This is a genomic window from Leisingera sp. ANG-DT (assembly GCF_000813785.1).
In the GTDB taxonomy this organism is placed as follows: Bacteria; Pseudomonadota; Alphaproteobacteria; order Rhodobacterales; family Rhodobacteraceae; genus Leisingera.
Genome location: NZ_JWLE01000009.1, coordinates 55,596 through 113,121 on the forward strand (window position 1 = coordinate 55,596; position 57,526 = coordinate 113,121).

Below are 57,526 nucleotides of genomic sequence, written 5' to 3' on the forward strand. Positions count from 1 at the left end.
TGTCGGTGGCGGTGATCTTGACCTTCTCCAGCGGGATGCCAAAGCGGCTGGCGGCAACCTGCGCCACCTTCTGGAACAGGCCTTGGCCCATCTCGGTGCCGCCGTGGTTCAGATGCACGGAGCCGTCCTGGTAGACATGCACCAAAGCGCCGGCCTGGTTGAGGTGTGTGAGAGTGAAGGAGATGCCGAATTTCACGGGGGAGAAGGCGATGCCGCGCTTCAGGTGGGTCTGAGTCTTGTTCCATTCGGCAATCGCCGCCTTGCGGGCAGCGTAGTCCGAGGAACGCAGCAGATCCGCCGTCATCCCGTGCAGCTCGAAATCCGTGACTTCCATGCCGTAGGGCGTGGTGTTGTCCGGCTTCGCCTCCGCCGGTGCCGCATAATAGTTCCGCTGCCGCAGCTCCGCCGGGTCGATCCCGAGGTCATGGGCAATGTGGTCCATCACCCGTTCGATCCCCACCATGCCCTGCGGGCCGCCAAAGCCGCGGTAAGCGGTGGCGCTTTGGCGGTTGGTGCGCAGGCGATGGCTTTCGATGCGGATGCTGGGGATCAGATAGGCGTTGTCGGCGTGCAGCATCGCCCGGTCGGCAACCGGCAGCGACAGGTCCTGGGCCCAGCCGCAATCGGCCAGATGCAGGAACTCGATGCCCTGCAGCTGTCCATCGTCACCGAACCCGGCACGATAGGAGATGCGGAAGGCGTGGCGTTTGCCGGTGATCACCATGTCGTCGTCGCGGTCATAGCGCATCTTGCAGGGCTTGCCGGTCAGCCGCGCCGCAACCGCACAGGCGACAGCCAGAGCGTTGCCCTGGCTTTCCTTACCGCCAAAGCCGCCGCCCATGCGGCGGGTCTCGACGCGCACGGCGTGCATCGGCAGGCCGATAGCGTCGGCGACCTTGTGCTGGATCTCGGTCGGGTGCTGGGTGGAGGAGAAGACATGCATGCCGCCATCCTCCTGCGGCCAGGCCATGGCTGCCTGGCCTTCAAGATAGAAATGCTCCTGCCCACCGAGTTCGAAGCTGCCTTCGACGATCCGCGGGGCCGCGTCGATTGCGGCAGCAGCGTCGCCTTTCTGATAAATGCGCGGGCCTTCCTCGAACCGGCTGTCGGCGGCCAGCGCCGCGTCCAGGGTCAGCAGGGCGGGTTCTTCCTGATAGTCGACCTTACCCTTGCGGGCGGCGATGCGGGCATTGCGGTGGCTGTCGGCGACCACCAGAAACACCGGCTGGCCGACGTAGTTGACGGTGCCCGCCGCGAGCAGCGGCTCGTCATGGATCGAAGGGGAGACGTCGTTGGAAAACGGCAGCCCCTTGGCGGTCATCACCGCAGCGACGCCGGGGCTGTGCTGCACATCGTGCAGGTGCATGCCGGTGATATGGCCGCGGGCGATGGGGGCGAGGCCGAAGGCCAGATGCAACGTGCCTGCGGGCGTGGGAATGTCGTCCACATAGCGGGCGGCGCCGGTCACATGCAGGTCTGCGGCGTCATGGGGAAGGGGCTTGGAGACGCTCATGGGCGGACCTCCAGCACCGAAACCACCTGGCCGCCCCTCTCGGCGAAGTAGCGGGTGAGCATGCTGCGCGCGGTTTCCAGCCGGTAGCCGGCGGAGGCGCGCATGTCGGTCATCGGGGTGAAATCCTGATCAAACGAGGCGGCGGCGGATTGGATCGAGGCCTCATCCCAGGGCTGGCCGGTCAGCGCCGCCTCGACATTTGCGGCGCGTTTCGGGATGCCTGCCATGCCGCCGAATGCAATGCGGGCGGCGGTGATCCGGCCGTTCTCCACGGTGATATTGAAAGCGCCGAGCACGGCGGAGATGTCCTGGTCGAAGCGTTTGGACAGCTTGTAGACCTTGAGGGTATCAGGCTGGCGGGGGAAGCTGACGGCCTCGACAAACTCGCCGGGCTGGCGGTCCTGCTTGCCATAGTCGAGGAAGAAATCCTCCAGCGGCAGTTCGCGGCGGCTGTTCCCCTTGCGCAGGTGCAGGGTGGCATCCAGCGCGATCAAGGCGGGCGGCGTGTCGCCGATGGGGGAGCCGTTGGCGATATTGCCGCCGACGGTGGCCGCGGCGCGCACCTGCTGGGAGGCGAAGCGGCGCAGCATTTCAGCAAAGGAGGGATGCAGCGGTTCCATCGCGGCGCGCAGGGCGTTCATATCGGCCATGGCACCGATGCGGACGGTGGTGCCGGTGACCTCGATGCCCTTCAGGTCCGCGCAGCCATCAAGGAAGATCATCTGCGGCAGGTGGCGCAGCTGCTTGGTGACCCAGAGGCCGACGTCAGTGGCGCCGGCGATCAGCGTTGCATCCGGGGTTTGTTCGCAGAGTTCCGCCAGTTCGTCTGCCGACTGCGGCATTAGCGGCTGCGGACCGGGGTCAACCGGGCGGTCGCGGGTGATCCAGTCCGGCACCGGGGCATCCTTGGCGGCCTCAGCCGCGCGGATGATCGGGGCGTAGCCGGTGCAGCGGCACAGGTTACCTGCCAGCTGGTCGTCGAAGTCCGTGGCGCCATTTGCGTGGGCGGTCACCATCGACATGATGAAGCCGGGGGTGCAGAAGCCGCATTGGCTGCCGTGGTGATCCACCATTGCCTGCTGCATTGGGTGCAGGCTGCCGTCCGGGCCTGCGGCACCCTCGACGGTTCGGACGGATTTACCGTTCAGCTGCGGCAGGAACAGGATGCAGGCGTTGAGAGCCTTGGAACCGCGCGCGTCGGTGACCATGACGGTGCAGGCGCCGCAATCGCCCTCGTTGCAGCCTTCTTTGGTGCCGGTAAGCCCCCTTTCGTCGCGCAGCCAGTCCAGCAAAGTTGCCGACGGATCTGCGTCCGGAATGCGGACCTCTTCACCATTCAGACGAAAGGTGAGTGCCATCTTCCCGATACCGCCGCTTTACCCTGTTGACCCTATGTGCCGCCCCCTCGATGCGGCGCAGAGGGGGAAGCGGGCTGTTTTATTGCTTGCTGACAACAGCCTAGGGAGCGGCCCGTTGCCAAAGCAAGGAAAACCGGTGCTGCGCTGCAGTATTTTGCGGAGCAAGAAAATTGCGGGCTATGCGGGTAGAGCATTCATATTTATGCGTTTTATCCGCATGTTTGCGGGGGCTTTACGCGCTGGATGCGAAAGAGTTTCAACAAAATGGATAAAATGCAGCGCCCACCACACCGGTTTTGGCGGGTGTTCAGTGCGCAGATCGCCCTTTCACCCCCGCGTGTCAATAAGATAGCGTGGCGGCATGACAAGCTCTCCCCGATTCATTCACCTGCGCACCCATACCGAATATTCGCTGCTGGAAGGCGCCGTGCGGCTGAAGAAGCTGCCGGACCTGTGCAAGAAGCATGAAATGCCCGCGATTGCGGTGACGGACACTAACAACCTGTTCTCGGCGCTGGAGTTTTCTGTGTCTGCCAGCGGTGCCGGGGTGCAGCCGATCATCGGCTGCCAGGTGGATCTGCGCTTCACCGAACCGGCCCCGGGCGAGCGGCCCAAGCCGCCCGCGCCGCTGGTGCTGCTGGCGCAGAGCGAGGCAGGCTACGAGCATCTGATGAAGCTGAACTCCTGCCTGTATCTGCGGCAGGGGGGAGAGCTGCCGCATGTGACGCTGGAGGAGCTTGAGGCGAATGCCGGTGATGTGATCTGCCTCAGCGGCGGGCCGGACGGGCCAGTGGGGCGGCTGCTGCAGATGGGGCAGCGGCCGGCAGCGGAAGCATTGATGCAGCGGCTGAAAGAAATTTTCCCGGACCGCCTGTATGTCGAGTTGCAGCGCCACCCGGGCGAGCACGGCCAGCCCGAGGCAGAGAAGCAGACAGAGCGCGGCCATGTGGAGATGGCCTATGCCATGGAGCTGCCGCTGGTCGCCACCAATGACGTCTATTTCCCCAGCACGGAGATGTTCGAGGCGCATGACGCGATGATCTGTATCGCCGAGGGCGCCTATGTCGATCAGGTGGAGCCGCGCCGGCGGCTTACCGCGCAGCATTACTTCAAGAGCCAGGAGGAGATGGTTGCGCTGTTTGCCGACCTGCCGGAGGCGATTGAAAACACGGTTGAAATCGCCAAGCGCTGCGCCTTCATGGCCTACCGGCGCGATCCGATCCTGCCGAAGTTCGCCGATGACGAGGTGGCGGAGCTGCGCCGCATCGCTAACGAAGGCCTGCAGCAGCGTCTTGCAGTGATCCCGCATGCTGTCAGCGTTGAGGAATACCAAGAACGGCTAGATTTCGAGCTGGGCATCATCGAAGGGATGGGGTTCCCGGGCTACTTCCTGATCGTTGCCGACTTTATCCAATGGGCCAAGGACCACGACATTCCGGTGGGTCCGGGGCGGGGCTCCGGTGCGGGCTCCCTGGTGGCCTATGCGCTGACCATCACGGACCTTGATCCGCTTCGCTACTCCCTTCTGTTCGAACGCTTCCTGAACCCGGAACGGGTCTCGATGCCGGACTTCGACATCGACTTCTGCATGGACCGCCGGGAAGAGGTGATCAAATACGTGCAGGAAAAGTACGGGCGCGACAAGGTGGGGCAGATCATCACCTTTGGCGCGCTTTTGTCCAAGGCGGCGGTGCGCGACATGGGGCGGGTCTTGCAGATGCCCTACGGCCAGGTGGACCGGCTGTCCAAGCTGATCCCGGTCGAAGGCGTGAAGCCGATGTCGATCGCCGACGCGCTGAAGGAAGAGCCGCGCCTCAGTGAGGAGGCCCGCAACGAGCCGGTGGTGGACCGGCTCTTGACCTACGGCCAGCAGGTGGAAGGCCTGCTGCGCTCTGCCGGCACCCACGCCGCAGGCGTGGTGATCGGGGATAGGCCGCTGGACGCGCTGGTGCCGCTTTACCGCGATCCGCGTTCCGACATGCCCGCAACCCAGTTCAACATGAAATGGGTGGAACAGGCCGGGCTGGTGAAGTTCGACTTCCTCGGCCTGAAGACCCTGACCGTCATTCAGAACGCGATGGACCTGATTTTCCAGTCGGGCCGCGACTTGCATATCGCCGAGGACGGTACCCGGCTTTATGAGCCGCCGGAGGGGGCGGAGAACCAGATCAACGCCATTCCGCTGGACGACACGGTCACTTATGACCTCTACTCGCGCGCCAAGACGGTGGCGGTGTTCCAGGTGGAATCCACCGGCATGATGGATGCGCTGAAGCGCATGAAACCCACCTGTATCGAGGACATCGTGGCGCTGGTGGCGCTCTACCGCCCGGGCCCGATGGAGAACATCCCGGTCTACTGCGAGGTGAAGAACGGTCAGCGCGAGATCACTTCGGTGCACCCGCTGATCGACCATATCCTGGAAGAGACCCAGGGCATCATCGTCTATCAGGAGCAGGTGATGCAGATCGCCCAGGTAATGGCGAACTATACCCTTGGCGGTGCGGACCTGCTGCGCCGGGCGATGGGTAAGAAGATCAAGGAGGCGATGGACGCCGAGCGCCCGAAATTCGAGAAGGGCGCGGCGGAAAACGGGGTCGACAAGAAGAAGGCGAGTGAGGTCTTCGACCTGCTGGAGAAATTCGCCAACTACGGCTTCAACAAATCACACGCCGCGGCCTATGCGGTGGTGTCCTATCAGACCGGCTGGCTGAAGGCGAACCACCCGGTGGAGTTCATGGCCGGCGTCATGAACTGCGATATCCATCTGACCGATAAGCTGGCGATTTATTTCGAGGAAGTGAAGAAGGGGCTGGGGCTGAAATACGTGCCACCCTGCATCAACCGCTCGCTGGCGACCTTCAACGTTGTGAAGGGTGAGCTGGTCTATGCGCTGGGCGCGCTTAAGAACGTCGGCCTCGACGTGATGCGGCTGGTGGCCGAGGCGCGCAAGGAGGGCGAGTACGAGAAGCCCTTTGTCAATGTCTACGATTTTGCCCGCCGGGTGAACCTGAAGAAGGTCGGCAAGCGGCCGCTGGAAATGCTGGCCCGCGCCGGTGCCTTTGACCAGCTGGACAGCAACCGCCGCCGGGTGTTTGAGAGCCTGGGCGCGTTGGTGGATTACTCTGCCGCGGTGCATGACCAGAGGAATTCCAGCCAGGTGTCGCTGTTCGGCGAGGCGGGTGAGGACCTGCCGGAGCCGCGGCTGCCCAATGTGCCGGACTGGCTGCCGGCCGAGCGTCTGTCTGAGGAATTCAAGGCGATCGGCTTCTACCTGTCAGGCCACCCGCTGGACGACTACATGCCCGCGCTGAAGCGTAAGAAGGTGATGACGCTGGATGAGGTGACGGCCAAGGCCGAGCGCGGCCCGTTCATGGCCAAGATGGGCGGCGTGGTGGCCGGGCGGCAGGAGCGTAAATCCGCCCGCGGCAACCGCTTTGCCTTTGCCCAGCTGTCGGACCCATCTGGCGCCTATGAGGTCACGCTATTTTCCGAGGTGCTGGAGAAGTCCCGCGAGTTTCTGGAAACCGGCGCCAAGGTGGTGATTACGGCTGAGGCGACGATGGAGAGCGACCAGCTGAAACTGCTGGTGCGCTCTGTCGGGCCGGTGGACAGCGCCATTGCCGACGCAGGGCGCAGTTCACTGCGGGTCTACCTGAGTGATGCTGCTGCTGTCGGCACCGTGGCGCAGGTGCTGGAGGACGCCAAGGCCGCGGCCCGCAATGCGTCCCGCGGCGAGGTCTATATGTACCTGCAGGACCCCGGATTGCCCGGCGACGTGGAGATGGATCTGGGCCAGCCCTTCCCGATCAACCCGCAGATCAAGGGCGCGCTGAAGTCGCTCGACGGGGTGATGGATGTCGAGGAGATTTGAGGGGGCAGGAAAGTACAAGCTAAAATTTGGAGTATTAATGCAGGACAATTTTGAACACGCAAGTAAGCTTTATGATCTGAATACTGAACACGCTAAGCGAGCTCACGATGTAAACAGGCAGACCAGCGCAGATTTTGGAAGGGCAGCTATTGAATCGGCCAACGTTGCAATTCGGGCCTTTATCTTGGTCAACGGTGGTGCCGTCGTCGCGCTGCTAGCATTTATTGGAGCTATAGAATCTAGTGACGCTGGCAGTTCTGCTAGTGTGGGAGAGTTAGTTAGACCGCTTCTGGCCTTCGCTCTTGGTGTAGGGTTTTCAGTCGTGACCGCAACGCTTGCCTACTTGGTGAATATGTTGGACCACGACATAACAAATTCAGTCAAGCTCACTTGGGAGCATCCCTATGTGGTGGATGATGGTAGTGCCAGCCGGCTTAGATGGTGGCGCAATCGACTGCATGTAGTTGCTATTCTTGTTGCTGTGGCATCACTAGCAGCGTTTTTTTGTGGTATCTTCTCTGTCGCTTCAGCGATCTCGAGCTTGGGGATCTAACACTTACTGGCCCGGAATAGTGGCGCGGAGCGCCCCGGGCCTGTGGCAGCCCGTTCGGGCGGGCTGGCGCAGTGGTGAGGTAAAGTGTTTCGTCGGAGAAGTTCTACGGATTTGGCCGGGATAAACTGCCCCGAAAACCCGTTGATGCGCCATCCCACGGGCTGCCGCAGGCCCGTTTGAGGCAGGCGTGGCTCAGGCCTCCTTGGGCACCGACAGCTTGGCGACGTCTTTCAACAGGCGGATGGCATCCTTCATTTCCAGCCGCAGGGTTTTGACCACTTTTTTCAGCATCCCCTTCACCTTCTTCACGCCGCCCAGGATCGTGGTCAGCTCCTTGATCCAGCCAAAGACGATCTGCAGCACTGAGGCAAAGCGGTTCAGGATCGACAGCGCGGTGTCGAGCACGCCGACCTGCTCCCATATCTCCTGCACCCAGCCCCAGACCTGGCGGAACATCTCGACGTATTTGCGGACCACGGTTTTCAGCACCCGGACCAGACGGGAACGGTCGGTGTTCTTGCGGATGGTATCAAGGATGCGCTGGCCCAGCTTGATCATGGTCTTCAGCATCTGCTCCACCCGGTCCAGCAGATTGAGCACCGTTTGCCCGGCAGAGGTGACCTGCGCGACTGCCTTCTTGCCGGCGGTCTTGGCGATGGACTTGGCCGCCGAGAGCATTTTCTTCATGAACTTGCGCAGGGGCATCAACAGCGAGCGGACGCGTTTCCAGACCTTCTTGAGGTAAAACAGCACGCGGGTGTGGAGCCTATCGATGCCTTTTTCGACGAATTCCACCGGGTCGTTGGATGGTGCCATGGCCGTGTCCCCCAATCACTTGTCACAGAATACACATGTGACAGCCTGCGCGGCGCGGGCGCTTGGATCAAGGGAAACCGTGGTTTTCGGGGCAGGCGTCAGTAATGCGGCGGGCGTTCGTCGGCGAAGACCACGCCACCGGTGCCTTCCTGCTCGCGGGTGGCTTCGCGCTGCATCAGCATGGCAACGCGGCGGGTCAGCACGTCGATCTCCTGCTGCTGGCGGGCGATCACGTCGCTCATCTCGTCCACGCTGCGGGTCAGATGGGCGATTTGCTCTTCCAGATGCTGCATGGCTCACACCTTTGATTGCGGATGCGCCTAGATAGGCGCTTTGGCGGGCTGCGTCCATCACCAAGCCGCGCGCATGTTCAAGATGAGAATTTCGGGTGAAAGGACGCAGGTGCTGGACCCTTCGCAGCCTTGCCGCGCGGGGCTGCTTCCGTTAGACCGCCACGCGAGTGAAACCGCTACCCGTGAGGAGGCCAAACATGGCCAAAGTGAAGAAACAGCCCCGCCCCAAGGCGCAGACGCCAAAGGGGTTCCGTGACTATTTCGGTGCGGAGGTGACCCAGCGCAGCGAGATGCTGCGGGCCATCGCGGGTGTGTATCATCATTACGGGTTCGAGGCGCTGGAAAGCTCGGCGGTGGAAACCGTTGAAGCTTTGGGAAAATTCCTGCCCGACGTGGACCGCCCGAACGAAGGCGTGTTTGCCTGGCAGGAGACCGAAGAGGACGGCAACGGCGACTGGATGGCGCTGCGTTATGACCTGACGGCGCCGCTGGCGCGGGTCTATGCCCAGCACCGCAACGACCTGCCGACACCTTACCGCCGCTATGCGATGGGGCCGGTCTGGCGCAACGAGAAGCCGGGGCCGGGCCGCTTCCGCCAGTTCTATCAGTGCGATGCGGATACTGTCGGCACGGCCTCGATGGCGGCGGATGCAGAGATTTGCGCGATGCTGTCCGACACGCTGGAAACCGTTGGCATTCCGCGCGGCGATTACCTGGTGCGGGTCAACAACCGCAAGGTTCTGAACGGCGTGCTGGAGGCGATGGGCCTGGGTGATGGCGATGCCAAGCGCGACGACGTGCTGCGCACCATCGACAAGTTCGACAAAGTGGGCGAGGCCGGCGTGCGCGAACTGCTGACTAAAGGCCGACTGGATGCTTCCGGCGCCTTCATCGACGGTGTGGGCCTGTCGGACGATCAGGCTGCGCCGGTGCTGGCGTTCCTGACATCCAAGGCGGCAGATGCGGCGGGCACCATCGCCAACTTGCGCGCTGCCGTGGGCGACAGCAAGGTCGGTCAGGACGGCATTGCCGAGCTCGAGCAGATCGGTGAGCTGCTGGCCGCGGGCGGCTACGGCAAGGACCGGATCGAGATTGACCCCTCGGTCGTGCGCGGGCTGGGCTATTACACCGGGCCGGTGTTCGAGGCGGAGCTGACCTTTGAGATCCTCGACGAGAAAGGCCGCAAGCGGCAGTTCGGCTCGGTCTCTGGTGGTGGCCGTTATGACGGGCTGGTCAAGCGCTTTACAGGGCAGGAAGTGCCTGCGGTGGGTGTCTCGGTCGGCGTTGACCGGCTGCTGGCGGCGCTGCATGCCAAGGGGCGTTTGAGCGCCGAGGCAACCGGCCCGGTTGTGGTCACAGTGATGGACCGCGACCGGATGGCGGATTATCAGGCGATGGTGGCAGAGCTGCGCAATGCGGGTATCCGGGCTGAGGTCTATCTGGGCAACCCCAAGAACTTCGGCAACCAGCTGAAGTACGCGGACAAGCGGAATTCTCCGGTCGCGGTGATTGAAGGCGGTGACGAGAAGGCCAATGGCGTGGTGCAGATCAAGGACCTGATCCTGGGCGCCAAGATCGCCGAAAGCGCGACGCTGGAAGAGTGGAAGGAACGCCCCAGCCAGTTCGAAGTGCCCCGCACCGAACTGGTCGCCAAGGTGCGCGAAATCCTGGACGGGCAGGGCTGATCATGACGCTTCGTTCCGACATACAGGCCCGCGCCGCCCAGCTGAGGGTCCGCTTTGAGGCCGCAGGGGCGCAGGTGGTGGACACACCGCTGCTGCAGCGGGCCGGCACGTTGCTGGATCTTTACGGTGAGGACATCCGGGCGCGTGCCTATGTGACCACTGACGCCTTGCGCGGCGAACAGATGCTGCGTCCCGACTTCACCGTGCCGGTGGTGGAGGCGCATATGCGCCATGGTGCCGAGCCTGCGCGCTATACCTATTCCGGCGAGGTGTTCCGGCGCCAGGAGATCGACCCGGACCGGCCCAACGAATACTTGCAGGTTGGCTATGAGGTGTTCGAGCGTGATGATGCCGCGGCGGCGGACGCGGAAGTATTTTCGCTGTTTGCGCTGCAGGTGCGCGGGCTGCCGCTGCGCGCAGCGACCGGTGACATCGGCATTCTGATGGCGGCGGTCGAAGGGCTGAACACCACCGAGAAGCGCAAGGCGGCGCTGATGCGCCATATCTGGCGGCCGCGCCGCTTCCGCTCCTTGCTGGACCGTTTTGCAGGCCGTAGCCCGGTGCCGGAAAGCCGCAGGAAGCTGTTGGAAACCGAGGGCGACCTGACCGGCTCTGCCGTGGAGATCGGCAAGCGCCGTGCGGCAGAGGTGCAGGCGCGGGTGGAGGCGTTGCGCGAGGATGCCAAGCATCCGCCAATAGCCGAAAACGAATTGCTGGCGCTGGAAGCGCTGATGGCGGTGCGGGAAACTGTGCCCTTTGCCACTGAGCAGATGCGCGACATCGCGGTGGATCTGCCGCAGATCAACCCGGCGCTGGACCGGCTGGATGCGCGCACGGCAGCGATGAAGGCGCGCGGTGTCGATGTGGACAACCTCGATTTCGAAGCTTCCTACGGGCGCACCTCGATGGAGTATTACGACGGGTTTGTCTTTGGCTTTTATGCAGAAGCACGCCCCGATCTGCCGCCGGTTGCCAGCGGCGGGCGTTATGATGCGCTGACCCGTCAGCTGGGGGAGGGCGAGGAGATCCCCGCAGTGGGTGGTGTGCTGCGCCCGGACCTGATGCTGCAGCTTGAGGAGGCGCGCAAATGACCCTGAAGCTGGGAGTGCCGTCCAAGGGGCGGCTGATGGAAAAGACCTTTGACTGGTTTGCCAAACGCGGCGTGACGCTGTCTCGCACCGGGTCGGACCGCGAATACGCGGGCGCGGTTGAAGGTGTGTCGAATATGGAGCTGGTGCTGCTGTCGGCGGGAGAAGTCCCGCGCGAACTGGCAGCGGGGCGGATCCATCTGGGCGTCACCGGCACCGATCTGGTGCAGGAGAAGCTGCCGCGGTTCGAGCAGCAGGTGGAGGATCTGGCGGAAATGGGCTTCGGCCATGCCGATCTGATCCTGGCGGTGCCGCAGTTCTGGATCGACGTGGACACCCTGGATGATCTGGACGCTGCCGCATCGGCGTTCCGCGCGGCGCATGGCCACCGGCTGCGGATCGCCACCAAATACCACCGGCTGGTGCGGGAGTTCCTGACCGACGCCGGAGTGGCGGATTACCAGCTGGTCGACAGCCAGGGCGCGACCGAAGGCACGGTGAAGAACGAGACCGCCGAGATGGTGGCCGACATCACCTCCACCGGCGAGACGCTGCGGGCCAATCACCTGAAGCTGCTGAACGACGGTCTGGTGCTGAAGTCGCAGGCCACCCTGTGGCGCAGCCGGGTGGCGAAGTACGGCAACGATGAGAAAGCGGCGCTGAACACGCTGCTGGACCTGCTGGAACACCGCAGATAAGCGCTGCTGCCCGCGCGTCCGCGCGGGCCATGCCCAACGCCTTCAAGGCATCTATGGATGCCTGAAAAGGGGGCGGGAGGGTTTCTACTTGGTTCTGGAAGCTCCCGCCCGTTGCTGGAAACTTCACAGATGTTTCCGCCTCGGTTGGGCCGTGCGCCGGGCTGACGCCCGGCGCTGGCGAGGCTGCCGCGGGGGGAGCGGATTGCCTCAGATAACCCCGATTTCCGCCAGTGCCTGGGAAAGTTCCAGCGGCAACGGCTCCTCCTGTTTTTTACCTGCGGGCAGGTCGGCAGGGGAGTCTTCAGCCTTCAGGTAGCGCCAGCCCTGGAACGGGCGTTTCGGCGCCGTGTGGGTGCGCTGCAGCTCCGGGTCCAGGATGATGGCGCAGCGGCGGATGCCGTCTTCGCCGATGACCTCATCCAGCCGCAGGATGCGCTGGCGGCACTGGATCAGCCCCTTGATCACCCAGTAGATCGAGCCGCCGTTCAGGATCTCGGCCTCGCGCTTGGGCCACATGCGGGTGACGTGGCGGGGCAGGCCCTCCGGCAGTTCCGCACGGCGCATTTCCTGCCAGGCCATCAGGCTGTCAACGCTTTCGGTGCCGACCGAAAGCTTCACAAGATTCACGCGCTTATCCACAGGTTCCCCACAGAGTCGTCCAGAGCTTTGACAGTATATAGTAGTTTACGGATCACCGACTTCAAGGTATTGTGTTTCTCCACGCTATTGCTGCAAGTAAGCCTTAACAAAAAATGGATTCGCCACGGTGCCCGGAAAGAGCTGCCGCAGCGGAGCCGTTTTCATGAAGCCCGAACGAGCCGAAGGACCGACACATGAGCCGCTTTGCCGCCCCCATCGCCGAGCAGATCTGGGATATGAAATACCGTTTCAAGCAGGCCGATGGCGCGCCGATCGACGTGACTGTCGAGGATACATGGCGGCGCATCGCGCGCGACCTGGCGCGGGCGGAGAAGAAGCCGGACGTGTGGGAAGAGAAGTTCTATGGCGCGCTGGAGGACTTCAAATACCTGCCCGCAGGCCGCATCACCGCAGGCGCCGGCACCGCGCGCCAGGTGACCCTGTTCAACTGCTTTGTGATGGGCACGGTGCCGGACAGCATGTCGGGCATCTTCGACATGCTGAAAGAGGCGGCGCTGACCATGCAGCAGGGTGGCGGCATCGGCTATGACTTCTCCACCATCCGGCCGCGCGGTGCCGATGTAAAAGGCGTAGCGGCGGATGCCTCCGGCCCGCTGTCGTTCATGGATGTGTGGGACGCGATGTGCCGCACCATCATGTCCGCAGGTTCCCGCCGTGGCGCGATGATGGCAACGATGCGCTGCGACCACCCGGATATCGAGGCCTTCATCACTGCCAAATCCGACTCGGCCCGCCTGCGCATGTTCAACATGTCGGTGCTGGTCACAGATGACTTCATGGATGCGGTGAAATCCGACGGCTCCTGGGAGCTGCAGTTCGACGGCAAGGTCTATCACACCGTCGAGGCGCGCGACCTGTGGAACAAGATCATGCAGGCGACCTATGACTATGCCGAACCGGGCGTGATCTTCATCGACCGCATCAACAAGGCCAACAACCTCAACTACATCGAGAATATCTGCGCCACCAACCCCTGCGGCGAGCAGCCGCTGCCGCCCTATGGCGCCTGCCTGCTGGGTTCGATCAACATGGCGCGGCTGGTGGCCAGCCCGTTTGAGAAAGACGCCCATCTGGACCAGGCCGCAATGCAGGAACTGGTCGCCACCGCAGTGCGGATGATGGACAACGTGGTCGACGTCTCCAAGTTTCCGCTGGAGGCGCAGGCGCAGGAAGCGAAGAACAAGCGCCGGATCGGCCTGGGCGTGACCGGCCTCGCCGATGCGCTGCTGATGCTTGGGCTGGAATACGGCTCCGACGAGGCGGCGCGCCAGACCGACGAATGGCTGCACGCGATCGCACGCGCCGCCTATCTGGCGTCGGTGGACCTTGCCAAGGAAAAAGGCGCCTTCCCGCTGTTCGACGCCGACAAGTACCTGAACTCCGGCAACATGCTGAACATGGACGAAGACGTGCGCGACGCCATCCGCGAACACGGCATCCGCAACGCGCTGCTGACTTCCATCGCGCCGACCGGGACCATTTCGCTTTATGCGGGCAACGTGTCCTCGGGCATTGAGCCGGTCTTCGCCTATGCCTATACCCGAAAGGTGCTGCAGAAGGACGGCAGCCGCACCGAGGAGGAAGTGGTCGACTACGCAGTGCAGATGTACCGTGAGAAGTTTGGCGCGGACGCCAAGCTGCCGGACTATTTCGTGAACGCCCAGACGTTGAGCCCGGCGGCCCATGTCAAGATGCAGGCGGCGGCGCAGAAGTGGATCGACTCGTCGATCTCCAAGACCATCAACTGTCCGGAAGACATCTCCTTTGACGACTTCAAGGACGTCTACATGCAGGCCTGGGATCAGGGCTGCAAAGGCTGCACCACCTACCGCCCGAACGACGTGACCGGCTCGGTCCTGTCGGTGAGCGAGAGCGCCGACACCGCTCCGGGCGAGACCGCGCAGGCGCCGCATGAAAGCGGTTTGGGTGAAGACGGGGCCGAAGTGGTTTACATGTCCGAACCGCTGGACCGCCCGCAGAGCCTTGAGGGCCATACCTACAAGCTGAAGTGGCCGGACAGCGAGCACGCGATCTACCTCACCATCAACGACATCATCATCAACGGCCACCGCCGCCCGTTCGAAGTGTTCATCAACTCCAAGAACATGGAGCATTACGCCTGGACGCTGGCGCTGACCCGGATGATCTCAGCCGTGTTCCGCCGCGGCGGGGACGTGTCCTTTGTCGTCGAAGAGCTGAAGGCGGTGTTCGACCCGCGCGGCGGCGCCTGGGTGCAGGGCAAGTACATTCCCTCGATCCTGGCGGCGATCGGCGGTGTGATCGAGACCCATATGGTAAAAACCGGTTTCCTGGAAGGTGAGGGCATGGGCCTGAAGTCCGACCCGCAGGCGCAGGTGGTGAACCTGAACCAGCCCCGCGGCAAAGCCTGCCCGAGCTGCGGCCAGTTCGATATGCAGATGGTCGAAGGTTGCATGACCTGCCGCAGCTGCGGTCATTCGAAATGCGGGTGAGCGGGCTTTGTCCTGTTTTCGGACACACCGTGCCTTTTCCGGATTCCACAATTTCGGTTTTCCAGCCTGAAAAATGAACCATAAAAATAAGGGCGGAGCACAATGCTCCGCCCTCATTCGTTCTTACACTGGCCTTGTTGTTAGCTATTGGTGCGCGCGGTATTCCCGCGGCTCTTCTTGATGGTGCCTTCGGATCTCGTCTGCAAAGCAAGTCGATGGCGCCGGGCAATACAAGGCTTTCTAACGTCTGGTTCTGTCGCTTGGCGAGTGCGGCGCCGCTTCAGACTCCGGCTTGGCTGAAGGGCGAAGCCACCGCCAGCCTAGCCGGATGGAGCTCCACGCCGCCTCGGAGCGTTTGCGTGGCGCGGGCGGGATCAGAACCGCAGCGACAGGCAGGACATGCCGCCGTCCAGCTTGGCGCAGTCGGTGTTGTCGATCTCGACGATCTCATATCCGGCCTTGTCCAGAACTTCTGCCGTGCGCGGGAAGCCTGCGGCCATCAGCACCAGGTTGTTGAAACGGATGGCGTTGGCGGCGGCTTCCTCACCTTCGGCCACATGCAGCACCCGGTAGCCTTCGAAACAGCCGGAGGCGTCGAGGCGCTTGGTCGACAGAATGGTCTCGGCGTCCATCAGCGAGCAATCGGTCTTGAAGTGCAGAACGCCTTCTGGAGTGAACACCTCGCGCAAGGCATGGCCCCATTCGGCGGTGATTTCAGCAAGCTCGGCAACGCCTTCCGCGTCGGTCCGGTCGGACCGGCCGACCAGGATCTCCTTGCCGGTCACCAGAATGTCGCCGCCTTCGATGTGGCCGGGTCCAGTGATTTCGCGGACATCATCGTAGCAAGCGCGCAGGGTGGGGGCCATTTCCGCCACCTCACCCAGCCGCGACGGCGCGCCGGGACGCATCAGGATCGCGCCCTGCGGCAAGCAGAGGGCAGTGTCCTCGACAAACTGGGCGTCGGGGAAGGCCTCCAGCGGGTCCAGTTCGATCACCTCGGCGCCGGTGCTCCGCAGAGCGGTGACATAGGCAGTGTGGGCGGCCAGCATGCTGTCGAGGCTTGGATTGCCGGTATCTTCGGCACGCAGGCCTGCAGCGATGGTAGAGGCGGGGCGGCGGGTGATGGCGCGGGTGAACTCAAAGGTTGGGTTTCGCATGAGGTTACTCCTGTCCCGGAACGGGTCCGGGGATGTCGATTTCGAGGATGGAGGGGGTGCCGCGTGCGGCGCATTCCTGAAGAGCAACGGCAACGGTCTGCGGGGTCATGGGAACACGGCTGAACGGAATCCCGAAAGACTGCGCTGTGGCTGCGAAATCCGGCGGGGTGGGGTCGCAGCCGACAACCGCAACGTCCACGGCTTTCATTGAGGAGGCGATCTCTCCATAGCCGCGATTGTTCCAGATCACGAAGGTAATGGGCAGGCCTTCATCCACCGCGGCCATGATCTCAGGCAGCGAGAACTGGGCGCCGCCGTCGCCGGCGATGCAGATCACATGCGCAGATGGATCGGCAATCGAGGCGCCGATGGCGGCGGGAATGCCATAGCCAAGCGCGCCATAGCCGGTGGCAGCATTGAACCAGCCGCCTGGGCGGTCGTGGTCGTAGGAGAGGTTGCCGGCATAGATCGGTTGGGTGGAATCGCCCACCATCAGGGCATTGGGCACCGTGTCACGCATGGCGTTCAGCACTTCCACTTGCCGGCGGTAGTCCGGGCCGATCTCTTCCAGCGCGGCGGCGCGTGTGTGTTCGGCACGGGCCGCGCCTTCGCTGTGCTTTGCTGTGCCGGGCAGCGCATCAAGCAGCGCGGCGATGGCCGCATCAGCTTTGCTCTGGATGGCAAGTTCAGCCTCGTGACGGGCCAGTTGCGCGGCGCAGATATCGACCCGGATCAGCCCGTCCATGGCGGCCATGCTGCCGGTGGCATACATGTCATAGTCGGTCGGCCCAAGTTCGGTTCCCAGCGCCAGCACGCAATCGGCGTCTTCGATCAGCTCCCGGACCACTTGCAGGCTGGGGCTGGCCGGAACGGTCAGCGGGTGGCCGTGCATCAGTCCGCGGGCGTTGACGGTTTGCACCACAGGCGCGTCGAGGCGTTCGGCCAGGGCCTGCAAGTATTGGTCTGCGGTTTTGGCGCCGCCGCCGGTCAGGATCACAACTTTGCCTGCTGCGCTCAGCCGCTTCGCGGCATCGGCGATCTTGGCCGGATTCGGCGCCGTCTGCGCTTCGGCGGGCTTGGAAATGCCGTTTAGCGACGTGGCACCTGCCACGTCCAGCGGCACCTGGATGTGCGTGGGCCCGGGGCGGCCAATTGCAAAGGGCGCGAAGGCGTGATCCAGGGCGGGCTCCAGCTCTTCGGGCCGGGCGACATGTTCTGAGGTCAGCGCCACGGTCTTGGCTAGTGCGTGCTGGTCGGGCAATTCGTGCAGGTGGCCGAGCCCCTTGCCCAGGGTTGCGCTGTCGTTGACGCCGGACACCACCAGCAGGGGGACTGAATCTGCGCGGGCCTGGGCCATCGGAGTCAGCGTGTTAGTGAGGCCAGGGCCGGTGATGACAAAGGCCACCCCCGGCTGTCCGGACACCCGGGCATAGCCATCGGCCATGAAGCCCGCGCCCTGTTCGTGGCGGGGGGTGATATGGCGGATGCCAGAGGCGGCCAGGCCGCGGTACAGCTCCACCGTGTGGACGCCTGGGATGCCGAACACGCAATTCACGCCGCGTGCTTTCAGCCCGTCAACCAGGGCTTCACCAACTGTTTTCACGGTCATGCGGCACCTCTTGCACAGCGGTTTGCGTGGGCGGTGATCCGGTCGAGCGCGGTGGCAAAGCTTTCGTCATCAATCGTCAGGGCAACGCGGACCCAATCACGCAAGCTCTCGCCAAAGGCGGAGCCGGGCATGACAGCGACGCCGCCATCCAGAAGGCTCCAGGCATAGGCGTCGCCGTCCATACCGGTAGCGGAGACGTCGATCAGCGCGAACATGCCGGCCTCGGGGTGGTGGACGCGCAGCCGGGTTTCGGCGTGCAGGCGTTGTTCCAGCAGTGCGGCGCGGGCAGCGAATCGGGCGGTCATGCCTGCGGCGACAGAGGAGCCTTCGCGCACTGCCTTTTCTGTCATGTCGGCGATGAAGGGCTGGTTGCCGAACAGCATGGTTTCCGAAACCGGCAGCAGGGCGGAGCAGAAGGCCTCTGGCCCGGCGCACCAGCCGCTGCGGAAACCCGGTGCAGCGTGGGACTTAGAGATCGAGGAGACTGCAATCACCCGCTCCGCCAGTGCCGGGTCGGAGAGGGGTGAGGCAAATTCAGCACCCTCAAACACCAAGTGCTCATAAACCTCGTCGGAGATGATCCAGAGGTCGTGTTTCATTGCCAGCTCGCCGATTTCGCGCAGGTCCTGCGGTGTCAGAATGGCCCCGGTCGGGTTGTGCGGCGTCGTCAGCAGGATGGCGCGGCTGCGGGGAGTGATGCGGGCAGCGATGTCGCTGGCCTGCATCCGGAACCCGGCCTCGGGCCGCAGCGGCACCGGCACCATGTCCGCACCGGATGCGCGGATCACACCCTCATAGGTGGCATACATAGGGTCGCCCACCAGCACTTCGGTGCCGGTCTCGGCCACGCCTTGCAGCACGGCATAAAGCGCGGTTTGGGTGCCGGGGAAGCAGAGGATGTTTTCCGGCCCGAATTCCCGCCCGCGGCTGTCGGAATAAGCCTCGGCCAAGGTGGCGCGCAGATGCGCCTCGCCGCGGCCGTCGGAATAGCCGGTGCGGCCTGCGTGCATCGACTGCGCGGCGGCCTCAACCAGTTCGGGCGGGGTTGGCACGTCCGGTTCGCCGATGGTCATTTCCACCAGGTTGGCACCTGTTGCAGCCAATTGCCGTGCCCGTGCGTGCACTTCCCATTTGCCGCCGCCAAGCCCGGCCAGCCGTTCGGTGATTGCTGTCAGCTTCATCAGGTTTCAGCCTCCTGCTCCAAATCCAATCCAGTGATGGCGGCAACCGATTGCCGTCCTATTTCAACAAGTTCGCCTTGCGCAAAGGCATCCGGCAGGGCGCCGCCCTCCAGCCACAGGCCGTCGATCACCGCGTTGCAGGCAATCGCGAGCTGGCGCAGCCGGGCCGCCGGGGCGGGGCGCCCGGCCTCTTCCAGCGCGGCGGCGATCAGGACCTCGAGCCGGTCGCGGAAGTAGGCGTAGGTGCGCTGGTGGGTTTCCTTCATCTGCGGATCGTTCTGCACCTTGTTGAGGAAGCTGGCCCAGAGCGCCAGCGCACGCGGATCAACCACCGGCGGCGTCAGCGAGCCATCGACAAAGGCCCTGAGCCGCGCCCGGGCGCTGCCTGCCGCCGCACCGGGGGCGAAGGTCAGGTCCGTCATCTGGTTCATATGGTGTTCATAGGCCGAGATGATCAGCTCTTCCTTGGAGCTGAAGTAATGCCGGATCAGACCCTGGGTGACGTCGGCGCGCTGGGCGATGCCCCGCACCGTGGCGCCGCGCACACCGTTCTCCGCCACCAGCTCCAGCGTGGCGAGAATCAGCGCTTCCTTCCGGGCTTCGGCGGATTCGCGTTTGAATTTGCGGCGCTCGTCGGTCACCTCAGCTCCTGTTTTTGTGCTGGCGGAGAAATTATACACTTGCATAATTACGCGAGTCGCGGCTTACTGCAATCGGAAAATTCGGGAAGACGCAAAGATGGACACAGCCGCAGCAGCCGCATCCTCACCGGAGACAGACACGCGCCGGGAGGCAATCCGGGTCGAGGACCTGCACAAGTCGTTCGGAAATCTGGAAGTGCTGAAGGGCGTTGATCTGACCGCGCAACAGGGCGATGTGGTGGCCATCATCGGCGGCTCCGGCTCCGGCAAATCCACCATGCTGCGCTGCATCAATTTCCTGGAGACGCCAAGCTCCGGCAAGATCGTGATCGGCGGCGAGGAAGTGGCGATGCGCGGCGACGGCAGCCCGGCCAATCAGAAACAGATTGAACGCATCCGGACCAAGCTGGCGATGGTGTTCCAGCAGTTCAACCTGTGGACCCATCGGACACTGCTGGAAAACGTGATCGAGGTGCCGGTGCATGTGCTGAAGGTGCCCAAGGCCGAGGCTATCGCGCGGGCGCACGAGCTGCTGAACCGGGTGGGGCTGGGCGGCAAGGAGGACACCTATCCTGCCTATCTGTCCGGCGGTCAGCAGCAGAGGGCGGCGATTGCCCGGGCGCTGGCGGTGGACCCGTCGGCGATGCTGTTTGACGAACCGACCTCGGCGCTGGACCCGGAACTGGTGGGCGAGGTGCTGACGGTGATCCGCGACCTGGCCGCCGAGGGGCGTACCATGCTGCTGGTCACCCATGAAATGAAATTCGCGCGCGAAGTCGCAAACCACGTTGTCTATCTGTACCAGGGCCGCATCGAAGAGCAGGGGCCGCCTGCCGAGGTCTTTGGCAATCCGCAATCAGACCGGCTGAAGCAATTTCTAAGCTCGGTCGCCTGATCCACTACCACCAAAATAAAAACCAACTGGGAGAATAATATGAAACTGAAAGCATTGCTTGCCACTGCCACTGCGGCTGCCGCTCTGTCCGCCGGTGCCGCGGCTGCGGAACAGGTGAAAATTGGTATCGCTGCGGAACCTTATCCGCCGTTTGCCTCGCTTGACAGCTCCGGCAACTGGGTCGGCTGGGAGGTCGAGGTGATCGGTGCGGTCTGTGCCGCGGCGGAACTGGACTGCGTGATCACGCCGGTGGCCTGGGACGGCATCATTCCGTCGCTGACCGGCCAGCAGATCGACGCCATCATGGCCTCCATGTCGATTACCGAGGAGCGGATGAAAACCATTGATTTCTCCGACCCTTATTACAACACCCCTGCGGTGATCGTGGCAGACAAGTCGATGGAGATCGATGCAACCCCGGAATCGCTGGCGGGCAAGATTGTTGGCATTCAGGCCTCGACCATCCACCAGGCCTATGCGCAGGAATACTTCAAGGATGCCGAGCTGAAGGTTTACCAGACACAGGATGAAGCCAACCAGGATCTGTTTGCGGGCCGCATCGACGCGACCCAGGCGGACAGCATCGCGATGGCGGATTTCGTTGGCTCGGACACCGGCAGTTGCTGCGAGATCAAGGGCGCGGTTGCGGATGACCCGGCGATCCTGGGCCGCGGTGTCGGTGCGGGCGTGCGCAAGGGTGACGACGAACTGCGCGAGGCGCTGAACAAGGGCATCGCGGCGATCCTGGCCGACGGCACCCACGAGAAGATCACCGCCAAATACTTCACCACCAGCATCTACTAAGGTGCTGCCGTGACCGGACTGTTCGAACTACTGGGCCTCGGCGCCAGCGCAGAGCTGCTGTCGCTGTCGGGCTGGGGAGGCAACCTGTTGCGCGGGCTTGCCAACTCCCTGCAGATCGCCTTTGGCGCTTTTGGGCTGGGGCTGGTGATCGGGCTGTTCGGGGCCTATGGCAAACTCTACGGCGGGAAGGTCACGCGTGATCTTCTCGCCATCTACACCACGGTGATCCGGGCGGTGCCGGAACTGGTGCTGATCCTGATCCTCTATTACGTGGGCAGCGATATCATCAACAAGATCTCTGAAGGTCTGGGCGGCGGCCGGGTTGAGATCAACGGCGTTGCGGCCGGGATCTGGGTCTTGGGCGTGGTGCAGGGGGCCTATGCCACTGAGGTTCTGCGCGGCGCCATCAAGGCGGTGCCGGTGGGCCAGATCGAGGCGGCGAAATCCTATGGCATGCCCGCCTTCATGATCATGTGGCGGGTGACGATCCCGGCGATGATGAGTTTTGCGGTTCCGGGGCTGGCAAACCTTTGGCTGATTGCCACCAAGGACACCGCGCTGCTGGCAGTTGTTGGCTTCAATGAGCTGACGCTGGAAACCCGGCAGGCGGCGAGCAGCACGCGGGCCTATTTCACCTTCTTCCTGGCCGCCGGGTTCCTGTACCTGATGGTGACGCTGTGCTCCGGCGCGGTCTTTGCCCGGATTGAGAAATGGGCGCGGCGCGGCCAGCCCTCGCTGAAGGGGGGCGCGCGATGACCGGTTTGAAGGATCTGATGCAGCCGCACCGTATCGTGATGATGCTGGTCTTTGCGGCGCTGGTGATCTGGTGCGCCTTTGCGCTGCGCTGGGACTGGATCCCGAAATACGCGCCGCTGGCGCTGGAGGGGCTTTGGGCCACGATCTGGATCCTCGCGGTCTCTACTTTCCTGGGCTTCATGCTGGCGGTGCCGCTGGGGTTGGCGCAGGCGGTGGGACCCTGGTACCTGTCGATCCCTGCGCGCACCTTTTGCACCATCATCCGCGGCACGCCGCTGCTCTTGCAGATCTGGCTCTTGTATTACGGGTTGGGGTCGCTGTTCCCGCAGTTTCCCTGGATCCGCTCCTCTGAGCTGTGGCCCTACCTGCGGCAGGCCTGGCCTTATGCGGTGCTGGCACTGACCCTGTCCTATGCAGGCTATGAAGGCGAGGTGATGCGCGGCGCGTTTTCCGGCGTCGCCAAGGGGCAGCTGGAGGCTGCGAAGTCCTTTGGCATGCCGCGCTTCACCATGTTCCGCCGGATCTGGCTGCCGCAGGCAATCCGAAATGTGCTGCCGACTTTGGGCGGGGAAACCATCTTGCAGCTGAAGGCGACGCCGCTGGTGGCGACAATCACGGTGATGGAAATCTATGCGGTATCCTCGCGCGTGCGGGCCGATACTTTTATCGTCTATGAGCCGTTGTTGCTGCTGGCGCTGGTTTACATGGCCATCGCCGGGGTGATCGCGTTCGCTTTCCGCCGGTTTGAGAAAGGCTGAAAAGACGGGTGTTTAGCGCGTTTTCCGGACCGGATGATTTTGGTCCGGAAATTCTGATTTATCTGACATACATCAAATAACGGCACTAAAGTTCCCTCTAGTGTCAGCGGCGAATGCAGCAAGAGATTCTTGTAACAGATGCCGCGTACCGTCTTCATACCCTCCGTTTGCTGCGCCGGACTGTTCCGGCGGCTGGCGGGTATGTGCGCCATCTTCATGCTGGTTCTTCAAACCGCCTTTCCCGGCGCAGCTCAGGCTGCTGTCGGCGGTGAGTGGATCGAGATCTGCGGCGAGTTCGGTGTGGTTGAGATTCAGGTCGCTGCCGGAGACCGCGAAGACAACAAGTATTGCCCTAAGTGCAGCACTTGTGCCCTCTGCGCTGCTGAAACCGGGGCCGGGCCGGTATTCCTTCATGCATTCGGTGCCAGCCGGGTGGCAGGCCGCATAGTTTTGCTGCCTACGGGCGCTGCAGTGCCGCCGAACCCGGCGCAGTACTGGCATGATGGCCGCGGGCCTCCGCTGGTGAAAAAGATAGAATCCGAACGCGCCTTCCGCGCGTCCGTGGCTGCCACTCAAAACAAAGGAGAGGCGCCATGGTCCTGACACGCGCCTTCCGGGGCTGGCTGACAGCCCTTGTGATGACACTCACCGCTGTATGTGCGGTGACCGCTGAGGCAGACAGCCTCGACTCCTTCCTGACAGAACTGACACCCGCTGATCTGGTGCCCGGCGCCGAGGCATTTGGCCCGGTGCGCGCCGATGTGCCGGTGGCGCCAGTGCTGAAAGCGGGCGAAACGGTCGCCTATGCTTTCCTGACCTCAGATTTCGTCGGCACCACCGGCTATAGCGGCAAGCCGATCCACGTGGTGGCCGCGATTGATACCGATGCGGTGCTGACCGGCGTGAAACTGGTCAAGCACTCCGAGCCAATTGTGCTGATTGGCATTCCTAATTCCAAGATGGTCAAGCTGACCGAAAGCTATGCCGGGCTGGATCTAAAGGCCGAGGCGGCGGCGGGCGGCGATGCCCATGACCTCGACATCATTTCGGGCGCGACGGTCACGATCATGGTGATCGACGACAGCCTGGTGCGGGCTGGAATTAAAGTGGCCCGCGCGCTGGGGCTGGGCGGCCTGTCACCGGTGCAGGCCGACGGGCCGAAGCGCGAGGTTGATATGGCCCGCGAAGAAGTTTCGGACTGGACCACACTGGCAGGCGACGGCTCTGTTCGGCGGATGACGCTGGACGTGGGTCAGATCAACGCGGCCTTTGAGGCCACTGGCGATCAGCGCGCGATCAAGCGGCCGGAGCCGGGTGCCCCGGACGACACTTTCATCGACATGCACATGGCGCTGGTTTCCGTTCCCTCCGTCGGCAAGTCGCTGCTGGGAGAGGCGGAGTACCGGAACCTGAAATCCTGGCTGAAGGAAGGCGAGCACGCCATTCTGGTGCTGGGACGGGGCAGCTACAGCTTCAAAGGCTCGGGCTATGTGCGCGGGGGCATCTTCGACCGTATCCAGCTGATCCAGGGCGATGCCTCGGTGCGGTTCTTTGACAAGCAGCACAAGCGGCTGGGGGAACTGGCAACTGGTGACAGCCCCAGCTTTGCAGAGCTGGACCTGTTCAAGATCCCGGCAGATGCGGAGTTCGACCCGGCTGAACCCTTCCGCCTGCAATTGCTGGTGCAGCGGTCCGTGGGCGCGCTGGAGCGGACGTTTCTGACGTTTGATCTGGGCTACAAGCTGCCGGAACAATATCTGCTGCCTGCCGCGCCTGCGCCCAAAGTGGTGGAAGACGACACCGGTGAGGCGGCTGCGAAGGCCGCGCTTTGGCAGCGGATCTGGAAGGACCGGACGCTGGAAATCAGTGTGCTGGGTGTGATGCTGCTGGTGCTGACGGGGGTGTTTTTCTTCCAGTTCCAGGCCACTGTGAATGCGCGCACCTTCTACTGGTTCCGGATCGTATACCTGACTGTCACCCTGGTGTTCCTGGGCTGGTATGCCAATGCGCAGCTGAGCGTGGTGAACCTGATGGCGCTGGCTGGCTCCTTGCGCAGCGGCTTTTCCTGGGATGCCTTCCTTCTGGACCCGCTGGTCTTCATCCAGTGGTTTGCGGTGGCCGCTGCACTGCTGTTCTGGGGCCGCGGTGCATATTGCGGCTGGCTGTGCCCGTTCGGCGCGCTGCAGGAGCTGACCAACAAGATCGCCCGCGCCTTCAAGGTGCCGCAGATCACTCTGCCGTGGGGCCTGCATGAGCGCCTGTGGCCTGCGAAATACATGATCTTCCTCGGTCTGTTCGGCCTTTCGATGGTATCGATCCCGCTGGCCGAAACCTATGCCGAGGTGGAGCCGTTCAAGACCGCGATCATCCTGAAGTTCGTGCGCGACTGGCCGTTTGTTGTCTTTGCCTTGCTGCTGCTGCTGGCCGGGCTGTTCATCGAGCGTTTCTACTGCCGCTACCTGTGCCCGCTGGGCGCGGCGCTGGCGATCCCGGCGCGGGTGCGGATGTTCGACTGGCTGCGCCGCTACAAGGAATGCGGCAGCCCTTGCCAGACCTGTGCCAACGAGTGCCCCGTTCAGGCCATCCACCCGACCGGTGAGATCAATCCGAACGAATGTGTGAACTGCCTGCATTGCCAGGTTCTGTACCAATCCGAAGCCAAATGCCCGGTTGTGATCAAACAGCTGAAACGCCGGGCCAAGACCGGCAGCCCGGCCCCGGACGTCACTCTGGGCCGGCCGCCTGCCAATCACCCCAACGCGAACAGGACAAAAGTTTCCTGAAGGAGGACGTTATGTCTGAAGAACTGAAAAACAAACTGCCCGTCACCCGCCGCGGCCTTCTAGGGGCCACCGCCTCCGGTGCCGTTCTGGCGGCCACCGGTGCCGGCTCTGCGCTGCTGGGCGCAAAGCCTGCACAGGCTGCCGGTTTCGGCCTGGAGCCGGGCGAGCTGGACGAATACTACGGCTTCTGGTCTTCCGGCCAGACAGGCGAGCTGCGCATCATGGGTGTGCCGTCCATGCGCGAGCTGATGAGGGTGCCGGTGTTCAACCGCTGCTCTGCCACCGGTTGGGGCCAGACCAATGAATCGCTGAAGATCCTGACCGAAGGCCTGCTGCCGGAGACCAAGGAATTCCTGGCCGCCAACGGCAAAGTCACCTATGACAACGGCGACCTGCACCACCCGCATATGTCGTTCACCGACGGCACCTATGACGGCCGCTACCTGTTTATGAACGATAAGGCCAACACCCGCGTCGCCCGCGTACGCTGCGACGTGATGAAGTGCGACAAGATCATCGAGATCCCCAACGCCAAGGACATCCACGGCCTGCGTCCGCAGAAATTCCCGCGTACCGGCTATGTCTTTGCCAACGGCGAGCACGAGGCGCCGCTGATCAACGACGGCCAGATCCTGGATGATCCCTCGCAATACGTGAACATCTTCTCGGCCATCGACGGCGACAGCATGGAAGTCGCGTGGCAGGTGATTGTCTCGGGCAACCTGGACAACACCGACTGCGATTATCAGGGCAAATACGCCTTCTCGACCTCTTACAACTCGGAAATGGGCATGAACCTGGCCGAGATGACCGAGAGCGAGCTGGACCACGTTGTTGTCTTCAACATCAAGGCGATTGAAGAGGCAATTGCGGCAGGCGACTATCAGGAGCTGAACGGGGCCAAGGTTGTGGACGGGCGCAAGGAGTCCGGCAAGAACTTCACCCGCTACATTCCGATCCCGAACTCGCCGCACGGTGTGAACGCTGCACCCGACAAAAAGCACATCATGATCAACGGCAAGCTGTCGCCGACGGTTTCGGTCATTGATGTTGAGAAGGTCGATGCGCTGTTCAGCGACAACGCCGATCCGCGCTCTGCCATTGTGGCGGAACCGCAGCTGGGCCTTGGCCCGCTTCACACCGCCTTCGACAACCGCGGCTATGCCTACACCACCCTGTTCCTGGACAGCCAGGTGGTGAAATGGGACATCGCCAAGGCGATCGAGGCCTATGCCGGCGCCGATGTGGACCCGATTATGGACAAGGTTGATGTGCAGTACCAGCCGGGCCACAACTCGACTTCCATGGGTGAAACCGCCGAGGCAGACGGCAAGTGGCTGATCTCGATGAACAAGTTCTCCAAGGACCGGTTCCTGAACGTCGGCCCCCTGAAGCCCGAGAACGAGCAGCTGATCGACATCTCCGGCGACAAGATGAAGGTAGTGCACGATGGCCCGACCTTTGCCGAGCCGCATGACTCGATCCTTGTTCACCGTTCCAAGGTGAACCCGGCGAGCACCTGGCAGCGCAACGACCCAATGTGGGAAGACGCGCGCAAGCAGGCAGAGGCGGATGGCGTCGATCTGGACGACTATCAGGACACCATCATCCGCGACGGCGACAAGGTGCGGGTCTACATGTCGAGCCAGGCGCCGAACTTCAGCCTTGAGAAGTTCACCGTGAAGCAAGGCGATGAGGTCACTGTCTATGTCACCAACCTGGACGACATCGACGACCTGACCCACGGCTTCTGCCTCTCGAACTTCGGCATCGCTATGGAAGTCGGGCCGCTGGCAACTGCCTCTGTCACCTTCAAGGCGGAGCGTCCGGGCGTGCACTGGTACTACTGCCAGTGGTTCTGCCACGCGCTGCACATGGAAATGCGCGGCCGGATGCTGGTCGAGCCGCGGAGCGCGTAACCATGAAACGGCTCCTGCCCATATCCCTGGTTGCGGCCCTTGCCGGCCTGGCGCCCGCGTGGGCGGCGGAATGGGATGTGCCCAATCGGGCAGGGGCCATCGCTGAAACACTGGCGCAGGCGGCGGATGGCGACACCCTCCGCCTCGCCCCCGGCGAATACGCCGAAACCCTGGTGCTGGACCGGCCTGTCATTCTGGACGGGCAGGGCCAGGCCACATTGGACGGGCAGGGCACAGGATCGGTGATCACCGTGACCGGGCCAGGCGTGACCGTTCAGAACCTGACCGTTGTTGGCTCCGGCTCCTCGCATCAGGAGATCGACAGCGGCATTAAACTGACCAAGACCGCAAAGGCGCCGCAGATCCTGAACAATGTGCTGCTGGGCAACCTATACGGCGTGGATATTCATGGCGCCACAGACAGTCTGGTGCAGGGCAACTGGATCGAGGGACGCCTGGACCGGCACATGAACGCCCGCGGCAACGGGGTCTATGTGTGGAACGCGCCGGGCGCGGTGGTCGACGGCAACGATATCCGTTTTGGCCGCGACGGGATCTTTGTGAACAGCTCCAAGAAGAACGCCTTCACAAACAACACCTTCCGCGACCTGCGTTTCGCGGTGCATTACATGTACGCCGATAATTCCGAGGTTTCGGGCAATGTCTCGATCGGCAATCACCTGGGTTATGCGGTGATGTTCTCGAAACGGGTCAAGGTGACCGGGAATGTCTCGCTGAATGACCGCGATCACGGGGTGATGCTGAACTATGCCAACCAGGGCGAGGTGCGCGGCAACTATGTGAAAGGCGCCAAGGACAAATGCACCTTCCTCTACAACGCGCACAAGAATGATTTTTCCGGCAACTGGTTCGAGGGCTGCGGCATCGGCATCCACTTCACCGCGGGCAGCGACGGCAACCGGATGGTTGGCAACGCCTTTGTCGGCAATCGGCATCAGGTGAAATTTGTCTCCACCAAATGGGTGGAGTGGAGCGAGGCCGGCCAGGGCAACTACTGGTCCGACTTCGCGGGTTTCGACGTGGACGGGGATGGCATCGCCGATGCGCCCTACCGTCCGAATGACAGCATGGACCATGTGCTGTGGACACAGCCGGCGGCGAAACTGCTGATGGGATCGCCCGCGGTGCAGCTGGTGCGCTGGTCGCAGTCGGCGTTCCCGGCGCTGCTGCCCGGCGGGGTGATCGACAGCCACCCGCTGATGCGGCCCGAGCGGCCAGAAGCCGCCAGAAAGGTTGAACAGGATGGATAACTCTCCGCTGCAGATCCGCGCGCTGGACAAGTTCCGAGGCAAGACACAAGTGCTGCATGGCATCGACCTGGACATCGCGCCGGGCGAACGGCTGGCGCTGTTAGGCCACAACGGCGCGGGCAAGTCGACGATGATCAAGGCGGTGCTGGGCCTGATCCGGCATGAGGGCGGAAGCATCCGCATTTGCGGTGCGGCGCCCGGCAGCGCCGCGGCGCGGGCGGCCACTGCCTTTCTGCCAGAGGCGGTTAGTTTCCACCCGGCTCTGACCGGGCATGAACAGCTGGCGCTGTTTGCCCGCCTTGCCGGTGAACGCGCTGACATCGAGGGCCTCTTGGAACGGGTCGGGCTGGGCGAGGCAATGCACCGCCGCATCGGCGCCTATTCCAAGGGGATGCGGCAGCGGCTGGGGCTGGCGCAGGTGCTGCTGGGCCGCCCGAAATTGGCGCTGCTGGACGAACCCACCAGCGGGCTGGACCCGATCTCGCGCCAGGACCTTTATGCCATCATCAATGAGCTGGCAGAGCAGGGCGCGGCGGTGCTGATCGCCTCCCACGCGCTGACTGAGGTGGAGGCGCGCACCGACCGTATCGCCATTCTGCGCAAGGGTGTGAAAGTGGCGGATGACACGCTGGCGGGCCTGTCGGCCCAGGCCGGGCTGCCGGTCAAGCTGCGGGTGCAGGCCAGCGGCGCGCACGCCGACCGGATCGCAACAGAGACCGGCGGGCGGCGGATCAACGGCGCCTCGGTCGAGGTCCTGTGTTCACCGCAGGACAAAATGGCCGAGCTGCGCAAGATCGCAGCCATGGGCGATGCGGTGGCCGATATCGACATGGTGCCGCCGCGGCTCGAAGACCTCTATCGCCATTACTCCGGGGAGGACCGCAAATGAGACGTGCCTTTGCCATTGCCCGCGCCGAGATGCTGATTCTGCGCCGCAACCGCTGGCTTTTCATGGCGACGCTGATCATGCTGGCCTTTGCGCTGGCGTTGTCCTTTGCCGGATCGGCGCCGACGGGAACGCTGGGGGTGGATATGCTGACCGTTTCGGTCGCCTCGATGACCACGCTGTCGGTCTACCTGGCGCCGCTCCTGGCTCTGATGATGGGATTTGACACGGTGGCGGGCGACCGGGACCGGGGCAGTCTTGCCCTGCTCCTGGCCTATCCTGCGGGCCGTGCGGAGATCCTGCTGGGCAAGCTGATGGCGCATCTGGCCGCCTTGTCTGTTGCCATGTGCATCGGCTTTGGCGCGGCAGGGGCCGTGGCCGCCTGGTTCGGCGGTGCAGGTACAGAGAGCTTTATGGCGCTGGGGCGGCTGGTGCTGACATCAATCCTGCTGGGTGCGGTGTTCTTGGTGCTGGGCTATGCGCTGTCGGCGCTCAGCAGCAGTGCAACAGCTGCCGCGGGTCTGTCTGCGGGCGTGTGGCTGGTGTTTGTGGTGCTTTATGACCTGGGACTGCTAGGGGCCGTGGTGATGGACAGCGGCGGGGTCTTTACCCAGAAGATTTTCCCCTGGGTGATGGTTGCCAACCCGGCGGATGCGTTCCGGCTGTGGAATGTCGCAGCCTCCGAAAGCGTGGCCCTTTCCAGTGGTATGGCTGGGGCTGCCAGAGCGCTGCCCGGCTGGGCCGCACCACTGTCGCTGGTGCTGTGGCCCGCGCTGGGCTTCCTGCTGGCCTGTGCCGCGTTCCGGAGGGTAGAGCCATGAAACGCCTGATCCTTGCGGCTGCGCTGGTCCTGCCTGCCTGCCAGGAAGAAGAGGCCAAGGCACCGCCTGCGCCGGTGGAGCTGACCGAAGCGGCGCTCAGCTACTTCTGCCAGATGAATGTGGCTGAACATGGCGGACCCAAGGGGCAGATCCATCTGGACGGTTTCCCTACACCGCTGTTCTTTGCCCAGGTGCGCGATCTGGCGGCCTATGTGAAAAGCCCGGAACGTGATGCGGAGATCACCGCGATATATGTGAGCGACATGGGCGCAGCACGAAGCTGGGAACATCCCGGCACTGAAAACTGGATTGATGCCAAGGGTGCGCATTTCGTGGTCGGATCCAACGCCGCTGGCGGCATGGGCGCGCCGGAGGTTGTGCCCTTTTCCTCGCCGGAAGAAGCTGCGCGGTTTGCCAAGCGGTATGGGGGCACTGTTGCCGGGTTTGACAGCATCCCGGACGAGGCGGTGCTTGGACCGGTTGATCTGGACCAGCAGCTGGAGACGCCGTCCTGAGAACGGCGCCTCCCTAGGGTTTTAAACCGTCTCGGGCATCAGCCGCATTTCGGCGGCGATGGCGTGGCCTTCCATTCCTTCCATCCGGCTGATCCGCGCGGTGCGCTGGGCCAGTTCATGCGAGGCGGCGGCGTTGCAGCGCTGCCAGGTCACGGTCTTGGTGAACTTGTGCACTGACAGCCCGCCGGTATAGCGCGCCGCGCCGCTGGTCGGCAGCACGTGGTTGGGGCCTGAGCTCTTGTCGCCGAAGGATACCGTGGTTTCCTTGCCCAGGAACAGCGAGCCATAGGCGGAGAGGCGGTCGAGCCACCAATCTAGGTCTTCGGCCTGCACCTGCAGATGTTCGGGTGCATAGCGGTCGGCCACTTGGGCGGCCTCCTCGCGGGTTTCGCACAGAACGACCTCTGCGCGTTCGTGCCAGGCGCGGTGGGCGGCGGAAAGGTTGGGTTCAGGCAGTCTGTCGATCAGGCCCTGTACTCGGGCCATGACCCCAGTTGCCAGAAGTTCGCTGGTGGTGATCAGCCAAACCGGGCTGTCGGCGCCGTGTTCGCACTGGCTGACAAGATCCCAGGCGACGGTCTCTGCATCGGCGGTGTGGTCGGCAATCACCAGCGAGTCGGTTGGACCTGCAAACATGTCGATGCCAACCTCTCCGAACAGCATCCGTTTGGCCTCTGCCACATAGGAGTTGCCGGGGCCGACCAGAATGTCGGCAGGCTGGGCGCCAAACAGGCCCTGGGCCATGGAGGCAATGCCCTGCACCCCGCCGAGGTTCAGGATCAGGTCTGCGCCGCATAGGTCCATGGCATAGACGATAGCATCGGGGATGCCGCTGCCGGGGCGCGGCGGCGACACCGCTGTGATGTGGGACACGCCTGCCACCTTGGCGGTGGTGATGGTCATCAGCGCGCTGGCGATATGGCTGTAGCGGCCGCCCGGCACGTAACAGCCGGCACTGGATACCGGGATCTGCTTCTGGCCTGCGATCAGGCCGGGGATCACCTCCACCTCGCATTCACCCATCGTGGATTTCTGCGCCTCGGCGAAGCGGCGGATGTTGGCATGGGCAAACTGGATGTCGTCCTTGGTTTGCTGCGATACCCGGTTGCAAGCGGCACGGCGCTGGGCGTCTGTGACCACGATCGGACCGGTCCAGCCATCCAGCTTTTCCGCATAGCGGCGCACGGCCTCCTCGCCCTCGCGCTGGATATTGGCCAGCATCACTGCAACGGTATCGCGGATGTCGCTGCTTTCGGTGGCAGGACGTGCCTGGGCCTTTTTCAAATAAGTGATTGCCATGTCATGTTCCTCGAAGGGCCGCAGAATGCGCGGGGAGCGCACGGCGCGGATTGCGCCTAAGACAGCTGCTGACAGGCTTCATGGTCAACCCGTGGCCGGCGGGTTTCGAAAAACACGGATGTTTGTTTCGAATAGCAATAGCGGTCAGCCGGCGCCCGACGGCAGGGTCCGGAACTCTTCGCCCAGCCAGGGAAAGCGCTGGGTGATCGGATCGGTGAAATGCAGGCGCAGTGACTTTTGCAGGGCTTCATGAATGAGCTGGGAAGTGGCCGCGGGGTAGACGCTGGTTGTAAACAGCGACACCGTGCGGGCAAAGCTTTTACCAGGAAAGCGCACGACCTTGACCTTGTCGTGGAAGCGCTGGGCGCGATGGTAGCTGGCGGCGGTGGTGACGGTCCAGCCGCTGTCTTCGGAAACCAGACCTATGATGGATTGGTTGCATTCCAGTTCAAAGCGGTTGGGCAGAGCGATCTTGAGCCGGGTCAGCTGGGTTTCGATCTGCTTGCCAATTGTGTGGTCGCGGGAATAGCGCAAGAAGGGCAGCGGCGCGTCAGCCTTGGTCAGATCCTCGACGCTGCCGGAATAGCCTGCCGGGACAACCAGAATGAACGGGTCGCGCATCAGCGGGTATTCGATCAGATCAGGGAGCAGCCCGGACGGGCGGGTGGCAACGCCTGCATCCAGTTTCTGCGCCTGCAGTTTTTCGATGATCTCATGGCTGGGGCGGGTGTAGTGCCGGAAGCTGCACCGGGGCAGCGCGGTGGAGAGGAACTGGAACAGCTCCGGGCCGACTTCATTGTCGAAGTCATCCAATAGGGCCATGCGCAGATCGGTTGCGTGCTGCCAGCTGCCGGAGCGTATTTCTGCTTCGCCCCGCCTTAGCGTCATCAGCCCGTCGTAGACATAGCGGGCAAAGACCACGCCTGCGGGCGTCAGACCCATCGGACGGCGTGTGTGATCCACCAGATCAACGCCAAGCGCGCTTTCCAGGCTGCGCAGATGATTGGACACGGTGCTGATCGAGAGCCCGGTTTCTGCTGCCACTTTTTGTATAGACCCGGACTTCGAAATCAGCTGAAAAACTTCCAGCCAGCGCAGGCTCAGCGTTTTTTGCATATGCGGCCCTCCTTAGGGTTTGCATATGCTATCCTCAGAAATGCGCCAACACATCCGAAAAAATCGAAACTGAGTTTTACTTTCCATGCATGAGTAATTTTATTCTACAGCGAATTCCCTTCCCGGATAAGGTTTGCCGTGCAAAAATCAGAGCCTTAAGGCCCGCATAGAACGGGTCAGGCGTGACAACTGGGAGAACCAAAAACATGATCAAAAAGTATCTGCTTTCAACAGCCTGCGCAGCCGCAGCCGCGATTTCAGCAACACAGGCCTCAGCTCTGGATGAGATTACTGTGGCCTATTTCCTGGAATGGCCGATGCCCTTCCAGTTTGCCAAGGCCAACGGCACCTATGAAGAAGAGATGGGTGTAAAGATCAACTGGGTCTCATTTGACACCGGCACCGCAATGTCTGCGGCGATGGCCTCAGGCGATGTGCAGATTGCCGTCAGCCAGGGCGTTCCGCCGTTTGTAGTTGCGACTTCGGCCGGTCAGGACATCCAGACGGTGGATGTGGCGGTCAGCTACTCTGACAACGACAACTGCGTAGTGGCCGAAGCGCTGGAGATCGACAAGACCAACGCGGGCGAACTGAACGGCAAGAAGGTTGGCGTACCGATCGGCACCGCCGCGCACTACGGATTCCTGTCGCAGATGGCGCACTTCGGTGTTGATATTGGCTCGATGGAGATCGTCGACATGGCGCCTGCCGATGGCGCAGCGGCATTTGCCCAGGGTAACCTGGACATGGTTTGCGGCTGGGGCGGCGCGCTGCGGCGGATGGTGGAGCATGGTAATGTTCTGCTGACCGGCGCCGAGAAAGAAGAACTGGGCATTCTGGTATTTGACGTGACCAGCGCGCCGGCAGGTTTCATTGCGGATGAGGGTGCGCTTCTGAGCAAGTTCCTGAAAGTGACCGCAGATGCCAATGCAATGTGGAATGCGGGCGACAGCAAGGATGAGATGCTGCCGGTGATTGCCAAGGACGCAGGTATGGACCTGGCCGATGCCGAGGCCACCATCGCAACCTTCAGCTTCCCCTCGGCTGAGGATCAGCTATCCGAGAAGTGGCTGGGCGGCGGCGCGCAGAACTTCATGAAGGGTGTGGCGGATGTGTTCGTGAATGCGGGCAGCATCGAAGCGGCGCTGGATTCCTATGACGGTGCCGTGGACAGCGGACCTCTGGAAGCCGCTCTGAACTGAGCCGTCATGTTTTGACTAAGGCGGACGGCCCGGATCCCGGGCCGCCCGCATCCGCATTTGCAGACCGGCTGCAAACTGGCGCTAACAGGAAGGGGAAGCGATGTCGGGACTGGACATCAAGAGTGTCTCCATGCGTTTCGATCTGCCCAATGGCAGCTCGGTTCAGGCGCTGAAAGACGTTTCATTGAATTTGCAGGCGGGAGAACTGCTGTCGGTGCTGGGACCGTCGGGCTGCGGCAAGACCACGCTGCTGAACATTCTGGCCGGGTTCCTGGCCCCCACCGAAGGCGAGGTGGAGCTGAACGGCCATGTGGTGACTGGTCCTGACGCTGAACGCGGCATGGTGTTTCAGAAAGGCGCACTGTTCGAATGGATGAACGTGCGCGACAACGTGGAATTTGGCCCCCGGATGAAGGGGATGGGCAAGGCGGAGCGGGAGAAGATCTCCGACCATCTTCTGGAAATCGTCGGCCTGCAGGATTTCAAGGAAAAGGCGGTTTACGAGCTGTCGGGCGGCATGCAGCAGCGTGTGGCGCTGGCACGCTGCCTAGCCAATGAGCCGGATGTGATCCTGATGGACGAACCTCTGGGTGCGCTCGACGCGCTGACGCGTGAGAAGATGCAGGGTCTGGTGCTGAAGCTGTGGAAGGAGACCGGAAAGACCATCATCCTGATCACCCACTCGGTAGAGGAGGCGCTGCTGCTGGGCGAGCGGCTGATCGTGATGGCGCCGCGGCCCGGCCGGATTCACCGCGAGTACCAACTACCCTTTGCTGAGCGCGGAGTGAATGCGGACCTGCGCGACGTCAAGAAATCCGAAGGCTTTGCCGAGACCCGGGATGAGATCCTCTCGATGATCTGGGAGATGGAAGAGGAGATCATGGGCCGGACGGAGCAAGTGGCATGAGCGTACTTCTGTTTTACATCGCGCTGTTTGCCGGTGCCTTTTTCCTGGTGCAGGTTATCCGCAAAGGAATGCAGTCGAGGCAGGACTTCACCAGCCTCAAGACCGTGACCTTCGGCGACGAAAGCGCGGTCACGCCGGACCGTGCGGCGTCGATCATATCGGTTCTGGTGATTTTCGTAATCTGGGCGGCGTTTACCGGCTCCAAGCTGTTCCCGATTCACGTTCCTGGGCCATTCACCGGCGAAACTGTATTCACGTATACCTTGGAAAACGCGGATGGTGCCACGGATGACGCAGATGTCACCGTGCGGGTCTTCGGATTTGGCGAGGACGTCGAGAAGTTCGAAGTCGAGGGCGGCAGCGGCTTTGCCGCGAATGATGCGCTGGCGGCCCAGGCAGGGCGTTCAACCACGCTGCTGTTTGACAAGAATGACGAGGCCAAACGCCGGGACGGCGCAAAGATTGTGGCGATCAATGGAGAGCCGATTGCGATTGGCGGCGCGGTCGACACAGGAGACGGCACCGTGACGCTGACCGGAAAGGGCGCAATCAGCTTTACTCCGGACAGCGGCATGCAGATGAACCCGATCTGGCTGCCGGCCCCGGAAACCGTGGTGTCGAGATTCTTTGAGATTGCCAGTGAGGGCTATCAGAATTTTTCGCTGTGGCAGCACCTGGGCTGGTCGCTCTTGCGGGTTGTGGCGGGCTTTGTGACCGGCGCCATAGTCGGTATCCCGCTGGGCTATGCCATGGGGCTATCCGGCTGGTTCCGCGGCTGGTTCGATCCGATTGTCGAGTTCATGCGGCCGGTGCCGCCTTTGGCGCTGATCCCGCTGGTCATCATCTGGTTTGGCATCTGGGAGACCGGCAAGATCGTTCTGCTGTTCCTGGCGGCGCTCTGGATCATGACCATTGCGGCGCGTGCCGGGGTTTCGGGCGTGAACATCTCCAAAATCCATGCGGCCTATTCGCTGGGCGCTTCAAAGTGGCAGATCATGCGCCATGTCATCGTGCCGAACTCTCTGCCCGAAATCTTCACCGGCGCGCGGGTTGCAATGGGGGTTTGCTGGGGCACGGTTGTGGCGGCTGAGCTGGTTGCAGCGCAGAAAGGCGCCGGCATGATGATCATTGCGGCGTCCAAGTTCCAGCTCACGGATATCGTGATTATGGGCATCGTACTGATCGGCATCATCGGCTACGGCATTGATATCCTGATGCGCAAGGCAGAGAACTGGCTGGTGCCGTGGAAAGGCCGAAGCTGACCAGAAAACTGCAGCGCAAAATAAACAACGCCCGGGGGAAGCTCCCGGGCGTTTTGCTGTTCAGCACAGGATCAGCTGCGAATGCGTTCAAATCCTGGATCATATGGGGAGGGAGCGATAACCGTAGCGGCAACCAGATCCCCGCACAGATCAAGCTGCATGGCGCTGCCGGTCGCGGCAAGTTCCGGATCCACAAAGGCATAGGCCAGATTCATCCCCACCCTGTGGCCCCAGTCGCCGGAGGTCACAGTGCCCACAACTTTATTCCCTTGAACCAGCGAAGCGCCGCCATGCGGCGGAGCATGGCTGGCCTCCACCTTCAGAGTGACCAGCCTCTTGCGTGCACCCTTTGCCTGGCGTTTCCGCAGGGCTTTCCTGCCAATAAAATCACCTTTCTCCAGCTTCACGAAACGCTCCAGCCCCGTCTCAAAGGGATCGAACTCGGTGATCAGGTCGGCCTTCCAGTGCAGAAAGCCCTTCTCTATCCGCATCGACTCGACCGCACGGGCGCCGAAAAGTTTGAGCCCGTGCGCCTCTCCAGCTTTGCGTAAGGCCAGATAGGCAGCATAGAGCGAGGCATTGGAAACGTGGATTTCATAGGCAAGCTCACCGGAGAAACTGACGCCCATCACCGTGGCCGGGGCAATTCCGATGAAGCATTCCCGTACCGACAGCCAGGGGAAGGCTTCAGCCGACCAGCTGCCCCGGGCGCAGTCCGAAAGCACATCCCGCGCCCGGGGGCCGGCCAGAACCAGGATCGTCTGGTCATTGGTCAAGGACCGGATGCGCACGTCTTCCCCCGGCTGGACATTCTGGCTGAGCCAATCCATGTCGTGGAACTCGCTGGCGGCTGCAGAGCCGTACCAGACTCGCTCCGGCTCCCGGTCAGAAGCGGGCAAGTTGGCGATCGTGGCTTCGCTTTTGATCATGCCGTGGTGGTTCAGCAGATAGCCGAGGCCAACCCGTCCTGAATGTTTGTTGACGGTGCCGCAGAACATGCGATCAAGGAAGCTGTGGCGGTCTGCGCCGGTAATCTCGAACCGGTTGAAGCCGCTAACCTCACAGAGGCCCACGTTTTCCTGCACGTTTTTTACTTCGGCGGCAACTACGTTGAAGGCCTCATCGAAGCTGAAGGTGAGTGAAGGGTGAAAGTCTGGCGCGGGCTTGATGTAGTCCACCCGCTCCCAGCCGTTCACCACGGTGAATTCAGCGCCCTCCGCGGCCATCACAGGCGTGAGCGGCGTGGTCTTGGCCGGACGGCCTGCCGGGCGGTGCTCATGCGGGAAGTGGAAACGGAATTCGTTCTGATAGTCCTCAATAGCCTTCAGAGCGGTCAGTTCCACGTTGGCATGGCCCGTGAAGCGACGCGGGTCGATGCACCAGGTATCGTAGCAGGCCTCGCCATGCACGATCATCTGCGCCAGAAGCCAGCCGTGGCCGCCCCCTTCACCCAGTCCTGCGCGCAAACCGATGGCGCAGAAAGCGTTGCGCTTGCCCGGGATTGGGCCGATCAGCGGCGCGCCGTCGATGGTATAGGTGATCGGGCCGTTCACGATGGATCGGATGCCGGTTTCGCGCAACGCAGGCATCCGCGCGAACGCGCCCTCCAGCACATCCATCACCCGCTCCAGATCATCTGGGCAGAGCGCGTTGACAAAGTTCGGGTCGATCCCGTCCATGCCCCAGGTCTTGCAATCCTGCTCGTAGAAGCCGATCAGCAGGCCGTTCTTTTCCTGGCGGCAGTAATAGTCGGAGATCGGGCAGCGGATCAGCGGCATCCGGTGGCCTGCCTCCACGATTCCGAGGATGTCTTCGGTCAGGAAATACTGGTGTTCCATCGACGCGACGGGGTGGTGCACCCCCATCATCGCGCCGACCTCATTCACCCGGTAGCCGCAGGCGTTTACGACGATGTCGCAGTCGATGCCCCCGTGTTCCGTGTGCACGGTCCAGGTGTCGTCCTTGTGCTGGGTAAGTGCGGTCACAGGCGTGTTGCGGTAGACCTCAGCGCCTGCCTTGCGGGCGTGATAGGCCAGCGCCTGGCATAGCTGCGCCGGGTCAATGTCGCCGTCCATCGGATCCCACAACCCGCCGGCCAGGTTAACGGTTGAAATCAGCGGGTGGCGACGGGCGCATTCCTCGGCATCAATCACCTCGAAGTGCACATCCATGCCGCGGGCCATCGAGGTAAAGTGGCGATAGCCACACATTTGTTCGGCAGTGTTGGCAAGGCGGATGCCGCCGTCGCCATGGTGGTAATTGATCGGGTACTCCGGGTCATCCGCCAGTTTCTTGTAGAGCGCGATGGAGTGGCTTTTCAGGCCAACCATCGTTTGGTTCATGCCGAAATTCGTTACCTGGGCTGCCGAGTGCCAGGTTGTGCCGCTGGTCAATTCGTTGCGTTCGACCAAAACGACATCGCTCCAGCCCTCCTGGGTAAGGTGGTAGAGGGTGGAGCAGCCAGCGATGCCGCCGCCGATCACCACAACTTTGGTGCGCGATTTCATGAAGTGGGCCTCCCAACAGTATCGTATCGACTAGGCCGCAGGACGGCAGCGGCGGCAAGGAAACGTTCCGGAATTCGCAGAAAAACGAATGCGGAATTGAGCGAAATTGAAAGGTGCCGCAGGGCCACTGCCTGCGAGGCATTCCGTTAACGCCCAGCTGTGTCACGATGTTTTTACCTGCCGGAGTGATACAGCTTTCTGCTGGCCTAAGACGCAGGAGCGTTGACGGCCCGCCCCGCGGCGCGCAGAGTGCTACTACAGAGATAGTTTCTCATCGCGGTTTTGTCGCGGGTGTTCTCAAATCGTGCCAAAACTGGCACCATGTTGCGCAAATTGATGGGTGATCTGGTCTTATCGTTTTTGAAAACTGTCACTGTTGGAGGCGGGCAAGCCTTCGCAAGGTTTCACTGTTGAAACAACAAGAACAACAATTAACAGTCCAAAGGGAGAATTGGATCAATGACAAACACTGGTAAGCTGACGCGGCGGAGCATTCTGAAAAGTGCCGGCGCCGCCGCCCTGGCAGCCCCGCTTTATTCGAAAAGCGCGCTGGCGTCTTCGGGCGAAATCAACATCCTGATGTGGTCGGACTACCTGCCGCCGGAATTCATTTCCGGTTTTGAAGCCAAGACGGGCATCAAGGTGAACTACACCGGCATCGGGTCTAACGAAGAAATCATCAACAAGATGAAGGCCACCAAGGGTCAGGGGTTCGACATCGTTTCGCCGACCAACAACCGCTCGCTGCAGTGGGGGCCGCTGGAGCTGCTGAAACCCTTCGACATGAGCAAGGTCAACATTGACGCGGTGAACCCGGCTATGGCCAAGATCGGCACGGATGCCTGGAACTTCGGCGGTGGCGGTGTGCACTGGCTGCCGCATATCTGGGGCACCGAAGGCATCGCCTACCGCACCGACCTGTGGCTGCCGGAAGGCGATGCGCCGTCTTATGGCGACGTCTGGTCCGAAGAGAATGCAGGCAAGACCATGGGCCGGGCGCACTCGATGATGCTGGGCGCAGGTCTCTATATGGAAGCCTCGGGCGAGATGGAGCCTGGCTCGATCTGGGCGGCCTATGACGACGAGGAAACCATGCGCAAAGTCTGGGGCCAGGTTACTGACTGGTGCGTGGCGCGCAAGGACCGGATCAAGCTGATCTGGAACGATGCCGACACCCAGAAAAACGGCCTGCTGAACGAAGGCGTGGTGGTCGGCCAGACCTGGGACGGCCCGCCGCTGGCGCTGAAATCCGCAGGCGAGCCGGTGCACTATCAGGCGCCTGTTGAGGGCGCGATGGCCTGGGTTGACGGCATCTCGATGCCGGTGGGCGCGCAGAACGAAGAGCAGGTCTATGCCTTCATCTCCTATGCATACGAGCAGGAGCCTGCAGGCAAGGCAATCGACAGCCACGGATATAACTCGCCGGTGCTGGGCGCAGACGGCTTCTCCGGCGACGTCTACAAGAAGAACTTTGCCGAGGCCTATCCGGGCAATTCGCTGGCCAACCTGAACCCCTGGCCGGCAGAGGCGCCCTGGTACGCCGACGTGCGCACCGAGTTCGTCAACAAGTTCAAAAGCGCGTAACAACTGCGCCTGAAACACTTGGCCCCCGGATCTTTTCCGGGGGTCAGCCATGTGCCGCGCGGCGCAATCACAAAAGAATAGAAACAGGAAGCAGGCCTAGCGGGGCCGGTGGCTTGCCACCGGATTGGGGACCTGCACCCTGGGGAGAAGCCAAATGAGTGCTGGGGTCGGCGTTGATCTCGAGAATCTCTGGATCCGTTTCGGTGACTTTGTCGCCGTGCGAGATGCCAATGTGAACATCAATGGGGGGGATTTCTTTTCCTTCCTTGGGCCTTCGGGCTGCGGCAAGACCACGATCCTGCGCGCGGTTTCCGGCTTTCTGGATCCGAGCGACGGCCGTGTGTTGATCGGCGGCAATGACATGAAGGGGATCGGGCCGAACAAACGCCCGACCGCGCTGATTTTCCAGAATCTGGCGCTGTTCCCGCTGATGAAGATCTGGGAAAACATCACCTTTTCCATGGAAATCAAGGGCGCCTCTGCCAAGGAACGCCGCAAGCGCGCGGATGAGCTCTTGGACATGATCGCACTGCCGGGACAGGGCGACAAGCTGCCCTCCGAACTGTCAGGCGGCCAGCGCCAGCGGGTGGCGATTGCGCGCGCCCTCTGCGCAGAGCCGGATGTGCTGCTGCTTGATGAGCCGCTGTCGGCCTTGGATCTCAAGCTGCGCCAGCACATGCGCACCGAGCTGCGCGAGATTCAGCAGCGGGTTGGCATCACCTTCATCTACATCACCCACGATCAGGGCGAGGCGCTGACCATGTCCGACAATATCGCGGTGATGAAGGCGGGCGTCATTGACCAGATCGCCGATGGCAAGACCATCTACAACGACCCCTCAACCGCATTTGCGGCGTCATTCGTCGGCGAAAACAACGTCTTCCGCGGCAAGGTCAAGCGCGTTATGGGCAATGAAGCTCTGATCGCGACCAACCGCTCCGGCGAACTGGTGGCGCGGATCTCCACTGCCAACCAGGGCAGGATGAAGGAAGGCGACGATGCAATGATGTTCATCCGCCCCGAGGCCTTTGCCTTGGCGCCGCAAGGCGCGTCCGGTGACCATTTCGTGACGGCCAAGGTCAACCACGAGGAGTTTGAGGGCAACGTCTTCAACATTTTCATGGAAGGCGACGGCGGTAAGGAGCTGAAGGTCTCCATCCCCAACCTCGGCCAGTCGTTTGACGATCATACCGGCCAGAACATCACCCTGGAATACGAGACGAAAAACGCCGTCTGTGTTCCGGCTGGTGAGCTGGCCGCGGAATAAGGAGGCTTTAGCCATGCCAAGCTTCCTGAGGGAGTTTTTCAAACGCAATGGCGTCGGCATGGGCAGTCTGATGCTGGGTCTGGTCCTGTTCTGGACCATCGGCCTCATCATCCTGCCGCAGCTGTCGATGCTCGACTTCTCGTTCCGGCCGAACCTGCCGCCCCCGGAAATCGGCGGGCCCAAGGACGTCTATACGCTGGAGAACTACAAATACCTGATCTACGGCCCGGAGGGCGGCAGCCAGGATTACAACGCGGTCGACCTCAAGGTGTTCTTCCGCACCCTGGTGGCGGCGGTCTGCGTCACCGTCTTCAACCTGATCCTGTGCTACCCGATTGCCTATTACCTGGCCCAGACCAAGGGCAACCACATCCGCATCTTCGCGCTGATGCTGATCATCCCGTACTGGATCAACGAGATCCTGCGCGCCTTTGCACTGCGCATCATCTTCGGCGAGACCGGGGTGCTGAACAACATGCTGGTGGGCTTGGGTGTGTTCGACACGCCCTTCGACTTCATCCGCAATGACATCGCGCTTTACGCAGGCTTGGGCTACGCCTACATCCTGCTGATGATCTTCCCGATCTACAACGTGATCGAGAGCCTTGACCGCAACCAAATTGAGGCCGCGCGCGATATGGGCGCCAGCTGGCCGATGATCCACCGCCGGGTGGTCATTCCCTATGCCAAACCGGGGATTTCTTCGGGCTGCACCATGGTGTTCATGCTGTCGGCGGGCGCACTGGCGGCGCCGCAGATCCTCGGCGGCCCGTCGTCCCTGTGGTTCACGCAGCTGATCTATCAGCAGTTCAATGACAATTCCGACTGGCCGCAGGGTGCTGCTTATGCGGTGGTTCTGTTGGTCACCTGTATCCTGCTGGTGCTGGCGGTCATGCGCTTGTTCAAGGTGAACATGGGGGATATCGGCAAATGAAGAACTTCACCTTTATGCGCCTGAGCCTCTGGGTCTATCTGGCGATCTTCTTTGCCTATCTGCTGGGGCCGCTGGTGATAATGTCGGCAACTGCCTTCAACTCACCTTCGTTCCCGCGGATGACCCCTTGGGAGTGCCTCACGTTTGAATGGTTCTCGGCTCTGTTCCAGGACGAGCGGATTCTGAACGGTATCTGGAACTCAATCCTGGTGGGCGCAGGCACGGTTGTGCTGTCTGTTGCGATGGGCCTGGCGGGGGCGCTGATGCTCACCCAGATATGGCCCAAACTGCGGGCCACCTATTACACGGTGATCATTGCGCCGATCCTCATTCCCGGCGTGGTGCTGGGTATCTCGACGCTGGTATTCTGGGACCGGATCAACCGGATGCTGGGGCTTGGCGCCGACAGCTTCCTGTCGAACGGCTTGTTCCTGACCATCATCGGTCAGTCCACCTTCATCGCCAGCTATTGCATGCTGGTGCTGGTGGCGCGCCTGCAGCGCTATGACATCGCCCTGACAGAGGCGGCGCTGGATCTGGGGGCCACCCATGCTCAGGCTTTCCGCAAGGTTCTGCTGCCGTTCATGCGGCCCGCCATCGCCTCCGCCGCGGTGCTGGCGTTCCTGGCGAGCTTTGAGAACTACAACACTACCACCTTCACCTTCGGTGAATACCCGACGCTGACCATCGAGCTGGCGCAGAAAGTGCGTTACGGCATCACGCCCGCGATCTCGGCCCTGGCCTTTATCATCGTGGTGCTGACGGTCTTTGCGGCGCTGTTCAACGAGGCCAGCATCCGCCGCAAGCAGCTGGTGGCCGAGGCGCGCAAGAAGGCGACCGTGGAAGAGCTGGAGAGCGGCAAGCTGCGGCTTCCAGGTTTCCTCAGCTCAAATGCTGCTGCGGTAGCGCTTGTGGTTGTTGCCTGTGTAACAGTTGCGGTTGTCGGAACCGCAACGGTTTACAGCCCGCAGCAGTGTATCGCCAACGTGCAGGAGCAAAAGCGCCTGGAGACCGAAGAGCGCATCCAGGAACTGCGCCGCCAGCGCGAACTGCGCCGCCAGCAGTTGCAGGAACAGCAGGGCGAAGCCCCTGAACCAACCGCGCCCTCCACCGGCTCCGGCAATAACTCCGGCTTTGGCGGTGTGTTTGCCCCGGGCAGCCTGTCGGGTGAAGGCGAGGCAGAGCCTGAGGCAGAGCAGGCGCCTCAGGGCAACAACTCCGGCTTCGGCAATGTCTTTGATCCGAACGCCCTGTCAGGCGACGGCGAGGACAGCGGCTCCGGAAATTGAACTCCTCTGCCCTGAAACACCAAAGGCGGCCCGAAGGGGCCGCCTTTTCAGTTGCCAGGACCGGCTGTGCTCAGGCCAGCGAGCCTGCCGGATGCCGGTCAGCATAATATTGTTTGCGGAATGCCTGCGGGCTGGTTTTGTACTCACGTTTGAACCATTCCGTCAGGCTGCTGCGCGAGCCAAAGCCGGTGGCGGCCACAATCTCGGCCAGCGGCAGGGTGGTGTGCAACAAAAGCTGGCGCGCCTTTTCGATGCGCAGCTTTCGGTAGGCCGCAAGCGGGCTGGTCTGTGCTTTCTGCTGGAAGCGGCGTTCCAGCTTGCGCGGAGAAACCCCGGCCTGCTGAGCGATGTCGCGGATTAAAAGCGGCTCTTCCAGGTTCTGCTGCATCAGGTCGAGGATCTTGACCACCAGCGCGTCGCCGCCGGCTGTCTGACGCAGCTGCAAGGAGACCTTGGACTGTTCAGAGGCCGGGCCAAAGGCAAGGCCCAGGTAGTCGCAGACTGCATCAGCGATGAAGGCGCCGCGGTCAGCGCGCAGGAAAGCCGCAAGCACGCGCAGCGCAGCGAAACTGCTGACCGCTGTGCTGATGCGGCCTGCCGAGGTGGTCAACGTGCCTGACGGAGCGCAGATCATCTGCTCCTCTTCCGCGGCGGCGGCAAAATTTGTATGTACCGCGGTCTCGATAGCGGCATTCAGGCCGGTTTCCGTCAGCAGGAAAATGGCACTGCCGGCAAACAGGCAGCGCTGTGCCTGGCGGCAGATCCGCTGCAGGCTGGCTTTCTCGCCGGAGTTCAGCGGCCAGCGGCTGGAAATGCCACCGAGGAAAATGACGGTCTGCGGTTTCCAGCCCTCCGGCACGGTACGCATATGCGAGGCCAGATTGCGCACGGCGGTGCGGTAGCCGCTGTCGGGGAACAGATCATTGGCGGCGCGGAAGATTTCGCAGATCATCTGGGCCGCGGCGGGGGAATCTGGCTGCGGCAGAATGATTTCGACATCGTGGAAGCGGGCCTGTGCCGCGCTGTCAGCGGATTGCCGGGGCGCTGGCACGATCAGCGGTTCGAGACGGGACATCATTCTCTCCTCTGAGCGGGTCATGCGGGGTGCCCCGCCGGACAGGCCGGCGGGGCAGAAAGCCTGTTTGATCAGGCTTCAGCTTCTTCGTAGTCCGACATCGGCGGGCAGGTGCAGATCAGGTGACGGTCGCCATAGGCGTTGTCGACCCGGTTCACGGCCGGCCAGTATTTGTCGACGCCGAGGTTGCCCGGCGGGAAGCAGGCCTGTTCGCGGCTGTAGGGACGATCCCATTCACCCACCAGGTCGCGCACCGTGTGCGGCGCGTGCTTCAGGGGGTTGTTTTCGGGGTCGATCTTGCCGTCGATTATGTCCTGCGCCTCCGAGCGGATCGACAGCATGGCGTCGCAGAAGCGGTCCAGCTCATCCTTGGGCTCGGATTCGGTTGGTTCCACCATCAGCGTGCCGGCCACAGGCCAGGACATGGTCGGGGCGTGGAAGCCCGAGTCGACCAGACGCTTGGCGATGTCGTCCACGGTGACGTGGCCTTCATCGTTCAGCGGGCGGGTGTCCAGGATGCACTCATGCGCCACACGGCCCGTTTCCGAGGTGTAAAGGATTTTGTAGGCATCCTTGAGACGGGCTGCGATGTAGTTCGCGTTCAGGATCGCAACTTTGGTCGCCTGGGTCAGACCCTCGCCGCCCATCAGCAGACAGTAGGCCCAGCTGACCGGCAGGATCGAGGGCGAGCCGAACGGAGCCGCCGAAACCGGACCGACTGCAGTGCCGTACTCCGGGTGCCCCGGCAGGTGCTCTTCCAGATGCGCCTTGACGCCGATCGGACCCATGCCAGGGCCGCCGCCGCCATGCGGAATGCAGAAGGTCTTGTGCAGGTTCAAGTGCGAAACGTCGCCGCCAATCTTGCCCGGCTGCGCGAGGCCCACCATGGCGTTCATGTTGGCGCCGTCGATGTAGACCTGACCGCCATGATCATGGGTGATCTGGCAGACTTCCTGCACGGTTTCCTCGAACACGCCGTGGGTCGACGGGTAAGTGATCATGCAGGCCGCGAGGTTTGCGGAATGCTCCTCGGCCTTGGCGCGGAAGTCGGCGACGTCGATGTTGCCGCTGTCGTCCGATTTCACCGGAACCACCTTGTAGCCCACCATCTGTGCCGACGCCGGGTTGGTGCCGTGCGCGGAGGTCGGGATCAGGCAGATGTTGCGGTGTGCTTCACCCCGGGCCGCGTGATAGTTGCGGATGGTCAAGAGGCCCGCGTATTCGCCCTGCGCACCGGAGTTCGGCTGCTGGGAGATCGCGTCATAGCCGGTGATCTGGCAGAGCTTGTCGTTCAGATCGGCGATCATCTGGTGGTAGCCCTGCGCCTGGTCTTCCGGGCAGAAGGGGTGCAGGTTGCCGAATTCCGGCCAGGTGACCGGGATCATCTCGATGGTCGCGTTCAGCTTCATGGTGCAGGACCCCAGCGGGATCATTGCACGGTCCAGCGCCAGGTCGCGGTCGGCCAAGCGGCGCATGTAGCGGGTGATCTCTGCCTCGGCCCGGTTCTTGTGGAAGATCGGGTGAGTCAGGTACTCGCTTTCACGCAGCGCATAGTCCGGCAGGCGGTAGGCGCGGTTCTTGACGCTGTCGTCCTTCTTCTCGATGCCGAAAGCACCCCAGACCGCTTCGATGGTTTCCGGGCGGGTCTGCTCGTCCAGCGAGACGCCGACGTGGCTGTCGCCGATCTTGCGCAGGTTCACGCCGCGGGCAACGGCTGCCTCCATGACAGTTTTCTGCAGCGGGCCAACCTCGACGGTGATTGTGTCGAAGAAGACTTCCGGCTCCACCTTGAAACCGTGCTCCTCCAGCCCCGCGGCCAGGCGCGAGGTCTTGCGGTGCACCGACTGGGCAATTGCCTTGATGCCGTCGGGGCCGTGGTAGACCGCGTACATCGACGCGATGACAGCCAGCAATGCCTGTGCGGTACAGACGTTGGAGTTGGCTTTTTCGCGGCGGATGTGCTGTTCGCGGGTCTGCAGCGCCAGGCGGTAGGCCTTGTTGCCGCGGGCGTCGACCGACACGCCGATAATGCGGCCGGGCATGGCCCGCTTCAGCTTGTCGGTGGTCGCCATGTAGGCTGCGTGCGGGCCGCCATAGCCCATCGGAACGCCGAAACGCTGGGTGGAGCCGATGGCAATATCCGCACCCATTTCGCCGGGCGACTTCAGCAATGCCAGCGCCAGGATGTCGGCGGCGACAACGGCGATGCCCTTGTGCTCGTGAATGGCTTCGATTTCCTTGGTGAAATCGCGCACGTGGCCGTAGGTGCCGGGGTACTGGAATATCGCGCCGAAGACCGCGCCCGGGTCCAGCTCGTCCGGATCGGCAACCACCACGTCGATGCCCAAAGGCTCGGCGCGGGTCTGGATCACGGCGACGGTCTGCGGGTGGCAGTTCTTGTCGACGAAGAAGGCCGCGTTGTTCGCCTTGGAGCGCGAGCCGCGATGCGCCATTGCCATGGCTTCGGCAGCGGCGGTGGCTTCGTCCAGCAGCGAGGCGTTGGCAACATCCAGGCCGGTCAGATCGCTGACCATCGTCTGGAAGTTCAGAAGCGCCTCAAGACGGCCCTGGGAGATTTCCGGCTGATAGGGGGTATATGCAGTGTACCAGGCCGGGTTTTCCAGGATGTTGCGCAGGATCGGCGCCGGGGTGGTGGTGCCGTAGTAGCCCTGGCCGATCAGCGAGGTCAGCACTTTGTTCTTCGAGGCCACCTGCTTCATGTGGAAGAGGGCGTCGCGCTCGGTCATTGCCGGGCCCCAGTCCAGCGCCTCTTTCTGGCGGATGGCGGGCGGCACGGTGGCGTCGATCAGCTCGTCCAGGGTTTTGAAGCCGATCACCTGCAGCATATCCCGCATCTCGGTCGGAGACGGGCCGATATGGCGCCGGTTGGCGAAGTCATAGGCTTCGTAATCGGTAAGTTTGAAGGCCATTACAGAGGTCCTTGTCTGGGGCAATGGACCCCGCCGGACGGTTCCGGCGGGGAAGGGGTGCTTAGCTGATCAGGGCTTTGTAGCCGTCCAGATCCATCAGATCGTCCAGCTGCGACGCGTCCGACAGCTTGATCTTGTAGATCCAGGCGTCGCCTTCCGGGCTTTCGTTCAGGGCGCCGGGGTTGTCGGCCAGGGCTTCGTTCACCTCGACCACTTCGCCGTCCAGCGGCGCGTAGATTTCGGAGGCTGCTTTCACCGACTCGATGACGCCGATCTCGCCGCCTTTTTCGAACTCTTCACCCGCTTCGCGCTGTTCGACGAAAACAACTTCGCCCAGCTGGTCGGCGGCGTGCTGGGTGATGCCCAGGGTTGCCACGTCACCTTCGACGGTGATCCATTCATGCTCTTCAGAGTAATAGGTGGCCATGTTGACTCTCCTGATGATGTCTTAGCGTTTGTAGTTCTGAGTAACGAAGGGCAGGGCGACGATTTCAGCCGGCTGCGCCTTGCCGCGGATGATGAGATTCACCTTGGTGCCTGCGGCGCTGTGATCCGCCGCAACATAGCCCATGGCAACCGGGCCGCCGACAGTGGGGCCGAAGCTGCCAGAGGTGATGGCGCCCAGAGTATCGCCGCTTTCGCTTTGGATTTCCACGCCCTGGCGGGCAGGGGCACGGCCTTCGGGCTTGATGCCGACCAGTTTCTTGGCGGCGCCTTCGGCCAGTTCCTTCTGGATCCGGTCGGCACCGGGGAAGCCGCCTTCTTCCTTGCGGCGCTTCTGGATTGCCCAAGACAGCGACGCCTCGATCGGCGAGGTCGACTGGTCGATGTCGTTGCCATAGAGGCAGAGGCCGGCTTCCAAGCGCAGGCTGTCGCGGGCGCCCAGGCCTGCGGGCTCGCAGTCGTCATGGGCCAGGAATAGCTTGGACACGCGGATTGCGTCGGCTTCCGGGATCGAGATCTCGTAGCCGTCCTCGCCGGTGTAGCCCAGGCGGGAGATGCGGCATTCGACACCGCCGATCTCGGCAATGGTGGTCTCCATGAACTTCAGTTCACGGGCTGCGGGGCACAGCTCGCCGACAACGTCCTCGGCCTTGGGGCCTTGCACGGCAACCAGCGCGCGATCGAAGATCTCGGTTACTTCGACACCGTCCAGATTGGCCTGCATATGCGGGATGTCCTGGTGGCGCAGGGCGGCGTTCACCACCACAAAGTAATGATCGCCAGCGTTGGAGACAATCAGGTCGTCCATGATGCCGCCGCCCTCGTTGGTGAAGAAGCCGTAGCGCGCCTTGCCTTCCTTGAGGGTGGCATAGGCCTGCGGGCAGAGCGTTTCCAGCTTCTCGCCCACGTTTTCACCGCGCAGGATCACCTGGCCCATGTGGGAAACGTCAAACAACGCTGCTTTTTCACGGCACTGCTTGTGCTCGCCCATGATGCCCATGGGATACTGGACCGGCATTTCCCAGCCGGCGAAGTCGACCATTTTGCCGCCAAGCTCGACGTGCAGGTCATAAAGCGGGGTGCGTTTGGGTGCGTCGGTCATCCTGTGCAGCCTTTGAATTACTAGGGTTTCGGGGTGGAGGAGGGCGCAGGACGCGCCCTCCCGGAGAGCTTACTCGGCAGCGTGGCCGGCTTCTTCCGATTTGCCGCCGGTGGCAAAGAACTCTTTCGTCACCTTGAAGACGATCGGGCTCAGCAGCGCCAGGGCGATCAGGTTCGGGATGGCCATCATCGCGTTCAGCGTGTCAGCCAGCAGCCAGATGAAGCCCAGATCGGCGGTTGCACCGAAGTAAATCGCGATGATCCACAGGATGCGGTAGGGCAGCATGACCTTCACACCGAACAGGAACTCCATGCACTTCTCGCCATAATAGGACCAACCAAGGATGGTGGTGAAGGCAAAGATCGACAGAGCGATTGCGATCAGGTAGCCACCGAAGCCGGGCAGCGAGGTTTCGAACGCCAGCGAGGTCAACGCCGCACCGGATTCACCCGAGGTCCAGGCGCCGGAGGCGATGATCGCCAGGCCGGTGATCGAGCAGACAATGATGGTGTCGATGAAGGTGCCCAGCATCGCGATCAGGCCCTGGTTGACCGGACCTTTGGTCTCAGCCGCTGCGTGCGCAATCGGGGCGGAGCCGAGGCCCGCTTCGTTGGAGAACACACCGCGGGCCACACCAAAGCGGATCGCGGCCCAGACCGCCGCACCGGCAAAGCCGCCTTCGGCTGCCGACGGGGTGAAGGCATGGGTGAACACCAAGCCGAACGCGGCGCCGATAGCGTCTGCGTTGATGACCAGCACGATCAGGCCCGCAATGATGTAGCTGACCGCCATGAACGGAACCAGCTTGCCAGCCACTGCGCCGATGCGGGTGATGCCGCCCAGGATCACAGCGCCGGTCAGCACCATCAGAACTACGCCGGTGACAGAGGTGTTGAAGCCGAAGTTTGTTTCCAGCACTTGCGCCACACCGTTGGCTTGTACTCCGTTGCCGATGCCGAAGGCCGCGATGGAGCCGAACACGGCAAAAGCAACACCCAGCCAGGCCCATTTCGCGCCGAGGCCGTTCTTGATGTAGTACATCGGGCCACCGACATAGTTGCCTTCTTCGTCCCGCTCGCGGAATTTCACCGCGCAAACAGCTTCGGAATACTTAGTGGCCATGCCGACCAGCGCGGTCATCCACATCCAGAACAGCGCACCGGGGCCGCCGAGGAAAACGGCAGTCGCAACGCCTGCGATGTTGCCGGTGCCGATTGTGGCCGACAGTGCCGTCATCAGTGCGTTGAACGGGGTGATCTGGCCTTCGCCGGTGCCTTCACGGCCTTTGAACATCAGGCCGAAGCCCATGCCCAGTTTCCGGATCGGCATGAATTTCAGGCCGACCTGAAGGAAGAAGCCGACGCCGAGAATGAGGACCAGCATCATCGGCCCCCAAACCACGCCGTTTACGGCTCCTACGATTGAATTTAACGCTTCCATGGGTCTCCTCCCGCTTGCGTTAAGGTTAAATGCCCTTTGCCAAGGCCATCTGACGGGCCTCTTTCAGGGCGGCAAAATCTTCATCCGCGTGGAACGAAGAGCGGGTCAGCGGTGTCGCTGACACATGCAAAAAGCCCTTGGAACGCGCGATCTGTTCCAACTGCGCAAACTCCTCCGGCGACCAGAAGCGGTCGATCGGGTGATGCTTGGGAGTGGGCTGCAAATACTGGCCGACGGTCAGGAAATCGACCTGGGCCGCGCGCAGGTCGTCCATCACCTGGCGCACGTCCTCCAGTGTTTCGCCCAGGCCGACCATGATGCCGGATTTGGTGAACAACTGCGGGTTGGCGCGTTTGGCGTCATCCAGCAGCCGCAGCGAGGTGTAATAACGCGCGCCAGGGCGCACACGCGGGTAGAGGCGTGGCACCGTTTCCAGGTTGTGGTTGAAAACGTCCGGGGCAGCCTCGAATACCGCATCAGCGGCCGCGCCTTTGCCCAGGAAGTCCGGGGTCAGCACCTCGATTGTGGTGCCGGGGTTCTGGTGGCGGGTGGCGCGGATGGTTTGGGCGATATGCTCCGCTCCGCCGTCCGCCAGATCATCGCGGTCAACAGAGGTGATCACCACATGGCGCAGTCCCAGCTTCTTGACCGCCGCAGCAACCCGGCCTGGCTCAAACACATCCAGCGTGTCCGGCTTGCCGGTGGTCACGTTGCAGAATGAGCAGCCGCGGGTGCAGACCTCGCCCATGATCATCATGGTGGCGTGGCGCTTGGACCAGCACTCGCCGATGTTGGGGCAGGCGGCCTCTTCGCAGACGGTGGCCAGATCATGCTCCCGCATCAGCTTGCGGGTCTCATAGTATTCCGCGCTTTCGATCTTCTTCTTGCGGATCCATTTCGGCTTGCGCGGGATGGCGCTGTCGGCCTTGTGGGCCTTTTCCGGGTGGCGGGGGCGCAGCTGGATCGTCATCTGGCGGACCTCCGGATCAGGCGTGAATGGCGCGGCCAAGCGCGTCGAGGCAGGCTTCTTTCACCGCCTCGCCCATCGCGGGGTGTGCGTGGCAGGTGCGCGCTACCTCCTCGACGGTTGCGCCCTTGGTCATTGCCAGCACCAGCTCGGCAATCAGGTCGCCGCCATGCGCGCCGCAGATATGTGCGCCAAGGATCTTGCCCGCTGGCGTTGCCAGCACCTTCACGGCACCGTCAGTTTCACCGGTTGAGCGCGCGCGGGAGTTCGCCATGAAGGCAAATTTGCCGGAAATGTACTCGGTGCCGGCCTCTTTCAGCGCTTCCTCGGTCTGGCCGACGGAGGCAACTTCCGGGTCGGTGTAAACCACGCCGGGCACGGTGTTGTAATCCACATGGCCGTGCTCGCCGGCCAGCATCTCGACGCAGGCAACGCCGTCTTCCTCGGCCTTATGCGCCAGCATCGGGCCGGGCACGCAATCGCCAATGGCAAAGACGCCGGGCACCGAGGTCTGGAAGGTTTCATCCACTTCGATGAAGCCTCGCGCGTTGATGGAGACACCCAGCGCTTCCAGCCCAAGGCCGCAGGTGACCGGGCGGCGGCCGATGGCAACCAGCACCTTGTCCGCTGTGATCTGTTCCTGGGTGTCCTTGCCGACGCGGTCCAGGGTCAGGGTCAGAACGTTTTCGCCCTTTTCTATGGTCTTCAGCGCGCGGCCCAGCTGGAACTTCAGACCGCGCTTGCTCAGTGCGCGCTGGGACAGCTTAGCGATCTCGCCATCGATGCCGGGCAGGATGCGGTCGAGGTATTCCACCACCGTCACCTTCGATCCGAGACGTGACCAGACCTGACCGAGTTCAAGCCCGATCACGCCGGCGCCGATCACCACCAAATGCTCTGGCGCAGCTTCAAGCGCCAGCGCTCCGGTGCTGCTCAGCACGTCCACCTCGTCGATCTCCACGCCTGGGAGGGGGGTGGGTTCCGAACCGGTGGCAATCACAATGTTTTTTGCGGTGTAGCTGTCTTCCCCCACCTGCACCTGGCCGGGTGCCGGAATGCTGGCCCAGCCTTCGATGTGGTCGACGCCGTTCTTCTTGAACAGGAAGGCGATGCCCTTGGTCAGGTCACCAACAATTTTGTCCTTGCGGGCCATCAGCGCCCCCAGATCCAGGCTGACGCCCTCAACGGAAATGCCATGCGCGGCGATGTGGGACAGCTCGGCGTACTTGGCGGACGAAGTCAGCAGCGCCTTGGAAGGAATGCAGCCAACGTTGAGGCATGTGCCGCCCAGCGAGCCGCGGCCTTCGACACAGGCAACCTTCATGCCCAGCTGTGCAGCACGGATTGCTGCGACATAACCGCCCGGACCGGCTCCGATCACGATCAGATCATATGCGCTCATGTGGTTTCTCCTCCGAAATGCGGTTCAGGACCGGCACGTATTCAGCCGTATACGACGCTGCGTCTCCTATAGGAAACTTTTTCCCTCTTGCAAACAAAAAGTGCGATCACGGAAATTTTGACCGGAAAATACATCAAAGCTAAAGTGTTTGCGGATCAGGAGAATTCGCAGAAATGGAACCAATTCCCTCAGAAGAAACAGGACTGGGCCCCGAGGCCATGGAGGCCCCGGATGGCGAAGTTCTAGGAAAAATGATTCGCGAAGCCCGCAAAGAAAAGGGGCTGACATTGGAGGAGGCCGCCAAGGCAGCAGCCATTGGCAGGTCCACTTTGTCCAAAATCGAGAACAACCAGACCCGTCCCAGTTTCGAGATCATCCGTCGGCTGATGCAGACGCTGGAACTGGAAACACCGCAGTTGTTTGTGCAGTCCAGTCAAAGCGGCGTCACCGGGCGCCGGGACTTCACCCGCACTGGCGAGGGCGAGCACAAGGAAACCTCGACCTATGATCATGAACTGTTGTGCAGCGAGCTGACCAGCAAGCGCATGGTGCCTTATATCAGTACCATCAAGGCCCGGGATGTGACCGAGTTTGACAATTGGGTGCGCCACCAGGGGGAGGAGTTCATGTTCGTGCTGAGCGGGGAGCTGATCCTTTATACGGAGCATTACCGGCCGTTGCGCATGGGGGCCGGGGATTCCGTTTATTATGACAGCGGCATGGGCCACGGCTGTGTTTCTGTCAGTGAAGAAGACGCCAAGGTGCTTTGGGTGTCGTTGGAGGGATAAACGCAGCAAGGCGCTCTTTGGCGTGAAAACATCCCGTCAGCTGCGGCTGAAACAGGCATTTCCGGCCTGCGCGACCTCAGTTGGCCTAGTGCAGCCCGCCTTTCGGCAATGACGCAAAACGTGGCGCATTGAGATAGCGGGGCGTCCCCTCTGCCGATCGGTCCGCAACCTTCAGCAATCGCGAAGCGGTGTAGGCTGTCTGTAACGTAATGCCTTTAATTTCAGGCTGATTGACGTGCAGGCAGCGCGTCCAAGCTGATCGTGAACCGGATTGTGGTGCCGGCCTCAGTTTGCGGGTCGCACCAGATAAGTCCTTTGTGCCGCTTGGCGATTTTTGCGCAGGTTGCCAGCCCCAGGACGGTGCCAGGCTGCTCGCTGCCGCGCTGCAGCCGCTTGAAGGGCTCAAAAATCTTATCCCGGTATTCCGGCGGCACGCCAATGCCATTGTCGGCTACAGAGATCATCAGCCCCGGCTGGGCTGGTTCCGCGGTTATTACGATCTCAGGTGTTTTGCCGCCGCTGTACTTTATTGCGTTGCCAATCAGGTTCTGCAGCAACTGCACAAAATCGGGTGGAAAACAGACCACCCTCAGCCCACCGGACTGCCAATCAATGCGGGCACCGGATTCTGCCAGATCCTGCGCAAGGACAGCACGCAAGCTGTCGAACAGGCTGTCAACGGTTACTCGCTCTGCCCGGCCGTCGCTGTGCGGGTTGATATGGCTGGCAAGCCGCTCAATCAGCTCGGATGTTTTGTTTACCGACTTCTTCATCAGGTCGAATTGCCGGGCAACCTCGTCCAAGTCACCGTCAGCATACTCTTCCTGGATCTGATCGCACAGGAACTTGATTGCCCGCAACGGCGCCCGCATGTCGTGAACCAGAACGTCGGAGAAAAGCCTCAGCTCGTTTTGCTGTTCCTGAATGCGCCAGCGCATATCCGAAACTTTCAGCCCGTTTGCGATCATCCGTTTCAGTGCCTCTGCACTGAGCGCCGACTTCGGAATGTAGTCACTGGCGCCGGCCAGGATAACGCTTTTGGCAATCTCCTCATCGCCATGGCCAGTGGTCATGAACAGCACCGCCCGTGGCCAGGCTTCATTCAAACGTGCAATCAGGTCGAGCCCGGTTCCGTCCGGCAGCAGGTAGTCGAGGAAAATCACGTCCGCCGGCTGCCCGGCAAACCCCAGCGCTTTCTCGCCGCTGTCGGCTTCGGAGATGCTGGCGTCCGGGTGAGGCTGCTTTAGTAACCGGCGCAGCAGTTTCCGGTCGCCGGCGTCATCTTCAATGAGCAGGATGTTGAGCGCCGCCATCGGTCACCTTTCTGATGTGGATTTCGGGCAGTTCGACAATCCGCCAGTAATTGTCGAGCGTTGCCATTAGGTCGGTAAACATGTCGCCGGCCTTTGATTTCAGTATGTAGCCTGCGACATTGTTGGCATAAGCCTCAGAGATGTCCCGATCGTCATCCGAGGTCGTCAGCACGATGAACAGGATATTGTGCAGTACCGGGTCCGCGCGGATTTCCCGCAGAAGCTCAATCCCGTTCTTGCGTGGCATGTTAATGTCGCTCAGCACCACGAAATGAGGCGGCGGAACCTGACTCATTTCACCACGCAGGAAGGCCAAGGCCTCGACCCCGTCAGCAAACCGGGTAACTGGATTGGCAATCCTGGCCTGCTCAAAGGCGCGCCGCAAGGCCTTTGCGTCGCCGTCATCATCTTCCACCAGAATGATGTTCAGGGCAGGGCGGCTGGCGTTCCGGGGGCTTTGCATCGTGCTGACGCTCCTTTCTGCCGGGGCTTGGTGCTGTTCGGTGCGATCACCAGCTGGAGGGCTGGAAGAAGCGCGGCGGTCCCCTACTGGAGAAGGGTTGGGGACACGCGGGCTGTCACTTCGCGGGTGTCTTCGATCACGCTGTCCAGATCATCCATGAAGGCCACCAGATCCTTGCAGCTGCGTTCAAGCATCGACACATCCGACAGCACGGCTGGAGAAAAACTGTCATCCTGGCGGGCTTGCGACTTGACGATCCTGACCCCGGCAAGCGTCCGGCTCAGCAGCAGGCGCAGATCGGGGCCGCAGCCGACGATGAAGCGCTGAAAGATCCGCTTCAGTTCCTTCTCTGAAGCTTTGGCGCTGGAGAGCTGGCCGTAAAGGGCCCGCCTTTCGATGGCGGAGGCAATAGACTTTATCAGCGCATCCATAGAAAGCTCTTCCTTGACGATGTAATCGGAGCACCCCCGGCGCATGGCTTCGACGGCAGTCTGGTAGCTGGTGACGCTAGTGAGCATGATCGGGACGGCTTGGACCTGTTCCTCGTGGCTCAGCAGAAGTTTCAGCGCATCCAGGCCGGTATCCATACCAAGATTGTGGTCCAGAAAAACCAGGTCGTACTGCTCCTTGTCCAGCAGCTTGCGCATTTCCTCCAGATTGGCAGCCTCAAAGAACTCGGCTTCCATTCCAGCCTTGCGGCACAGCTTTTTAAGGCGCAACCGGTCTATTTCGTCATCATCAACCGAAAGGATGTTGAGGATTACGGGCGGCATGAAGGGCGGTGCAGTCACTTTCTGAAAACGATTGTTACTCATCCTGGTACCCCTTTGAATTGACACAGCGCCCGGAATTAAAATTCGGAACGAGCACTCGCTTGGATTGTTTATATCACACAAGATCACGCTAAGGGTTATTATCAGGCGAGATTTGATTAAAGAACACTAAGCCGCTGCATGAGGGGGGAGGATTTTGCGGTTTCAATTCGCAGTTTGCTGAACTTTTATGGAAAAATTTCGGAGCGGCGTGCCTGCACGCGGGCTGGTAATCTGAATGCTGTGCGGAAGTTAAAACTTATTGAAAAATTGGCGTTTTTTAGGGGGCTGTTGCAGCAAGCTGGGGAAGGGGCTTGCAAGCGAGTGCCGCGGCCCTGGAAACTTATCGGCTGGAGTGGCGTCCGGTGGCCGCAAGCGGCCTGGCAGCCAGCCGCGTTCAGGCACAGGTTGCCATAGT

Annotated in this window: 47 protein-coding genes (1 of these 47 running past the window's edge); 24 read left to right on the top strand and 23 right to left on the bottom strand. The window is 62.1% G+C overall.

Annotation, left to right across the window (positions count from 1 at the left end):
* Positions 1-1,513, bottom strand: the 5' portion of a protein-coding gene (gene xdhB, locus RA21_RS10515; RefSeq protein ID WP_039148594.1) for a xanthine dehydrogenase molybdopterin binding subunit. 782 nt of this gene lie to the left of the window's left edge; 1,513 of the gene's 2,295 nt are visible here — the first part of the coding sequence; its start codon is at positions 1,511-1,513; the stop codon falls past the left edge of the window.
* Positions 1,510-2,871, bottom strand: a complete 1,362-nt coding sequence (locus RA21_RS10520; protein ID WP_039148598.1) for a xanthine dehydrogenase small subunit — start codon at positions 2,869-2,871, stop codon at positions 1,510-1,512. The genes xdhB and RA21_RS10520 overlap by 4 nt, the downstream gene beginning before the upstream one ends.
* A gap of 361 nt (positions 2,872-3,232) precedes the next feature.
* On the opposite strand from RA21_RS10520, the gene dnaE reads away from it, so the two are divergent.
* Together dnaE and RA21_RS22610 are read left to right on the top strand one after the other, a co-directional pair.
* Entirely contained in the window at positions 3,233-6,745 is a 3,513-nt protein-coding gene (gene dnaE / locus RA21_RS10525) for a DNA polymerase III subunit alpha (protein ID WP_039148601.1), read from the top strand.
* 37 nt (positions 6,746-6,782) lie between these two features.
* A complete protein-coding gene (locus RA21_RS22610) occupies positions 6,783-7,298 on the top strand; it encodes a hypothetical protein (RefSeq protein WP_152610530.1) in 516 nt (171 codons plus the stop codon).
* Positions 7,299-7,490: 192 nt separating this feature from the next.
* On the opposite strand, the gene RA21_RS10530 is transcribed toward RA21_RS22610, so the two are convergent.
* On the bottom strand, positions 7,491-8,114 hold the full coding sequence (locus tag RA21_RS10530; protein ID WP_039148604.1) for a hypothetical protein: 624 nt from the start codon (positions 8,112-8,114) through the stop codon (positions 7,491-7,493).
* Between the two features lie 98 nt (positions 8,115-8,212).
* Entirely contained in the window at positions 8,213-8,407 is a 195-nt protein-coding gene (locus RA21_RS10535; protein WP_019294798.1) for a SlyX family protein, read from the bottom strand.
* A gap of 197 nt (positions 8,408-8,604) precedes the next feature.
* On the opposite strand from RA21_RS10535, the gene hisS reads away from it, so the two are divergent.
* The 3 genes from hisS to hisG are packed head-to-tail and all read left to right on the top strand — an operon-like array spanning position 8,605 to position 11,878.
* Positions 8,605-10,092 (top strand): histidine--tRNA ligase, encoded by a 1,488-nt coding sequence (hisS, locus tag RA21_RS10540; protein ID WP_039148607.1) that lies wholly within the window; start codon positions 8,605-8,607, stop codon positions 10,090-10,092.
* 2 nt (positions 10,093-10,094) lie between these two features.
* Positions 10,095-11,183: an ATP phosphoribosyltransferase regulatory subunit gene (locus RA21_RS10545; protein WP_039148610.1), complete on the top strand. Its 1,089-nt coding sequence runs from the start codon at positions 10,095-10,097 to the stop codon at positions 11,181-11,183.
* A complete protein-coding gene (gene hisG / locus RA21_RS10550; RefSeq protein ID WP_039148613.1) occupies positions 11,180-11,878 on the top strand; it encodes an ATP phosphoribosyltransferase in 699 nt (232 codons plus the stop codon). Before RA21_RS10545 ends, hisG begins: the two co-directional genes overlap by 4 nt.
* 207 nt (positions 11,879-12,085) lie before the next feature.
* Here the strand turns inward: hisG and RA21_RS10555 are convergent, their stop codons facing one another.
* The gene (locus tag RA21_RS10555; protein WP_019294802.1) at positions 12,086-12,517 is read right to left on the bottom strand and encodes a DUF1489 family protein; all 432 of its coding nucleotides are present in this window, start codon (positions 12,515-12,517) and stop codon (positions 12,086-12,088) included.
* Between the two features lie 194 nt (positions 12,518-12,711).
* Here RA21_RS10555 and RA21_RS10560 point away from each other — a divergent pair, with 194 nt between their 5' ends.
* Entirely contained in the window at positions 12,712-15,009 is a 2,298-nt protein-coding gene (locus RA21_RS10560) for an adenosylcobalamin-dependent ribonucleoside-diphosphate reductase (RefSeq protein WP_039148616.1), read from the top strand.
* A gap of 374 nt (positions 15,010-15,383) precedes the next feature.
* On the opposite strand, the gene RA21_RS10565 is transcribed toward RA21_RS10560, so the two are convergent.
* The 4 genes from RA21_RS10565 to RA21_RS10580 are packed head-to-tail and all read right to left on the bottom strand — an operon-like array spanning position 15,384 to position 19,597.
* Positions 15,384-16,166: an arginine deiminase family protein gene (locus RA21_RS10565; RefSeq protein WP_039148619.1), complete on the bottom strand. Its 783-nt coding sequence runs from the start codon at positions 16,164-16,166 to the stop codon at positions 15,384-15,386.
* A 4-nt stretch (positions 16,167-16,170) separates the two neighbouring features.
* Positions 16,171-17,775, bottom strand: a complete 1,605-nt coding sequence (locus RA21_RS10570) for a 5-guanidino-2-oxopentanoate decarboxylase (RefSeq protein WP_152610531.1) — start codon at positions 17,773-17,775, stop codon at positions 16,171-16,173.
* Positions 17,772-18,956 (bottom strand): pyridoxal phosphate-dependent aminotransferase, encoded by a 1,185-nt coding sequence (locus tag RA21_RS10575; RefSeq protein ID WP_039148622.1) that lies wholly within the window; start codon positions 18,954-18,956, stop codon positions 17,772-17,774. Before RA21_RS10575 ends, RA21_RS10570 begins: the two co-directional genes overlap by 4 nt.
* The gene (locus RA21_RS10580) at positions 18,956-19,597 is read right to left on the bottom strand and encodes a TetR/AcrR family transcriptional regulator (protein WP_039148686.1); all 642 of its coding nucleotides are present in this window, start codon (positions 19,595-19,597) and stop codon (positions 18,956-18,958) included. Before RA21_RS10580 ends, RA21_RS10575 begins: the two co-directional genes overlap by 1 nt.
* 97 nt (positions 19,598-19,694) lie before the next feature.
* On the opposite strand from RA21_RS10580, the gene RA21_RS10585 reads away from it, so the two are divergent.
* The 4 genes from RA21_RS10585 to RA21_RS10600 are packed head-to-tail and all read left to right on the top strand — an operon-like array spanning position 19,695 to position 22,810.
* Positions 19,695-20,492, top strand: a complete 798-nt coding sequence (locus tag RA21_RS10585; protein WP_039148624.1) for an ABC transporter ATP-binding protein — start codon at positions 19,695-19,697, stop codon at positions 20,490-20,492.
* A gap of 39 nt (positions 20,493-20,531) precedes the next feature.
* Positions 20,532-21,296, top strand: coding sequence for a transporter substrate-binding domain-containing protein (locus tag RA21_RS10590; RefSeq protein ID WP_039148627.1), 765 nt, complete (start codon positions 20,532-20,534; stop codon positions 21,294-21,296).
* A 9-nt stretch (positions 21,297-21,305) separates the two neighbouring features.
* Positions 21,306-22,052 (top strand): ABC transporter permease, encoded by a 747-nt coding sequence (locus RA21_RS10595; protein ID WP_039148630.1) that lies wholly within the window; start codon positions 21,306-21,308, stop codon positions 22,050-22,052.
* The gene (locus RA21_RS10600; RefSeq protein ID WP_039148689.1) at positions 22,049-22,810 is read left to right on the top strand and encodes an ABC transporter permease; all 762 of its coding nucleotides are present in this window, start codon (positions 22,049-22,051) and stop codon (positions 22,808-22,810) included. The genes RA21_RS10595 and RA21_RS10600 overlap by 4 nt, the downstream gene beginning before the upstream one ends.
* Positions 22,811-22,882: 72 nt before the next feature.
* Here RA21_RS10600 and RA21_RS22850 read toward each other — a convergent pair whose 3' ends face one another.
* Positions 22,883-23,224 carry a hypothetical protein gene (locus tag RA21_RS22850; protein WP_156131911.1) on the bottom strand — a complete coding sequence of 114 codons (342 nt, stop codon included), beginning with the start codon at positions 23,222-23,224 and terminating at the stop codon, positions 22,883-22,885.
* A 179-nt stretch (positions 23,225-23,403) separates the two neighbouring features.
* Here RA21_RS22850 and RA21_RS10610 point away from each other — a divergent pair, with 179 nt between their 5' ends.
* From RA21_RS10610 to RA21_RS10635, 6 genes are read left to right on the top strand one after another with little or no spacing between them, the layout of a single operon-like run.
* On the top strand, positions 23,404-25,593 hold the full coding sequence (locus RA21_RS10610) for a NosR/NirI family protein (protein ID WP_039148636.1): 2,190 nt from the start codon (positions 23,404-23,406) through the stop codon (positions 25,591-25,593).
* Positions 25,594-25,604: 11 nt separating this feature from the next.
* The gene (gene nosZ / locus RA21_RS10615; RefSeq protein ID WP_039148639.1) at positions 25,605-27,512 is read left to right on the top strand and encodes a TAT-dependent nitrous-oxide reductase; all 1,908 of its coding nucleotides are present in this window, start codon (positions 25,605-25,607) and stop codon (positions 27,510-27,512) included.
* 2 nt (positions 27,513-27,514) lie between these two features.
* On the top strand, positions 27,515-28,783 hold the full coding sequence (locus RA21_RS10620) for a nitrous oxide reductase family maturation protein NosD (RefSeq protein WP_039148642.1): 1,269 nt from the start codon (positions 27,515-27,517) through the stop codon (positions 28,781-28,783).
* Entirely contained in the window at positions 28,776-29,672 is an 897-nt protein-coding gene (locus RA21_RS10625) for an ABC transporter ATP-binding protein (RefSeq protein WP_039148644.1), read from the top strand. The genes RA21_RS10620 and RA21_RS10625 overlap by 8 nt, the downstream gene beginning before the upstream one ends.
* The gene (locus RA21_RS10630; RefSeq protein ID WP_019294817.1) at positions 29,669-30,490 is read left to right on the top strand and encodes an ABC transporter permease; all 822 of its coding nucleotides are present in this window, start codon (positions 29,669-29,671) and stop codon (positions 30,488-30,490) included. The genes RA21_RS10625 and RA21_RS10630 overlap by 4 nt, the downstream gene beginning before the upstream one ends.
* A complete protein-coding gene (locus RA21_RS10635; RefSeq protein ID WP_019294818.1) occupies positions 30,487-31,005 on the top strand; it encodes a nitrous oxide reductase accessory protein NosL in 519 nt (172 codons plus the stop codon). The genes RA21_RS10630 and RA21_RS10635 overlap by 4 nt, the downstream gene beginning before the upstream one ends.
* Positions 31,006-31,026: 21 nt before the next feature.
* Here RA21_RS10635 and hisD read toward each other — a convergent pair whose 3' ends face one another.
* Both hisD and RA21_RS10645 read right to left on the bottom strand, forming a co-directional pair.
* Complete coding sequence (gene hisD / locus RA21_RS10640) at positions 31,027-32,304, bottom strand: histidinol dehydrogenase (RefSeq protein WP_039148692.1); 1,278 nt, start codon at positions 32,302-32,304, stop codon at positions 31,027-31,029.
* A 144-nt stretch (positions 32,305-32,448) separates the two neighbouring features.
* A complete protein-coding gene (locus RA21_RS10645) occupies positions 32,449-33,420 on the bottom strand; it encodes a LysR family transcriptional regulator (protein WP_039148645.1) in 972 nt (323 codons plus the stop codon).
* Positions 33,421-33,626: 206 nt separating this feature from the next.
* Between RA21_RS10645 and RA21_RS10650 the strand changes: the two genes are divergently transcribed.
* The 3 genes from RA21_RS10650 (at position 33,627) to RA21_RS10660 (ending at position 36,791) form a co-directional block, all read left to right on the top strand.
* Entirely contained in the window at positions 33,627-34,622 is a 996-nt protein-coding gene (locus RA21_RS10650; RefSeq protein ID WP_019294821.1) for a taurine ABC transporter substrate-binding protein, read from the top strand.
* Positions 34,623-34,722: 100 nt separating this feature from the next.
* Positions 34,723-35,529 carry a taurine ABC transporter ATP-binding protein gene (locus tag RA21_RS10655; RefSeq protein WP_019294822.1) on the top strand — a complete coding sequence of 269 codons (807 nt, stop codon included), beginning with the start codon at positions 34,723-34,725 and terminating at the stop codon, positions 35,527-35,529.
* The gene (locus RA21_RS10660; protein ID WP_039148648.1) at positions 35,526-36,791 is read left to right on the top strand and encodes an ABC transporter permease; all 1,266 of its coding nucleotides are present in this window, start codon (positions 35,526-35,528) and stop codon (positions 36,789-36,791) included. Before RA21_RS10655 ends, RA21_RS10660 begins: the two co-directional genes overlap by 4 nt.
* 71 nt (positions 36,792-36,862) lie before the next feature.
* On the opposite strand, the gene RA21_RS10665 is transcribed toward RA21_RS10660, so the two are convergent.
* Positions 36,863-39,298 carry a GcvT family protein gene (locus RA21_RS10665; protein WP_039148650.1) on the bottom strand — a complete coding sequence of 812 codons (2,436 nt, stop codon included), beginning with the start codon at positions 39,296-39,298 and terminating at the stop codon, positions 36,863-36,865.
* A 459-nt stretch (positions 39,299-39,757) separates the two neighbouring features.
* Between RA21_RS10665 and RA21_RS10670 the strand changes: the two genes are divergently transcribed.
* The 4 genes from RA21_RS10670 (at position 39,758) to RA21_RS10685 (ending at position 44,372) form a co-directional block, all read left to right on the top strand.
* A complete protein-coding gene (locus RA21_RS10670; RefSeq protein ID WP_039148653.1) occupies positions 39,758-40,882 on the top strand; it encodes an extracellular solute-binding protein in 1,125 nt (374 codons plus the stop codon).
* Positions 40,883-41,036: 154 nt separating this feature from the next.
* On the top strand, positions 41,037-42,149 hold the full coding sequence (locus RA21_RS10675) for an ABC transporter ATP-binding protein (protein ID WP_039148655.1): 1,113 nt from the start codon (positions 41,037-41,039) through the stop codon (positions 42,147-42,149).
* A gap of 13 nt (positions 42,150-42,162) precedes the next feature.
* Positions 42,163-43,083 (top strand): ABC transporter permease, encoded by a 921-nt coding sequence (locus tag RA21_RS10680; RefSeq protein ID WP_039148656.1) that lies wholly within the window; start codon positions 42,163-42,165, stop codon positions 43,081-43,083.
* Positions 43,080-44,372: an ABC transporter permease gene (locus RA21_RS10685; RefSeq protein ID WP_019294828.1), complete on the top strand. Its 1,293-nt coding sequence runs from the start codon at positions 43,080-43,082 to the stop codon at positions 44,370-44,372. The genes RA21_RS10680 and RA21_RS10685 overlap by 4 nt, the downstream gene beginning before the upstream one ends.
* 70 nt (positions 44,373-44,442) lie before the next feature.
* Here the strand turns inward: RA21_RS10685 and RA21_RS10690 are convergent, their stop codons facing one another.
* From RA21_RS10690 to lpdA, 7 genes are all read right to left on the bottom strand, one after another.
* A complete protein-coding gene (locus RA21_RS10690) occupies positions 44,443-45,447 on the bottom strand; it encodes a helix-turn-helix domain-containing protein (protein ID WP_039148695.1) in 1,005 nt (334 codons plus the stop codon).
* Positions 45,448-45,518: 71 nt separating this feature from the next.
* Positions 45,519-48,377 (bottom strand): aminomethyl-transferring glycine dehydrogenase, encoded by a 2,859-nt coding sequence (gene gcvP / locus RA21_RS10695; RefSeq protein ID WP_019294830.1) that lies wholly within the window; start codon positions 48,375-48,377, stop codon positions 45,519-45,521.
* Positions 48,378-48,438: 61 nt separating this feature from the next.
* Positions 48,439-48,804, bottom strand: a complete 366-nt coding sequence (gene gcvH / locus RA21_RS10700; RefSeq protein ID WP_039148659.1) for a glycine cleavage system protein GcvH — start codon at positions 48,802-48,804, stop codon at positions 48,439-48,441.
* Positions 48,805-48,825: 21 nt separating this feature from the next.
* Positions 48,826-49,923 carry a glycine cleavage system aminomethyltransferase GcvT gene (gene gcvT, locus RA21_RS10705; protein WP_039148662.1) on the bottom strand — a complete coding sequence of 366 codons (1,098 nt, stop codon included), beginning with the start codon at positions 49,921-49,923 and terminating at the stop codon, positions 48,826-48,828.
* A 69-nt stretch (positions 49,924-49,992) separates the two neighbouring features.
* Entirely contained in the window at positions 49,993-51,363 is a 1,371-nt protein-coding gene (locus tag RA21_RS10710) for an alanine/glycine:cation symporter family protein (protein ID WP_019294833.1), read from the bottom strand.
* A gap of 25 nt (positions 51,364-51,388) precedes the next feature.
* Complete coding sequence (lipA, locus tag RA21_RS10715) at positions 51,389-52,333, bottom strand: lipoyl synthase (RefSeq protein ID WP_029204668.1); 945 nt, start codon at positions 52,331-52,333, stop codon at positions 51,389-51,391.
* A 16-nt stretch (positions 52,334-52,349) separates the two neighbouring features.
* Positions 52,350-53,732 (bottom strand): dihydrolipoyl dehydrogenase, encoded by a 1,383-nt coding sequence (gene lpdA / locus RA21_RS10720; protein WP_039148665.1) that lies wholly within the window; start codon positions 53,730-53,732, stop codon positions 52,350-52,352.
* Positions 53,733-53,905: 173 nt separating this feature from the next.
* Between lpdA and RA21_RS10725 the strand changes: the two genes are divergently transcribed.
* Entirely contained in the window at positions 53,906-54,520 is a 615-nt protein-coding gene (locus RA21_RS10725; protein ID WP_039148668.1) for a helix-turn-helix domain-containing protein, read from the top strand.
* Between the two features lie 221 nt (positions 54,521-54,741).
* Here the strand turns inward: RA21_RS10725 and RA21_RS10730 are convergent, their stop codons facing one another.
* From RA21_RS10730 to RA21_RS10740, 3 genes are all read right to left on the bottom strand, one after another.
* Positions 54,742-55,833: a sensor histidine kinase gene (locus RA21_RS10730; RefSeq protein WP_039148670.1), complete on the bottom strand. Its 1,092-nt coding sequence runs from the start codon at positions 55,831-55,833 to the stop codon at positions 54,742-54,744.
* Positions 55,805-56,296 carry a response regulator gene (locus tag RA21_RS10735; RefSeq protein WP_039148673.1) on the bottom strand — a complete coding sequence of 164 codons (492 nt, stop codon included), beginning with the start codon at positions 56,294-56,296 and terminating at the stop codon, positions 55,805-55,807. The genes RA21_RS10730 and RA21_RS10735 overlap by 29 nt, the downstream gene beginning before the upstream one ends.
* 83 nt (positions 56,297-56,379) lie before the next feature.
* The gene (locus RA21_RS10740) at positions 56,380-57,111 is read right to left on the bottom strand and encodes a response regulator (protein ID WP_052257634.1); all 732 of its coding nucleotides are present in this window, start codon (positions 57,109-57,111) and stop codon (positions 56,380-56,382) included.
* Positions 57,112-57,526 lie beyond the last annotated feature (415 nt).

Excerpts from the sequence above, each read along its gene's own strand:
- RA21_RS10520 (WP_039148598.1), bottom strand. The coding sequence starts at position 2,871 with ATGGCACTCACCTTTCGTCTGAATGGTGAAGAGGTCCGCATTCCGGAC.
- dnaE (WP_039148601.1), top strand. The coding sequence starts at position 3,233 with ATGACAAGCTCTCCCCGATTCATTCACCTGCGCACCCATACCGAATAT.
- RA21_RS22610 (WP_152610530.1), top strand. The coding sequence starts at position 6,783 with ATGCAGGACAATTTTGAACACGCAAGTAAGCTTTATGATCTGAATACT.
- RA21_RS10530 (WP_039148604.1), bottom strand. The coding sequence starts at position 8,114 with ATGGCACCATCCAACGACCCGGTGGAATTCGTCGAAAAAGGCATCGAT.
- RA21_RS10535 (WP_019294798.1), bottom strand. The coding sequence starts at position 8,407 with ATGCAGCATCTGGAAGAGCAAATCGCCCATCTGACCCGCAGCGTGGAC.
- hisS (WP_039148607.1), top strand. The coding sequence starts at position 8,605 with ATGGCCAAAGTGAAGAAACAGCCCCGCCCCAAGGCGCAGACGCCAAAG.
- RA21_RS10545 (WP_039148610.1), top strand. The coding sequence starts at position 10,095 with ATGACGCTTCGTTCCGACATACAGGCCCGCGCCGCCCAGCTGAGGGTC.
- hisG (WP_039148613.1), top strand. The coding sequence starts at position 11,180 with ATGACCCTGAAGCTGGGAGTGCCGTCCAAGGGGCGGCTGATGGAAAAG.
- RA21_RS10560 (WP_039148616.1), top strand. The coding sequence starts at position 12,712 with ATGAGCCGCTTTGCCGCCCCCATCGCCGAGCAGATCTGGGATATGAAA.
- RA21_RS10565 (WP_039148619.1), bottom strand. The coding sequence starts at position 16,166 with ATGCGAAACCCAACCTTTGAGTTCACCCGCGCCATCACCCGCCGCCCC.
- RA21_RS10570 (WP_152610531.1), bottom strand. The coding sequence starts at position 17,775 with ATGACCGTGAAAACAGTTGGTGAAGCCCTGGTTGACGGGCTGAAAGCA.
- RA21_RS10575 (WP_039148622.1), bottom strand. The coding sequence starts at position 18,956 with ATGAAGCTGACAGCAATCACCGAACGGCTGGCCGGGCTTGGCGGCGGC.
- RA21_RS10585 (WP_039148624.1), top strand. The coding sequence starts at position 19,695 with ATGGACACAGCCGCAGCAGCCGCATCCTCACCGGAGACAGACACGCGC.
- RA21_RS10590 (WP_039148627.1), top strand. The coding sequence starts at position 20,532 with ATGAAACTGAAAGCATTGCTTGCCACTGCCACTGCGGCTGCCGCTCTG.
- RA21_RS10600 (WP_039148689.1), top strand. The coding sequence starts at position 22,049 with ATGACCGGTTTGAAGGATCTGATGCAGCCGCACCGTATCGTGATGATG.
- RA21_RS22850 (WP_156131911.1), bottom strand. The coding sequence starts at position 23,224 with ATGAAGGAATACCGGCCCGGCCCCGGTTTCAGCAGCGCAGAGGGCACA.
- RA21_RS10610 (WP_039148636.1), top strand. The coding sequence starts at position 23,404 with ATGGTCCTGACACGCGCCTTCCGGGGCTGGCTGACAGCCCTTGTGATG.
- nosZ (WP_039148639.1), top strand. The coding sequence starts at position 25,605 with ATGTCTGAAGAACTGAAAAACAAACTGCCCGTCACCCGCCGCGGCCTT.
- RA21_RS10620 (WP_039148642.1), top strand. The coding sequence starts at position 27,515 with ATGAAACGGCTCCTGCCCATATCCCTGGTTGCGGCCCTTGCCGGCCTG.
- RA21_RS10625 (WP_039148644.1), top strand. The coding sequence starts at position 28,776 with ATGGATAACTCTCCGCTGCAGATCCGCGCGCTGGACAAGTTCCGAGGC.
- RA21_RS10630 (WP_019294817.1), top strand. The coding sequence starts at position 29,669 with ATGAGACGTGCCTTTGCCATTGCCCGCGCCGAGATGCTGATTCTGCGC.
- RA21_RS10635 (WP_019294818.1), top strand. The coding sequence starts at position 30,487 with ATGAAACGCCTGATCCTTGCGGCTGCGCTGGTCCTGCCTGCCTGCCAG.
- hisD (WP_039148692.1), bottom strand. The coding sequence starts at position 32,304 with ATGGCAATCACTTATTTGAAAAAGGCCCAGGCACGTCCTGCCACCGAA.
- RA21_RS10645 (WP_039148645.1), bottom strand. The coding sequence starts at position 33,420 with ATGCAAAAAACGCTGAGCCTGCGCTGGCTGGAAGTTTTTCAGCTGATT.
- RA21_RS10650 (WP_019294821.1), top strand. The coding sequence starts at position 33,627 with ATGATCAAAAAGTATCTGCTTTCAACAGCCTGCGCAGCCGCAGCCGCG.
- RA21_RS10655 (WP_019294822.1), top strand. The coding sequence starts at position 34,723 with ATGTCGGGACTGGACATCAAGAGTGTCTCCATGCGTTTCGATCTGCCC.
- RA21_RS10660 (WP_039148648.1), top strand. The coding sequence starts at position 35,526 with ATGAGCGTACTTCTGTTTTACATCGCGCTGTTTGCCGGTGCCTTTTTC.
- RA21_RS10665 (WP_039148650.1), bottom strand. The coding sequence starts at position 39,298 with ATGAAATCGCGCACCAAAGTTGTGGTGATCGGCGGCGGCATCGCTGGC.
- RA21_RS10670 (WP_039148653.1), top strand. The coding sequence starts at position 39,758 with ATGACAAACACTGGTAAGCTGACGCGGCGGAGCATTCTGAAAAGTGCC.
- RA21_RS10675 (WP_039148655.1), top strand. The coding sequence starts at position 41,037 with ATGAGTGCTGGGGTCGGCGTTGATCTCGAGAATCTCTGGATCCGTTTC.
- RA21_RS10680 (WP_039148656.1), top strand. The coding sequence starts at position 42,163 with ATGCCAAGCTTCCTGAGGGAGTTTTTCAAACGCAATGGCGTCGGCATG.
- RA21_RS10685 (WP_019294828.1), top strand. The coding sequence starts at position 43,080 with ATGAAGAACTTCACCTTTATGCGCCTGAGCCTCTGGGTCTATCTGGCG.
- RA21_RS10690 (WP_039148695.1), bottom strand. The coding sequence starts at position 45,447 with ATGTCCCGTCTCGAACCGCTGATCGTGCCAGCGCCCCGGCAATCCGCT.
- gcvP (WP_019294830.1), bottom strand. The coding sequence starts at position 48,377 with ATGGCCTTCAAACTTACCGATTACGAAGCCTATGACTTCGCCAACCGG.
- gcvH (WP_039148659.1), bottom strand. The coding sequence starts at position 48,804 with ATGGCCACCTATTACTCTGAAGAGCATGAATGGATCACCGTCGAAGGT.
- gcvT (WP_039148662.1), bottom strand. The coding sequence starts at position 49,923 with ATGACCGACGCACCCAAACGCACCCCGCTTTATGACCTGCACGTCGAG.
- RA21_RS10710 (WP_019294833.1), bottom strand. The coding sequence starts at position 51,363 with ATGGAAGCGTTAAATTCAATCGTAGGAGCCGTAAACGGCGTGGTTTGG.
- lipA (WP_029204668.1), bottom strand. The coding sequence starts at position 52,333 with ATGACGATCCAGCTGCGCCCCCGCCACCCGGAAAAGGCCCACAAGGCC.
- lpdA (WP_039148665.1), bottom strand. The coding sequence starts at position 53,732 with ATGAGCGCATATGATCTGATCGTGATCGGAGCCGGTCCGGGCGGTTAT.
- RA21_RS10725 (WP_039148668.1), top strand. The coding sequence starts at position 53,906 with ATGGAACCAATTCCCTCAGAAGAAACAGGACTGGGCCCCGAGGCCATG.
- RA21_RS10730 (WP_039148670.1), bottom strand. The coding sequence starts at position 55,833 with ATGGCGGCGCTCAACATCCTGCTCATTGAAGATGACGCCGGCGACCGG.
- RA21_RS10735 (WP_039148673.1), bottom strand. The coding sequence starts at position 56,296 with ATGCAAAGCCCCCGGAACGCCAGCCGCCCTGCCCTGAACATCATTCTG.
- RA21_RS10740 (WP_052257634.1), bottom strand. The coding sequence starts at position 57,111 with ATGAGTAACAATCGTTTTCAGAAAGTGACTGCACCGCCCTTCATGCCG.